The 56,258-nt window shown below is 71.0% G+C and carries 57 protein-coding genes and 2 rRNA genes (2 of these 59 only partly in view); 26 read left to right on the top strand and 33 right to left on the bottom strand.

Annotated features, from left to right (window positions below; translation table 11 throughout):
• A protein-coding gene (locus tag OG594_RS25640) for a hypothetical protein (protein ID WP_266603602.1) crosses the window boundary here: on the top strand, positions 1-82 show its end. 383 nt of this gene lie to the left of the window's left edge; 82 of the gene's 465 nt are visible here — the last part of the coding sequence; the start codon falls outside the window, past its left edge; the stop codon is at positions 80-82.
• Between the two features lie 220 nt (positions 83-302).
• Positions 303-503, top strand: a complete 201-nt coding sequence (locus OG594_RS25635; RefSeq protein ID WP_266603600.1) for a hypothetical protein — start codon at positions 303-305, stop codon at positions 501-503.
• A gap of 33 nt (positions 504-536) precedes the next feature.
• On the opposite strand, the gene OG594_RS25630 is transcribed toward OG594_RS25635, so the two are convergent.
• A complete protein-coding gene (locus OG594_RS25630) occupies positions 537-1,034 on the bottom strand; it encodes a DUF5994 family protein (protein WP_266603598.1) in 498 nt (165 codons plus the stop codon).
• A 317-nt stretch (positions 1,035-1,351) separates the two neighbouring features.
• Here OG594_RS25630 and OG594_RS25625 point away from each other — a divergent pair, with 317 nt between their 5' ends.
• The 4 genes from OG594_RS25625 (at position 1,352) to OG594_RS25610 (ending at position 2,820) form a co-directional block, all read left to right on the top strand.
• Positions 1,352-1,924: a DUF5994 family protein gene (locus tag OG594_RS25625; protein ID WP_266603596.1), complete on the top strand. Its 573-nt coding sequence runs from the start codon at positions 1,352-1,354 to the stop codon at positions 1,922-1,924.
• Positions 1,925-1,929: 5 nt separating this feature from the next.
• Positions 1,930-2,118 carry a hypothetical protein gene (locus OG594_RS25620; protein ID WP_266603594.1) on the top strand — a complete coding sequence of 63 codons (189 nt, stop codon included), beginning with the start codon at positions 1,930-1,932 and terminating at the stop codon, positions 2,116-2,118.
• A 95-nt stretch (positions 2,119-2,213) separates the two neighbouring features.
• The gene (locus OG594_RS25615; RefSeq protein ID WP_266603592.1) at positions 2,214-2,480 is read left to right on the top strand and encodes a hypothetical protein; all 267 of its coding nucleotides are present in this window, start codon (positions 2,214-2,216) and stop codon (positions 2,478-2,480) included.
• Between the two features lie 55 nt (positions 2,481-2,535).
• Entirely contained in the window at positions 2,536-2,820 is a 285-nt protein-coding gene (locus OG594_RS25610; protein ID WP_266603590.1) for a hypothetical protein, read from the top strand.
• Between the two features lie 14 nt (positions 2,821-2,834).
• Here the strand turns inward: OG594_RS25610 and OG594_RS25605 are convergent, their stop codons facing one another.
• Positions 2,835-4,103: an ATP-binding protein gene (locus OG594_RS25605; RefSeq protein ID WP_266603588.1), complete on the bottom strand. Its 1,269-nt coding sequence runs from the start codon at positions 4,101-4,103 to the stop codon at positions 2,835-2,837.
• Positions 4,104-4,305: 202 nt separating this feature from the next.
• Between OG594_RS25605 and OG594_RS25600 the strand changes: the two genes are divergently transcribed.
• The gene (locus tag OG594_RS25600; protein ID WP_266603586.1) at positions 4,306-5,505 is read left to right on the top strand and encodes a PP2C family protein-serine/threonine phosphatase; all 1,200 of its coding nucleotides are present in this window, start codon (positions 4,306-4,308) and stop codon (positions 5,503-5,505) included.
• Positions 5,506-5,955: 450 nt separating this feature from the next.
• On the opposite strand, the gene OG594_RS25595 is transcribed toward OG594_RS25600, so the two are convergent.
• The 5 genes from OG594_RS25595 to OG594_RS25575 form a co-directional block, all read right to left on the bottom strand.
• A complete protein-coding gene (locus tag OG594_RS25595) occupies positions 5,956-7,194 on the bottom strand; it encodes an ABC transporter permease (RefSeq protein ID WP_266603584.1) in 1,239 nt (412 codons plus the stop codon).
• On the bottom strand, positions 7,184-7,882 hold the full coding sequence (locus OG594_RS25590) for an ABC transporter ATP-binding protein (protein ID WP_266603582.1): 699 nt from the start codon (positions 7,880-7,882) through the stop codon (positions 7,184-7,186). The genes OG594_RS25595 and OG594_RS25590 overlap by 11 nt, the downstream gene beginning before the upstream one ends.
• The gene (locus OG594_RS25585) at positions 7,875-9,449 is read right to left on the bottom strand and encodes a peptidoglycan-binding protein (protein ID WP_266603580.1); all 1,575 of its coding nucleotides are present in this window, start codon (positions 9,447-9,449) and stop codon (positions 7,875-7,877) included. Before OG594_RS25585 ends, OG594_RS25590 begins: the two co-directional genes overlap by 8 nt.
• Before the next feature lie 7 nt (positions 9,450-9,456).
• Positions 9,457-10,380 carry a hypothetical protein gene (locus OG594_RS25580; RefSeq protein ID WP_266603578.1) on the bottom strand — a complete coding sequence of 308 codons (924 nt, stop codon included), beginning with the start codon at positions 10,378-10,380 and terminating at the stop codon, positions 9,457-9,459.
• A gap of 94 nt (positions 10,381-10,474) precedes the next feature.
• Positions 10,475-10,858, bottom strand: coding sequence for a peptidase inhibitor family I36 protein (locus tag OG594_RS25575; protein WP_266603575.1), 384 nt, complete (start codon positions 10,856-10,858; stop codon positions 10,475-10,477).
• Between the two features lie 416 nt (positions 10,859-11,274).
• Between OG594_RS25575 and OG594_RS25570 the strand changes: the two genes are divergently transcribed.
• The gene (locus OG594_RS25570) at positions 11,275-11,841 is read left to right on the top strand and encodes a GNAT family N-acetyltransferase (protein ID WP_266603573.1); all 567 of its coding nucleotides are present in this window, start codon (positions 11,275-11,277) and stop codon (positions 11,839-11,841) included.
• Here the strand turns inward: OG594_RS25570 and OG594_RS25565 are convergent.
• Positions 11,825-12,721 (bottom strand): NADP-dependent oxidoreductase, encoded by an 897-nt coding sequence (locus OG594_RS25565; protein ID WP_266606578.1) that lies wholly within the window; start codon positions 12,719-12,721, stop codon positions 11,825-11,827. The genes OG594_RS25570 and OG594_RS25565 overlap by 17 nt on opposite strands.
• Before the next feature lie 154 nt (positions 12,722-12,875).
• Between OG594_RS25565 and OG594_RS25560 the strand changes: the two genes are divergently transcribed.
• Both OG594_RS25560 and OG594_RS25555 read left to right on the top strand, forming a co-directional pair.
• Positions 12,876-13,292 carry a helix-turn-helix domain-containing protein gene (locus OG594_RS25560; RefSeq protein ID WP_266603571.1) on the top strand — a complete coding sequence of 139 codons (417 nt, stop codon included), beginning with the start codon at positions 12,876-12,878 and terminating at the stop codon, positions 13,290-13,292.
• Between the two features lie 41 nt (positions 13,293-13,333).
• Positions 13,334-14,062, top strand: a complete 729-nt coding sequence (locus OG594_RS25555; protein ID WP_266603569.1) for a Mut7-C RNAse domain-containing protein — start codon at positions 13,334-13,336, stop codon at positions 14,060-14,062.
• A gap of 39 nt (positions 14,063-14,101) precedes the next feature.
• Here OG594_RS25555 and OG594_RS25550 read toward each other — a convergent pair whose 3' ends face one another.
• Positions 14,102-14,596, bottom strand: a complete 495-nt coding sequence (locus OG594_RS25550) for a hypothetical protein (protein ID WP_266603567.1) — start codon at positions 14,594-14,596, stop codon at positions 14,102-14,104.
• A 294-nt stretch (positions 14,597-14,890) separates the two neighbouring features.
• On the opposite strand from OG594_RS25550, the gene OG594_RS25545 reads away from it, so the two are divergent.
• Complete coding sequence (locus OG594_RS25545; RefSeq protein WP_266603565.1) at positions 14,891-15,664, top strand: SDR family NAD(P)-dependent oxidoreductase; 774 nt, start codon at positions 14,891-14,893, stop codon at positions 15,662-15,664.
• Here the strand turns inward: OG594_RS25545 and OG594_RS25540 are convergent.
• Complete coding sequence (locus tag OG594_RS25540) at positions 15,661-15,855, bottom strand: hypothetical protein (protein WP_266603563.1); 195 nt, start codon at positions 15,853-15,855, stop codon at positions 15,661-15,663. The two genes, OG594_RS25545 and OG594_RS25540, sit on opposite strands and share 4 nt — an antisense overlap.
• Before the next feature lie 504 nt (positions 15,856-16,359).
• Complete coding sequence (locus OG594_RS25535; RefSeq protein WP_266603561.1) at positions 16,360-17,553, bottom strand: RtcB family protein; 1,194 nt, start codon at positions 17,551-17,553, stop codon at positions 16,360-16,362.
• Between the two features lie 191 nt (positions 17,554-17,744).
• On the opposite strand from OG594_RS25535, the gene OG594_RS25530 reads away from it, so the two are divergent.
• The 3 genes from OG594_RS25530 to OG594_RS25520 all read left to right on the top strand — a co-directional run bounded on the left by OG594_RS25530 (position 17,745) and on the right by OG594_RS25520 (position 20,996).
• Positions 17,745-18,605, top strand: coding sequence for a DUF3558 domain-containing protein (locus tag OG594_RS25530; RefSeq protein WP_266603559.1), 861 nt, complete (start codon positions 17,745-17,747; stop codon positions 18,603-18,605).
• 115 nt (positions 18,606-18,720) lie between these two features.
• Positions 18,721-19,485: a DUF3558 family protein gene (locus OG594_RS25525; protein ID WP_266603557.1), complete on the top strand. Its 765-nt coding sequence runs from the start codon at positions 18,721-18,723 to the stop codon at positions 19,483-19,485.
• Positions 19,486-19,646: 161 nt separating this feature from the next.
• Positions 19,647-20,996 carry a DUF2637 domain-containing protein gene (locus OG594_RS25520; protein ID WP_266603555.1) on the top strand — a complete coding sequence of 450 codons (1,350 nt, stop codon included), beginning with the start codon at positions 19,647-19,649 and terminating at the stop codon, positions 20,994-20,996.
• A gap of 75 nt (positions 20,997-21,071) precedes the next feature.
• On the opposite strand, the gene lysS is transcribed toward OG594_RS25520, so the two are convergent.
• Positions 21,072-22,799, bottom strand: a complete 1,728-nt coding sequence (lysS, locus tag OG594_RS25515; protein ID WP_266603553.1) for a lysine--tRNA ligase — start codon at positions 22,797-22,799, stop codon at positions 21,072-21,074.
• Positions 22,800-22,968: 169 nt separating this feature from the next.
• On the opposite strand from lysS, the gene argS reads away from it, so the two are divergent.
• From argS to OG594_RS25490, 5 genes are all read left to right on the top strand, one after another.
• Positions 22,969-24,738 (top strand): arginine--tRNA ligase, encoded by a 1,770-nt coding sequence (argS, locus tag OG594_RS25510; protein WP_266603551.1) that lies wholly within the window; start codon positions 22,969-22,971, stop codon positions 24,736-24,738.
• Between the two features lie 157 nt (positions 24,739-24,895).
• The gene (locus tag OG594_RS25505) at positions 24,896-26,398 is read left to right on the top strand and encodes a hypothetical protein (protein WP_266603549.1); all 1,503 of its coding nucleotides are present in this window, start codon (positions 24,896-24,898) and stop codon (positions 26,396-26,398) included.
• Positions 26,399-26,592: 194 nt separating this feature from the next.
• Positions 26,593-28,497, top strand: coding sequence for a hypothetical protein (locus OG594_RS25500; RefSeq protein ID WP_266603547.1), 1,905 nt, complete (start codon positions 26,593-26,595; stop codon positions 28,495-28,497).
• Between the two features lie 270 nt (positions 28,498-28,767).
• Positions 28,768-29,073 (top strand): hypothetical protein, encoded by a 306-nt coding sequence (locus OG594_RS25495; RefSeq protein WP_266603545.1) that lies wholly within the window; start codon positions 28,768-28,770, stop codon positions 29,071-29,073.
• Between the two features lie 393 nt (positions 29,074-29,466).
• Positions 29,467-30,264, top strand: coding sequence for a VOC family protein (locus OG594_RS25490; protein ID WP_266606577.1), 798 nt, complete (start codon positions 29,467-29,469; stop codon positions 30,262-30,264).
• A gap of 238 nt (positions 30,265-30,502) precedes the next feature.
• On the opposite strand, the gene OG594_RS25485 is transcribed toward OG594_RS25490, so the two are convergent.
• Together OG594_RS25485 and OG594_RS25480 are read right to left on the bottom strand one after the other, a co-directional pair.
• Positions 30,503-30,673: a hypothetical protein gene (locus OG594_RS25485; protein WP_266603544.1), complete on the bottom strand. Its 171-nt coding sequence runs from the start codon at positions 30,671-30,673 to the stop codon at positions 30,503-30,505.
• A gap of 211 nt (positions 30,674-30,884) precedes the next feature.
• A complete protein-coding gene (locus OG594_RS25480) occupies positions 30,885-31,307 on the bottom strand; it encodes an ATP-binding protein (RefSeq protein ID WP_266603543.1) in 423 nt (140 codons plus the stop codon).
• Positions 31,308-31,459: 152 nt separating this feature from the next.
• On the opposite strand from OG594_RS25480, the gene OG594_RS25475 reads away from it, so the two are divergent.
• Both OG594_RS25475 and OG594_RS25470 read left to right on the top strand, forming a co-directional pair.
• The gene (locus OG594_RS25475; protein ID WP_266603541.1) at positions 31,460-32,245 is read left to right on the top strand and encodes a helix-turn-helix transcriptional regulator; all 786 of its coding nucleotides are present in this window, start codon (positions 31,460-31,462) and stop codon (positions 32,243-32,245) included.
• Positions 32,242-32,427, top strand: coding sequence for a DUF397 domain-containing protein (locus OG594_RS25470; RefSeq protein ID WP_266603539.1), 186 nt, complete (start codon positions 32,242-32,244; stop codon positions 32,425-32,427). The genes OG594_RS25475 and OG594_RS25470 overlap by 4 nt, the downstream gene beginning before the upstream one ends.
• Here the strand turns inward: OG594_RS25470 and OG594_RS25465 are convergent.
• Entirely contained in the window at positions 32,417-33,190 is a 774-nt protein-coding gene (locus tag OG594_RS25465) for a TetR/AcrR family transcriptional regulator (RefSeq protein WP_266603537.1), read from the bottom strand. The genes OG594_RS25470 and OG594_RS25465 overlap by 11 nt on opposite strands.
• Before the next feature lie 101 nt (positions 33,191-33,291).
• Between OG594_RS25465 and OG594_RS25460 the strand changes: the two genes are divergently transcribed.
• Positions 33,292-34,227 (top strand): ATP-binding cassette domain-containing protein, encoded by a 936-nt coding sequence (locus tag OG594_RS25460; protein WP_266603535.1) that lies wholly within the window; start codon positions 33,292-33,294, stop codon positions 34,225-34,227.
• On the top strand, positions 34,224-34,979 hold the full coding sequence (locus OG594_RS25455; RefSeq protein WP_266603533.1) for an ABC transporter permease: 756 nt from the start codon (positions 34,224-34,226) through the stop codon (positions 34,977-34,979). The genes OG594_RS25460 and OG594_RS25455 overlap by 4 nt, the downstream gene beginning before the upstream one ends.
• Before the next feature lie 50 nt (positions 34,980-35,029).
• Here the strand turns inward: OG594_RS25455 and OG594_RS25450 are convergent, their stop codons facing one another.
• The 8 genes from OG594_RS25450 to OG594_RS25415 all read right to left on the bottom strand — a co-directional run bounded on the left by OG594_RS25450 (position 35,030) and on the right by OG594_RS25415 (position 44,130).
• Positions 35,030-35,302 carry a DUF1876 domain-containing protein gene (locus OG594_RS25450; RefSeq protein ID WP_030009655.1) on the bottom strand — a complete coding sequence of 91 codons (273 nt, stop codon included), beginning with the start codon at positions 35,300-35,302 and terminating at the stop codon, positions 35,030-35,032.
• A gap of 146 nt (positions 35,303-35,448) precedes the next feature.
• On the bottom strand, positions 35,449-36,450 hold the full coding sequence (gene hemB, locus OG594_RS25445; protein ID WP_266603530.1) for a porphobilinogen synthase: 1,002 nt from the start codon (positions 36,448-36,450) through the stop codon (positions 35,449-35,451).
• A gap of 299 nt (positions 36,451-36,749) precedes the next feature.
• Positions 36,750-38,213: an ankyrin repeat domain-containing protein gene (locus tag OG594_RS25440; protein ID WP_266603529.1), complete on the bottom strand. Its 1,464-nt coding sequence runs from the start codon at positions 38,211-38,213 to the stop codon at positions 36,750-36,752.
• A 184-nt stretch (positions 38,214-38,397) separates the two neighbouring features.
• Entirely contained in the window at positions 38,398-40,065 is a 1,668-nt protein-coding gene (locus OG594_RS25435; protein ID WP_030011305.1) for a bifunctional uroporphyrinogen-III C-methyltransferase/uroporphyrinogen-III synthase, read from the bottom strand.
• Positions 40,062-41,030, bottom strand: a complete 969-nt coding sequence (gene hemC / locus OG594_RS25430) for a hydroxymethylbilane synthase (protein ID WP_266603526.1) — start codon at positions 41,028-41,030, stop codon at positions 40,062-40,064. Before hemC ends, OG594_RS25435 begins: the two co-directional genes overlap by 4 nt.
• The gene (locus tag OG594_RS25425) at positions 41,027-42,766 is read right to left on the bottom strand and encodes a glutamyl-tRNA reductase (protein WP_266603524.1); all 1,740 of its coding nucleotides are present in this window, start codon (positions 42,764-42,766) and stop codon (positions 41,027-41,029) included. The genes hemC and OG594_RS25425 overlap by 4 nt, the downstream gene beginning before the upstream one ends.
• Positions 42,763-43,569, bottom strand: a complete 807-nt coding sequence (locus tag OG594_RS25420) for a redox-sensing transcriptional repressor Rex (RefSeq protein WP_266603522.1) — start codon at positions 43,567-43,569, stop codon at positions 42,763-42,765. Before OG594_RS25420 ends, OG594_RS25425 begins: the two co-directional genes overlap by 4 nt.
• A 273-nt stretch (positions 43,570-43,842) precedes the next feature.
• Complete coding sequence (locus OG594_RS25415; protein WP_266603520.1) at positions 43,843-44,130, bottom strand: glutaredoxin family protein; 288 nt, start codon at positions 44,128-44,130, stop codon at positions 43,843-43,845.
• A gap of 98 nt (positions 44,131-44,228) precedes the next feature.
• Between OG594_RS25415 and OG594_RS25410 the strand changes: the two genes are divergently transcribed.
• The 3 genes from OG594_RS25410 to OG594_RS25400 all read left to right on the top strand — a co-directional run bounded on the left by OG594_RS25410 (position 44,229) and on the right by OG594_RS25400 (position 47,812).
• Complete coding sequence (locus OG594_RS25410; protein ID WP_266603518.1) at positions 44,229-45,203, top strand: HAD family phosphatase; 975 nt, start codon at positions 44,229-44,231, stop codon at positions 45,201-45,203.
• A 359-nt stretch (positions 45,204-45,562) separates the two neighbouring features.
• Positions 45,563-46,375, top strand: coding sequence for an ECF subfamily RNA polymerase sigma factor, BldN family (locus OG594_RS25405; RefSeq protein WP_266603516.1), 813 nt, complete (start codon positions 45,563-45,565; stop codon positions 46,373-46,375).
• 228 nt (positions 46,376-46,603) lie between these two features.
• Positions 46,604-47,812: a DUF5667 domain-containing protein gene (locus OG594_RS25400; protein ID WP_266603514.1), complete on the top strand. Its 1,209-nt coding sequence runs from the start codon at positions 46,604-46,606 to the stop codon at positions 47,810-47,812.
• A gap of 103 nt (positions 47,813-47,915) precedes the next feature.
• Here the strand turns inward: OG594_RS25400 and OG594_RS25395 are convergent, their stop codons facing one another.
• From OG594_RS25395 to OG594_RS25350, 10 genes are all read right to left on the bottom strand, one after another.
• Entirely contained in the window at positions 47,916-48,896 is a 981-nt protein-coding gene (locus OG594_RS25395) for a lysophospholipid acyltransferase family protein (RefSeq protein WP_189733652.1), read from the bottom strand.
• Positions 48,896-49,981, bottom strand: a complete 1,086-nt coding sequence (locus OG594_RS25390; RefSeq protein WP_266603510.1) for an NAD-dependent epimerase/dehydratase family protein — start codon at positions 49,979-49,981, stop codon at positions 48,896-48,898. The genes OG594_RS25395 and OG594_RS25390 overlap by 1 nt, the downstream gene beginning before the upstream one ends.
• Positions 49,982-50,076: 95 nt before the next feature.
• Positions 50,077-50,175: an AURKAIP1/COX24 domain-containing protein gene (locus OG594_RS25385; protein WP_003948845.1), complete on the bottom strand. Its 99-nt coding sequence runs from the start codon at positions 50,173-50,175 to the stop codon at positions 50,077-50,079.
• A gap of 142 nt (positions 50,176-50,317) precedes the next feature.
• On the bottom strand, positions 50,318-50,527 hold the full coding sequence (locus OG594_RS25380; protein WP_008738568.1) for a helix-turn-helix domain-containing protein: 210 nt from the start codon (positions 50,525-50,527) through the stop codon (positions 50,318-50,320).
• A gap of 114 nt (positions 50,528-50,641) precedes the next feature.
• A complete protein-coding gene (locus tag OG594_RS25375) occupies positions 50,642-51,472 on the bottom strand; it encodes a phosphatase (RefSeq protein ID WP_266603507.1) in 831 nt (276 codons plus the stop codon).
• Positions 51,473-51,565: 93 nt separating this feature from the next.
• Positions 51,566-52,714 (bottom strand): acetoin utilization protein AcuC, encoded by a 1,149-nt coding sequence (locus OG594_RS25370; protein WP_266606576.1) that lies wholly within the window; start codon positions 52,712-52,714, stop codon positions 51,566-51,568.
• On the bottom strand, positions 52,686-53,918 hold the full coding sequence (locus OG594_RS25365) for an MFS transporter (protein ID WP_266603505.1): 1,233 nt from the start codon (positions 53,916-53,918) through the stop codon (positions 52,686-52,688). Before OG594_RS25365 ends, OG594_RS25370 begins: the two co-directional genes overlap by 29 nt.
• Positions 53,919-53,961: 43 nt before the next feature.
• Positions 53,962-54,627, bottom strand: a complete 666-nt coding sequence (locus tag OG594_RS25360) for an HAD family phosphatase (protein ID WP_266603503.1) — start codon at positions 54,625-54,627, stop codon at positions 53,962-53,964.
• 198 nt (positions 54,628-54,825) lie between these two features.
• Positions 54,826-54,942: ribosomal RNA gene (gene rrf / locus OG594_RS25355) — 5S ribosomal RNA — on the bottom strand.
• Positions 54,943-55,018: 76 nt separating this feature from the next.
• Positions 55,019-56,258, bottom strand: a 23S ribosomal RNA gene (locus tag OG594_RS25350) (it continues 1,883 nt past the right edge of the window).

Here is a 56,258-nt window from a genome sequence, read left to right as displayed (position 1 = left end):
ATGCACCCAGCAGCACGGCCACAGCGGCGACCACCAAGACGTCCTTAAGCGGACCTGGCAGCAGGCGGAACTTTCGGTGTGACCTTGCGATTCCTCCGGCACCTTGCTGGGCCGGATACTCGTCGCGAACCCGTCAAGCCTCGGCCCTTAAAGGGGTGGCCCGCCTTCCGACGCCGCCACACTGGAGCGGGGCGTCATCCGCGTGCCTCGCTTCGCGGTCGACGTGATGCGGACCGTCGCGGCGCGTGTCAGCGTGAACGGAGGGGGAATCCGTACCCCACGCATCAAGAGGAGTGGCCGTCATGGACGGTAGGCAGGACAAGCGTCAGGAGCCGGGCAAGGGGCGCGAGGCGCAGGAACACCATCGCCCCGGCGACCCCGCGCAGCCCCGGCCCGGCAAGTCCTCCCGCGAGAAGGGACAGAAGTCCGGCCCGAAGGAGACCTCGCGCCGCCGCGAGGACGACCTGCTGCGCGAAGAGGACCTGCACGACGAGGGGCTCTGACCGGCGCACCACTCGGCCACTCGGGACTCCGGGTCAGCCCGCCGCCTCGGCGGCGCCGTCCTCAGGTTCGGGTGTGGTGGCGATGAGGATCTGAGTGGCCTGCGTGATGTTGTCGGCGCGGACGGCGCGGGCCATCGCTTCGCGGGCGGCGTCGGCGGTGGTGTCCGGGGGGACCACCAGCAGGGCGAAGTGGTCGTTGTGGCCGCGAGTGACGAGGACCGTGTCGTCGCCGACGGGGTCGGCGTCGAGGTGCACGACCCGGCCGTCGATGACCAGACGGGTCGGGACGTCCTGCCAGGCGGAGGTGTCCAGGCCAACCCGCGTGATGGGCCCGAGGTGCGCGGTCAGCGCCGTGATCAGTGCGGGCAGCTCGATCGTGACGTCCCTGGAGCGCGGCCACCAGGCGCCGTCCAGGAGCCCTTGGCGGGACTGTGTGGTTTCCAGCCGGAGCAGGGCGGCGCCCGGCTTGACCGCTTGGTGGATCGCGTCCGGGAGGAGCTTCAAAGGAGCGGGGGTGTCGGATGCGGCCATGGTGATTCCGCCTGTCTCGCTTGCGGCGGCACCCGTTCGACGGCCGGCAACGGCGTCGAAAGGGCTGTTGAGCTGGGGAACGTCTCCGTCGTTTCACGGTACTCCGCCCACCCGCACGGTGCGGCGAGGGGAAACCGACTGCGCCGCTCTCGCCGTCTGCGCCGGAAAATACCTGGTCAGAAGCGGCTTCCTGGATCGCTCACCGGAGTACGGTGAAGGGACCGGGAGTATTTCGCACACCCGCTCCCACGCGGACGTCGTTTCCGGCGATCACTGCACCGGACCGTTAGCGAACGGTCCGGGGACGGGTCCGCGACATGACCACGACCCTCGACCGCGCTGCGCAGCCCGCTGTTGTCCTGCGCCCGGCCCGCCTGTCCCTCACCCCGAAGACCACCCTCGCAGGTCAGCTGGACGGTGCCTGGTGGCCGTACTCACGTGACCTCGAAGCCGAGCTCCCCGCTCTCGCCGCCGCTCTGGACGAGACCTGGGGGCGCATCACGCGCGTCAGCGTGAATCCCAGCCGCTGGCCGGTCGTCCCGCGCACGGTTGCCGTGGCCGGGCACGTGCTGCACGTGGGCTGGTTCACCGAACAGGACCCCGACAAGCTGATCCTGCTCTCCTACACCGTCGGCCGCTGGGACCTCCTGGTGATCCCGCCCGAGACCGAGCCCGCGGCCGCGGCCCGGCTGATGGCCGCCGCCGCGATCCCGGGCAGCATCCTGGCCGCAGACGTCCTGATGGCCAACGAAACCGTCATCGGGCGCGGCATCCGCGACGCCCGCCGCCGGGAAGCCACCTGGGAGGGCGAAGGCGGGGCCTGCATGTCCCCCTTCGGGGAGCCGATGGGACGAAGCGCCCTGCCGCTGTCCGGAAACGGCTGGAGGTGAGCTCCGTGGAGACCATCGTCCTCATCGCAGTGATCATCCTCATGATCGGCATCGGAATGCGCTGGATCCACCTGCTGAACGCCCAGCACGACGCGCGGATCGAGGCCCACCGCTTCAGTGACCCCCTGCCGAGGCCTCCCGGCCTGCCGGACGACACCGGTCGTCGAGCCCACCACACGGGTGCCGACCGGTGAGGAACAGACCTTCCTCCGACCGGGGGCAGCGGGCGGGACGCCTCGGCGCCCCGCTCCGCCGGCCTCTCACCCACTCCGAAAGGGAACAGGCCTACGTGAAGTACATCGAGACCCAGACCCTGCCCTCGCTCGGGCACGCCGAGGTCCGGATCATCGCGCACACTCCCGAAGCCGCCCGAGCGGTCGCGGAGGCGCTCCGCCGCTGTTTCGCAGGCGCGGAACAGCGCAGCTACCCCGCCCTCGACGGCAACACCCGCCTCCACCTCACCGTGGACACGGCAACACCCGCCGGCCCCGCCCGCTCGTGGCTGGCCGCCAGCAGGACCCCGGCCGGTACCGGCGCACACTCCGACGAGATCTGAGAAGCCCCGACCGGCCCCGGAGCCCGCTCCACCCCACACACGAAAGGACGCGGTCATGGCCACACTGCGCGAACGCAAGACCTACCGCGACCAGGTGCTCCGGGTCCTGTACGAAGCCGTCGAGGGCAACCGCCTCCTCGGCATCACCGGAGCACAGCTGCGGCGCGACCTCCACGTACCGGAACAGGACCTGGCCGCCGCCTGCACCTACCTGGCGGGCGAAGGACTGATCACCGTCGACTGGGACCCCGGCAACACCCCGGCGATGGTCACCCTCACCCACGAGGGAATCCGGCACATGGAGGCAGAGGAGGAGGAGACGGCCACGGGCCCGGCCTGATCCGGACAGCACACCTAGATGCGGGCGAACTTCTCGGTCTGCTGGGCGAACTCCTGGGCCATGGCCGCGCTGACCGTGGGTCTGGTCTCGCCGATCGTGCGCAGGTAGTCCTCGGTGGTGGGGCGGGCCCGGGTCCCGGTGTCGAAGGTGTGCTCGAACTGGACCTGAGAGACGGTGCGCGCCACATGGGCGATGTCGGCGGGGGTGAACCCCTCGCTGGCGTCCGCCAGCGCCGCGCTGTCGGCCTTCGCGCCCGCCCGGTCCAGGTAGCTCGCCCACAGCGCGGTCCGCGCGCGGTGGTCCGGGGGGCCGATCGGCAAGACGTAGTCGAAACGGCCGTGCCGCAGGAAGGCGGAGTCGAGCGTGGTCACGTCGTTCGTGGCGCAGACGAGCAGCCGCCCGTCCTGGCCCCGGAACCGGACGATCGCCTTGAGCAGTTCGTTGACGACGCCGACCGCGGTCGCGTCCGCGCCGCTGCGGGTCCCGGCGATCTCCTCGACCTCGTCGATGAAGACCAGGACGTGGTCGAGCCCGGCGATCTCGTCGAAGCGCCGGTTCAGCCCGCTCGCCAGCCCGTACTCGGCGGCCAGCCGGGCGGGGAACAGTTCGAGGAAGGGCCATTGCAGGCGGCTGGCGATGGCGTGCGCGAACGTGCTCTTGCCGGTTCCGGGCGGCCCGAACAGCATCACGGCCCGCGGCAGCTCCACGCCGTGCTGGGCGGCCATTTCGGGATGGGCCAGTGGCAGGACCAGGCGCCGCTCGATGAGCTCTTTCTCTCGGTGCATGCCCGCGACCTTCTGCCACAGTCCCCCGGGCGGCAGCTCCGCCCCCAGCGACGCGAGCATGCTGACCGCCTGAGGGGTCACTCGCCCGCGCTTCTCGAAGAAGACCAGGCCCTGACGGGCGCCGAAGCCGCAGTTGTACAGGGCGGCGGCACCGGTCTCGCCGTCGGGCAGGACCGCGTGGACCGTTCGGACGCCACCGGCGAACAGCCGGTGCTCCAAGGCCGTGATCAGGTCACTGCCCAGCCCCTGGTGCCGCCAGGCGGGCGCCATGCTGATGCGCAGGATCCACGCCCGGTCACCGTCCACCCTGCTCACCGCGGCACCGACCACCACGTCGTCCGCCGTGGCCACCACCGCCGGGTGGAGGGCCTGGAGGGCCGCCACGGCGTCCGAGAGCGGAAAGAGCGGTGGCTCTTCGGTCGTGCCGCTCTCGGCGTCGACTCGGAGCACCGATTCGAGATCGTCCTGGGTGTAGTCCCTGACACGCCACCCCGTCATGGTCAGCTCCGCGTGTTCGGCCGTACTCCCATCATCAGCCGATGCGAGCCGGGGCGCGCGGCAGTGACCGCGCGCGCCCCGGCAGTGCCCTTGAGGGCGGAGCATCGAAGCCGTGTGGCGTGCCCGGTCGCCCGGGAGCATCCTGGAAGCCACGCCGCCCGTGCAGCCGGACGCCGCCCGCCGCCGGGTTGGAGGCAACAGGATGACCGTCGGAGGCCGCGCGGACCCGGACCGCTCGGAGAGCTTCGGGGAGGAACTGCTCGGGGTGCTCCTGGACGGGGCGCACGAGCTGCCGCCCCATCTGGTCGGCCCGCTGGTTGCGGAGACGATGGCCCGCATGGGGGGACGTGACCCGCAGATCCTGCTTCAGGACTACGGACAGCAACAGCTGGTCCCCCTGCCCGCCGACGGCGTGGCCGCCGGTGATCCGCTGCCCATCGACCGGTCCGAAGCCGGCCGGTGCTTCCTGGAGTCACGCCCCGTCGAAGTCCTGACGTCCGATGGCGTACGGGTCCACCTGCCACTGCTGGACGGCGGTGACCAGGTGGGGGTGCTCGCGGTCACCCTGGACGGGGTCGACGACGACAGCCGCCGCCTCCTGTGCAGGATCGCGGGCCTGGCGGCCGACCTGCTGCAGACCAAGAACGGCTACACAGACCTCTTCTTCCGGACCCGCCGCGGTGAACCGATGAGCGTGGCTGCGGAGATCCAGTGGTCCCTGTTGCCCCCGCTGTCGATGGTGATGCCGCACGTCGCGGTCGCCGGAGTTCTGGAGCCCGCCTACGCCGTGGCCGGGGACAGCTTCGACTACGCCCTGAACGGCGACGTCCTGCACCTCGCCATGGTCGACGCCATGGGGCACGGCCTGGACGCGGCCACGATGGCCACGGTGGCCATCGGCGCGTACCGCCACGCCCGCCGGATCAGCATCGAACTGTCCGAGATCTACCTCTTCATGGACCGGGCCGTCGCGGAGCAGTTCGACCCGGACCACTTCGTGACCGCCCAGATGATGCGCCTGGACACGGACACGGGGCGCCTCCAGTGGGTCAACGCGGGGCATCCCGCGCCGATGCTGATCCGCGCGCATCGCGTCGTACGCCGTCTGGACAGCCCCACGACCCTCCCCGTCGGCTTCGGAGGGGCCCAGCCGCAGGTCAGCACGGTGGCGCTGGAGCCTGGCGACCGCGTCCTCTGCTTCACCGACGGCCTGATCGAAGAACACGAAAGCGGGCAGGAGCAGTTCGGCGAGAGGCAGCTGATCGACTGGGTGAACCAGCTGGAGCAGGCCGACCACGGGATCCGCGCGGTGGCCCGGGACCTGTCCCACACCCTCAAGCGGGCACGCGGCGAAACCACCTCGGACGACGCGTCGCTCGTTCTGTTCGAATGGCGTGGATGACGGAAGGCCGTGCCACAACATGCCAGCAGGAGCGGCGAACGGTGGGCAACCTCGATGACCACAGCCGGCACCCAGAGCCCGGCACCTTCACCTACGGCCAAGCCCCCGGCAGCTTGCGCCTCACCCGCAGAGCCGACACTCTCCTGAGCACCGGCGAATGGGCGCAGGCCAGATCGTGCCAGAGGCAGCACCGGTCTGCTGCCCCGCCCCCTCCGCACGAGGGCACATCCGGGGCAAATGAACGCGGGAAGAGGCGCGGAGCAGTGAGAACGACCGAGGAGCGTTTTCGCTGGTCAGCGCACATTTCACCGGGAAACCCCAGGTCAGGGCCACGGGCCCGTCATTTGCTCCACGAGTGGCAGGACTTCAGCCACCGCCTCCACGAAGCCGGCCACCAGCCGTACTGCCTCGTCTGGCCCTGACCCTCGGGGCATCCAGCGCGGGCATCCCTCAGACACCCGCGCGCAGGGTTTCGGCTGGCAGGATGCGGGCGGCCGCCAGGGCCGGATAGAGGCCCGCTGCCAAGCCCACCACCAGGCCGACCAGCGGGCCCGCGGTGGTGAGGGCGGGGTCGAGGACCACCAGCCAGTCCTTGGCCAGGCAGGTCACGGCGGTGATCTGGATGCCCAGCACCGTGCCCACCACGCCGCCGGCCAACCCGACCAGTCCGCTCTCGATGCAGAACTGTCCGGCGACCGCCCGCCGCGATGCGCCGAGCGCCCGGCGCAGGCCGATCTCGGAACGCCGCTCCAGCACGGACACGTAGGCGGTGTTGCTGACACCGAGCGCACCCACGCCGAGGGAGACGGCGGCCAGGCCCAGGAACAGGGCCCGGGTCTGCGACTCGACCCCCCGGCGCAGCGACCGGGGGTCCGGCGGCACCAGCGCGACCAGCTTGTCCGGGGCGCCCGGCGCCAGGGCGAACGGGGCCTCGTCACCGACCTGGTCGGCGGCGCCCAGATCCGTACGAATGATCATTTCCGCGGGGGCGAAGCCCAGCCCCGCCGGATCCTGCAGCGCGGCCCAGTACGGAATGACCACCGAACCGGTGAGGTTCGTATCGCCGGTGGGAGCCCGGAAGACGCCGAGCACGCTGAAGGCGACCCCGTTGACGTGGATCACGGAGCCGCCCGCCCCGCCGTCCACGGTCAGCCGGGAAGCGGCGGCCGTATCGATCAGCGCCACCCGTTCGCGCCGGGCGTCGTGCCCCGTGTCGAACCAGCGGCCCTGCGTGAGCTCGGCCGACATGGCGAGCAGCGCTTCGGGCTGCGCGGCCATGACCGTGCCCTCGGGCAGGTCGTTCTCCTTGCCGCCGGACAGCCGCGAGAGCGCCGGCTGCTCGCCGGCCCTGCTGACCAGACCGGCGCTGCGGACGCCGTTGAGGTCGCGCACCCGCTGGGTGTCGGCGCCGTCGGGCCGCGGCCGGACCCCGGCAACGGCCTCCGCCGGGTACTTGACCGTCACCCGCGTCGCCTTGAGGGCGTCGAACTGGTCGGAAACGGCGCCGGCCGCGCTGGCCGTGATGCCGAGCGTGGCGAGGGCGGCGGCCAGCCCCACGGAGATGCCCACCATGGTGAGCAGCGTGCGGAACCGGCGGCCGAACAGCGCGAGGAACGCCTGGACGAGCAGGTCCGCCGCCGACGTACGGGGTCGACCGGGCGGCCGGCCCGTCGCACGTCTACGCAACACGGCCGTCCACCACCTTGAACACGCGGTCGGCCCTGGCCGCGACGTCGGGTTCGTGCGTGACCACGACCACGGCCCGGTCCTGCGCGACCAGTCCGGTCAGCAGGTCCATGACGCGGGCCGAGTTGGCGGTGTCCAGGTTGCCGGTCGGCTCGTCGCACAGGACGACCGCGGGCCGGTGGACGATGGCCCGCGCGACCGCGACCCGCTGCCGTTCTCCCCCGGAGAGGGTGGTGGGCTTGACGTCGAGCCGGTGCCCGAGGCCCACGGACTCCAGCGCCCGCACGGCCTGCGGCCGCCGCTCGGCGCGCGGCACGCCCAGGTGCACCAACGGCAGGGCCACGTTCTGCACGCAGGTCAGGTGCGGGACCAGGTGGAACGCCTGGAAGACGAAGCCGAGCGTCTGGGCCCGCAGGGCGGTGCGGGCCCGTTCGGACAGGGCGGTGGTGTCGTTGCCCTGCAGCAGGTACCGGCCGCGGGTCGGGACGTCGAGCAGTCCGAGCACGCTCAGCAGCGTGGACTTCCCGGAGCCCGAGGGGCCGACGATGGCCGCGAGCCGGCCGGGCCGGATGTCGAGCGAGACGTCGGCCAGCGCGTGCACGGGCGGCGGTCCCGGATAGGTCTTCGCGATGCCGGTCATCTCGATGACGGGGGGCGGCGCGTCCTCGGTGATCGGAGCGCCCTCAGCCATCGGTACCGCCGGAACCGCTGCCCGAACCGCTGCCCGAGCCGCTGTCCGAGCCGCTGTCCGACCCGCCCGCCGGGCTTCCGCGGCGGACGAGTACGAGCGTCTGGCCGACGGCGAGGTTCTCGTCGAGCGCGCGGACCGCGCTGAGGCCCTCATGGGTGAACAGCACCTCGACCGGGACGTTCCGCTCCTTGCCGCCCTCGGTGACGGTGACCGTCGACGAGCCGCCGAGGTCGGTCCAGACGGCCGACACCGGAACGGTCAGCGCGCCCTTGGGGCTGCGCCGCAGTTCGACGCTGATCTGCTGGGTCGAGCCCTCCTTGGCCTCCGCACCGGTGGGCACGAACAGCGCCTCGTGCTGGCCGCCCGCGCTGCCCGCGCCGCCGCCGCTGCCGGTCCCCGCTCCCGCGCCCGCCGTTCCCGCCGTGGCCGCGCCGTCCTGGCCCCCGCTCTTGCCCTGCTGGTCGCCGCCCTTGCCGTCCGAGGGGCTGTTGAGGGAGCCCAGGGTGCCCTCCCGGCCCTCGTACGGGCCGGTGCCGAAGCGGATGACCGCGTCGGCCGGCAGATCGCGCAGCTGCGTGCGCTGGTCCGCGCTGAGGGCCGCCCGCACCTGGCGGCCGCCGCTGCCGAGCACGACCAGCGGCTTGTCGGCCGCGTCGCCGACCGCTGCGGCGACCTGCACCACCGTGGCCGGCAGGGCGCTGACGTACGCGACCTCCGCGGCCGGCAGCAGCTCGCCGGGCTTGGCCGGACCGGCGGCGGACGCGGGCGGCGTGTCCGGACCGCGGGCGGGCGGCGCGCTCGCGCCACCCTTGCCGCTCGTGCCGCTCGTGCCGTTCGCGCCGGGGGCCGCCCCGGTGCCGCCGTCGGTCTCCGCGCCGCCCCGGGGAGCCGTGCCGCCTCCCGCGGGCGCCTCGCCTCCGCGGGCTGTACCGGAGGAGGAGGCGCCACCCCCGGTGGTGCTCTGCCCCTGCCCCGCGGGCGCCTCGTACCCGGCCGCCACGTACAGCTTGCGGACCGCCTCGACGGTGGCCGGGCCGTACGTGCCGTTCACCGCCGTCCCGTACAACGGCTGTAGCGCGCGCTGTAGTTGCTGCACGTCCGGCCCCTTGTCGCCCGCCTTCAGGTCCCGGTACGCGGGGAAGCGCCCCGGGAGCAGCAGGACCGGGCGGCCCGACACCTCCGCGACGACCGCCCCGGCCTTGAGGCTCTTGCCCGCGGCCGCGGGAAGGGCCGTGACGACCGCGCGGCTGGTGCCCTGGGGCTGGACGCCGGTGATGGTGGTGCGGGAGGCCGTCTCGACCTTCCCGGTCAGTTCCATCTTCTCGACGAGCTGCTGGTCGGAGACCTTCCCCGTGATCTGGGAGGGCGGGGGCGCGGCGGCGTTCGAGGCACGCTGCTCCGGGGTCCTGGCCTGGGAGGCGATCCACCAGACGGAACCGGAACTACCGAAAAGCACGACGGCGACGGCGGCGACGACCAGACCCCGCCGGGACCTCTGCCGCGCACTCGTCACCCGCCCGCCGGACGGCGGGGCCGCCTGTGTCTCATCGAGGTGTTCGAGGCTCATGACAGTATTAGGGCGTCTCTCGCAGGAGGTCCTGGGCCTTGCCCTTGGCCTTCGTGATGAGTTCCAGCCACGCCGTGATCTCCGCTTCGTGCTTCACCAGCGAAGCGGCCGAGGCCTTGCTCTTGGCCTCCCGCGCCTTCGTGTTGAGCTCGACCTTCGTCGCGCACTCGGCATCGGTCGTGGCCTGCTTGATCTCGGCGCGCTGGGCATTGTCGAGCGCGGCGGTGTCACCGCCGGGAATGTTCGCGTATTGCGAGAGCGCCGATTCCCTGGCCTTCTCCGGCGTCGCGATTTCCGGATAGCCGCCGGACTTCATGCAGGACGCCCACGCGGAGAGCGACTTCTGATATCCGTCGTCATCGGCGAGGATGCGCGCACTGTTCTGCTTGACGCTGTTGTAGACCGTCCAGTTGAGCCGGAGGTATTCCTTCACGTCCCCGTACACGGCCTTGAGCGTTTCACCGCGGCAGCCTTTCGACGGCACCATGACCTTGCCGCCGCCGAAGTCGAACTCCACACCGCCCTCGGGCTTGTCGACGTACCCGTCCATGGCCATGCTGTGGGCCCGCTTGACGTCCTCGGGCAGCGCGTCGAAGTCGTCCGGGCCCTCCTGGGCCTTCTGGTTGTCCGACCTGCGCGGGTCCGCGCCGTAGCCCACGGTGCGCGCGGTCTCGACCGACGGGGAGAGGTCCTCGCTCCGCTTCTTGCCGCTGTTGGTGCCGGTGCCGCCCGCCGGGAAGACCTTGAAGCCCTTGTCGTTCATGCACTTGCGGATCAGTTTGAACTCCGCGTCACGCTCCTGGTCCAACGCCGCATTGGCACTGTCGAGGGCCGTCTGCGCCCTGCGGGCCGTCTCCAGGTCCTGCGGGGCTTCCTCAGAGCAGGCAGAGGCGGCGGCGCCGAGCAGCACCGTCACCGCGATCGCCCTCATGCCTCGGGTGCGCTTCTTCAATGTCCGTGTCCTCGTGAAGGTGCGGCCGGGCCGCCTCCGCGACGCGCGTGGCGGCCCGGCCTTCAGGCGGTGATCAGCAGCCGTTGCCGTCGTTCAGGGTGTTGCTCGCGCCGTCGTCGTTGGCGTCCCAGTAGTAGTTCACGGAACCGCCGGGAATGAGGCAGATCTCCACGCCCCACGACATCCAACGACCGCCGTAGGTCTTGGACGACTGGCTGCGGCGGTTCCACCAGGAGCTGTCGGCCTCGTAGATGGCCGGCATGTCGATGTCCCAGCGGGCGGACTCGTACTTCGTCCGGTACATCGAGTTGTTGGTGCTGTAGTTGCTGTCCTTGTAGATGCAGAAGTTGCCGTCGTAACACGTGCGGTCCACGGCCGCTGCGGACGGTGCCGCGGCGATGACGCCGGCCACGGCCGCCATCGCGATGAATCCGGCCGAAATCCTCTTACTGAGCACTCGTGACTCCCCCTTGTCGGGTGGTGACTGATGCTGTGAGAGGGCGGGACAGCCGAAGCCCCTTGCCCCCGGTCGGCTGAGCTCAGGCTAGGCCACGCCCACCGGATACAAAAGGCCAATTCCCTTTACCAGACGGGCTGTTGGCGATTGGAATTGATCATTCACTGACCAATTCCCGATGCGCGAATCCACCATTCCGGCGCACCGCCACCCCCACCGGAAAAGGGGTCGGCGCAGGTCAGCCCGGCGGACACCGGGACGGGGCGGCGGAGCGGCGCCGGAGCCGCCCCGCCCGGATGCCCACGGTCCGCATGGACCCCGAACACGGCCTGAAAATCGACGCGTTCGCGACCCGCGCCGCGCCCTGGCGGCCCAGCCCCGTGGAGCGGCCGCACCCGCGTCCGTAGGGTGGCCCGATGGAGACTCACGTACGGCTGGAACCCTGGTCCGCCGGGGACTTCTGGCTGCTGGAGCGCAAGAACGAGCCGGCCATGACCCAGTTCCTGGGCGGCCCCGAGCCGGCCGCGAAGCTCGCCGACCGCCAGCGCCGCTACGAGGCCCTGAGCGCGCGGGAGCCGGCCGCCGGCCGGATGTTCCGCATCGCGTGGACCCCGGCCGCACAGGGCCCCGACGGCGGCGGACGCACCGAGAGCGTCGGATCCGTCGGCTTCTGGGAACGGGAGTGGCGGGGCGAGCCGGTCTACGAGGCCGGCTGGGGCGTCCTGCCCGAGTTCCAGGGCCACGGGCTGGCCGTGGCAGCGCTCACGGAGCTCCTGGCGTACGTCCGCACCCACGGCTCCCGCGACAGCGTCCACGCCTTCCCCGGCACCGACCACCCGGCGTCCAACGCCGTGTGCCGGCGGGCCGGTTTCACCTACCTGGGCGACGTCGACTTCGAGTACCCGCCCGGCGTGCCCCACCCGAGCTGCGACTGGCGCTACCGGGTGGGGCCTGCGCAGGACGGCCTCACACCGTCAGGATGATGCGGCCGCGGACCCCGGACGTCCCGAGGTGGGCGTGGGCCTTGGCGGCCTCGCCGAGCGGGAAGGTGTCCGCGACCCGGAGGGTCAGCGCGCCCGCGTCGACCAGGGCCACCAGCCGGGCCAGGTGCGCCCCGTCCGCCGCGACCTCCTGCTCCACGACCCGGACGCCGCGCTCCGCGACCGGGGCGTGGTTCGGGATCAGGCCCACGTAGACCCCGCCGTCACGCACGGAGTCCAGCGCGGCCCCGCCCAGCACCGCCGCGTCCAGGACCCCGTCCACGGGCCCGGCCGGAACCTCGCCGCGCGGGACGAACCCGGTCGCGCCCAGCGACCGTACGAACTCCTCGTCCCCGGCGCCCGCCAGGGCCGTCACCACCAGGCCGGCCCGCGCGGCGAGCTGGACGGCCAGGCCGCCGACGACGCCGGCGGCTCCGGTGATCAGCACCGAGGAGCCGGGGGCGAGCCCGAGCAGGTCCACGGCGCGGGCGGCGGTTAGACCGGCGAGCGGAAGCCCGGCCGCGGTCACCGCGTCCACGGCGGTCGGGGCGGACGCGACGGCGGTGGCGTCGAGCACCACGTACTGCGCGTGCGTGCCCAGCGGCTTCACCTGCCCGTAGTGCAGGCCCACGACCCGGTCGCCGGTGCTCCAGCCGGTCACCCCGGCGCCGACCTCGTCGATCTCCCCGGACACGTCCCAGCCGAGACCGAGCCGCTGCCCGGCGCCGCCGAAGACCCCTGCGACGACCGCGCCGTCCACCGGGTTGAGCCCGGCGGCGGCGACCTTGACGCGGAGCTGGCCGGCCGCGGGGCGGGGCACCGGGACCTCGGCCAGTTCGACCCGCTCCGGGCCGCCGAACTCGCTGACCACGGCCGCCATCATCGTCTGCTCGCTCATCTTCATCTCTCCCGTTCGCTGGTTCGCTCACTCGTTCGCGTGTTCTCGCGTTCTCGATGAGCACTAACCTAGGGAGAGGTACTCTCTTTTCGTAAGTACGCACTTGAAGGTGCGTACCCGACCCGGAAGTGGGGCACCCATGGCCACCAGCACCGCCGCGGCCCGCCGCGAGGAAGCCCGTTCCGCCTACGACGCCTTCCTCAAGGAGTGCCCCACCAGCCAGCTCCTGGCCCGCATCAGCGACAAGTGGGTCGGCCTCATCGTCAGCGCCCTCGGCCAGGCCGAGGACCGCTCCATGCGCTACAGCGACCTCGGCCGCAAGATCCCCGGCGTCAGCCAGAAGATGCTCACCCAGACCCTCCGCTCCCTCGAACGCGACGGCCTCGTCACCCGCACCGTCACCCCCACCGTCCCCGCCCGCGTCGACTACCGCCTCACCGACCTCGGCAGCAGCCTCGGCTGCCTCCTGTCCTCCGTGAAGCTCTGGGCCGAGAACCACTTCGACGAGGTCAACACCCACCGCAACACCTACGACCAGACCACCGCGACGTCATAATTCGGCCGCGGCCACTGGCGCAGAAATGGCATGCTGAGCAGGTGAACGGACCCGGCATTCAGCTCACCCTCGCCCCCGAACTGCGCCTCTTCGCCCCGCCCAGCCGGCGCGCCGAACGCGTACCGACCGCGACCGACGGCGCCTCCAGCCTCGGCCACGTCGTCGAATCGGCCGGCGTCCCGCTCACCGAGGTCGGCCGCCTCCTCGTCGACGGCCACGAGGTACCCGTCTCCTACGTGCCCCAGGACGGCCAGAACGTCGAGGTGTACGGCGTCGAGCGCCCCCAACACGTCCCCGGCGCCCCGCTCCGCTTCCTCCTCGACGTCCACCTCGGCACCCTCGCCCGCCGCCTGCGCCTGCTCGGCGTCGACGCCGCCTACGAGAACGAGGACATCGGCGACCCCGCCCTCGCCACCCGCTCCGCAGCCGAACGGCGCGTGCTGCTCTCCCGCGACCGCGGACTGCTGCGCCGCCGCGAGCTGTTCGCCGGCGCGTACGTCTACAGCGACAACCCCGACGAGCAACTGCGCGACGTACTGGGCCGGTTCGCGCCAGCCCTCGCACCGTGGACCCGCTGCACCGCCTGCAACGGCCCGCTCCACGAAGCCGACAAGGAGAGCGTCGGCGACCGCCTCGAACACGGCACGCACCGCTCCTACGACGTGTTCGCGCAGTGCGCCGAGTGCGAGCGCGTCTACTGGCGCGGCGCCCACCACGCCCGCCTGGAACGGATCGTCGACGAGGCCCTCGTGGAGTTCGGCACGGCCTGAACCGCCCGGCGGGCGGGCGGACGGACCGTGCGGGCACGCCTAGAACGCGTAGGCGTCGCCCGTGTCCAGCGCCAGCACCACGTGCTCGTTGTTGGTGTGGTTCCGGTCCGTCGCACCGCCGTTCCACCACGTGTCGACCCGCACCGCCACCTCCGGCACCCGATCCCGCAACTCCAGCAGCAGCCCGACGTGGCGCCCCCGCCCGTGCAGCGGCAGCGGTCCCGTCTCGCACACCACCTCGCGCAGACCGGCCCGCGCGCAGCCCTCCGCCAGCTCCTGCCGGTCCGCGAGCTCCGCCGACAGCCGCACCCGCACCGTCGCGTTTGGCAGCGCGGCGGGCCCGTCGTTCTCCGGCACCAGCCAGATCCGAAGCCGCGCCCCCGACAGGGCCACCCGACCGTGGTAGGCCACATCGGCCTCCGCCGGCCCGTCCCACGCCGACACCGGCGCCTGACCCGGTGCCTGACCCGGCGCCTGGGCCGATGCCTGGGCCGACCCGGGGACACCCGCGCCGAGCGCCAGCAAACCCGCCACCACCACACTTCGTACGGCACCACGGCGCACCGACACCACCTCCTCGCGCGGAGGCTAGCCACCGGCGACCCCGACCAGTCGGACCATCACACGAACGAGGGCGCGCCCACCCCCATCTGCCGTGCGCACCTGCGAGCCGCGGCGAACACCCTCCCGACCCGCTCCGCCGCCCTCTCTGACCCGTCCCACCGGCACGGCCCTGATCGTGCACGCCCCGCGCAGCCACTGGGCCGCGCCTATGCTGGCGGGTAATCGCCCGTACGAACGACCCACGAACGACCGAGGAGCCCGCACATGAGCACGGCCGCCACCCGAACCGCCGTAGTCACCGGCGCGAGCAGCGGCATCGGCGCGGCCACCGCCCGGCAGCTCGCCGCAGCCGGCTACCACGTCGTCCTCACCGCCCGCCGCAAGGACCGCATCGAGGCCCTCGCCGCCGAGCTCACCGAGGCCGGCCACCAGGCCACCGCGCACGCCCTCGACGTCACCGACCGCACCGCCGTCGACGCCTTCGCAGCCTCCCTCGACCGCTTCCCCTCCGTCGACGTACTCGTCAACAACGCCGGCGGCGCCATCGGAGCCGAGCCCGTCGCCACCGGCGACCCCGCCGACTGGCGCACGATGTACGAGGTCAACGTCATCGGCACGCTCAACGTCACCCAGGCCCTGCTCCCCGCCCTCACCGCCTCCGGCGACGGCACGGTCGTCGTCCTCTCCTCCACCGCCGGCCACTCCACGTACGAGGGCGGGGCCGGCTACGTCGCCGCCAAGAACGGCGCCCGCGTCCTCGCCGAAACCCTGCGCCTGGAGATCGTCGGACAGCCCGTACGCGTCATCGAGATCGCCCCGGGCATGGTCAAGACCGAAGAGTTCGCGAAGACCCGGTTCCGCGGCGACGCGGAGAAGGCCGAGAAGGTCTACGCGGGCGTCGCGGAGCCCCTGTCCGCCGACGACGTGGCCGACACCATCACCTGGGCCGTGACCCGCCCCAGCCACGTCAACATCGACCTCCTGGTGGTCCGCCCCCGCGCCCAGGCCTCGAACACCAAGGTCCACCGCGAGCTCTAGAGCACTCCCGCCGCCCTCAGGTGCGGCATGAGGGCCACCGCCAGCGTCGGCGTGAAGTGCAGCAGCACGATGTCCCCGGCCCGCGGCGGCGGCGCGGGCGGGGTCCCACCCCAGGTGGTGAAATCGTGCGTCCAGGTGATCAACGCCTTCACCCCGCACGCCTTGGCCGCGAGCCGCACGTCATCGTTCACCGCCCCGTAGGGCGGCCGCAGCAACCTTCGTCTCGCTCACGACCGCCAGCACGGCGATCGGCGCGTACCTCTGCCACTACGCCAAGAAGATCACCGGAGCGGAGCGCACCATCAAGCGCAATGCACGAGATGGCGTCTACAACATCCTCTACACCAACGAAACAGCCGTTGAGCTGGCCTCACACCTGTACTACGACGGCTGCCTCGCCCTGGAGCGCAAGAAGGCCTCGGCAAGCTCTCTGAGCGCCTGGACCCGGCCTGCGGACATGCCCAGGATGACCCCACGCCGCCGCTGGACTGTGGCAGAGGACCTCAAGCTGCTCGACCTCGGTGACGCCGTTGCCGCGGCCGTCGAACTGGGCCGCAGCGAATCCGCCTGCAGGCAGCGCCTCACACGCCTCCGTACGGGCTGCGGCCCGTGGCCCGTGCGCTGACACGCCCGACAGCAGAAGGCCCGGAACCCCACAGGGTTCCGGGCCTTCTGCTGTTCCGCAAACCGTCGGCTCAACCCTTGACGCAGATGACCTGCTTGAGCTTGGCCACGACCCGCACGAGGTCGGTCTGCTGGTCGATGACCTGCTCGATCGACTTGTACGCGCCCGGGATCTCGTCCACGACGCCCGAGTCCTTGCGGCACTCCACGCCCTTGGTCTGCTCCGCCAGGTCCCGCGCCGAGAACCGCTTCTTCGCAGCCGTCCGGCTCATCTTCCGGCCCGCGCCGTGCGAGGCCGAATTGAAGGACTTCTCGTTGCCGAGCCCCTTCACGATGTACGAGCCCGTCCCCATGGAACCCGGGATGATCCCGTAGTCACCGCTGCCGGCGCGGATCGCGCCCTTACGCGTGACCAGCAGGTCCATGCCGTCGTACCGCTCCTCCGCCACGTAGTTGTGGTGGCAGCTGATCTCCCGGTCGAAGGACACCTTCGCCTTCCGGAACTCCTTGCGGATGACCTCCTTGAACAGGCTCATCATCGCGGCGCGGTTGTACTTCGCATACTCCTGCGCCCAGAAGAGGTCGTTGCGGTACGCCGCCATCTCGGGCGTGGCCGCGAGGAAGACCGCCAGGTCCCGGTCGACCAGGTTCTGGTTGTGATCGAGCCCCCGGGCGACCTCGATGTGGTGCGCCGCGAGCTGGTTGCCGATGCCGCGGGAACCGGAGTGCAGCATCAACCAGACCGAATCTGACTGATCGAGACAGAACTCGATGAAGTGGTTGCCGGATCCGAGCGTTCCGATCTGCTTTATGGCGCGTTCGTGACGGAATTTGACCGAATCGGCGAGGTAGTCGAACCGGCTCCAGAGGCCCTCGTACCCCTCCACCGAGAACCCGTACAGCCGCGACGGGTCCACGGCCTCCTTGTGCATCCCCGCCCCCACCGGAATCGCCCGCTCGATCTTCGACCGGAGCCCCGACAGGTCCCCCGGCAGGTCGTTCGCCGTGAGGGACGTCTTCACCGCCGACATTCCGCAGCCGATGTCCACGCCCACCGCCGCCGGGCAGACCGCGTCCTTCATGGCGATCACCGAGCCGACGGTGGCCCCCTTGCCGTAGTGGACGTCCGGCATGACGGCCAGACCCTTGATCCAGGGGAGGGTGGCGACGTTGTGCAGCTGCTGCATCGCGCCGTCCTCGACCGACGCCGGGTCGGTCCACATCCGGATCGGGATCTTCGCCCCGGGTACCTCTACATACGACATACGGAATCAATCCCCTGAAAACTACAGAAAAGTCAGAATGCGCAAAAGCCTCGCTCTTGATCCCAAATACGACAGGGGACCGGCGCCAGCACCAGCGTGTGCGATAGACATTGTGTCCAGCCGCGCCCAAGTCGCGGCAACGCATTTTCCTGACCGTCGGGGGGCCCGCCGGTCGAAGGGAGCCAGTGGACGTGCAGCGCAAGGCGGTACGGGGGCGAGTCCTGCCGGGCATCGCGATGCTCACCGCGCTCGCGGCCGGGGCGGCCGGTCTGACCGGGTGCACCAGCGGGAGCAGCGGCGGAAGCACCAACGACTCGAAGGCCGGCGGCAACGCCGCCGCGCCCGCCCAACCGGGGAAGTACCGCAGTCTGCCCGCGCCCTGCAGGGCCGCCACCGACAGCAAGAAGCTCAAGGGCATGCTCCCGGCCGGGGACAGCCTCACCCCCGAGCAGCGCGACCAGATGTACGCCGGTGTCGCGGACGCCTCGTACGACGGCGACCGGCACGTCGGCTGCCGCTGGACCGGGCAGAGCCCCGAGGAGACGCGGCTGCTGTCGGTCGGCTTCGAGCGCGTGGTCTCGTACGACCGGACCACCACCAGCGACGACGACAAGGCCAAGCAGGTCTACGTACGCCGGCTCACCGACGCGAAACTGCCCTTCCCCGGCCCGACCGCGAGCCCCACCCCGGCGGCCCCCACCCCCGCCGTCCCCAACCCGGCGGCCCCGACCCCGAGCGCGCCCGCCCCCGGGACGCCCGCCTCCGGAGCACCGGCGTCCCCCGCCGCGAGCCCGTCGGCGCCGGTCGAGCTCGGATCGCGCGTCCTGGAAGGCCCCGGCAGCGAGGCCTTCCTGGAGGACAAGCTCAGTCCCGCCGGGGCCAGCGCCGCGCAGTCCCGCACCGTCCGCATTGTGTTCCGCACCTCGAACGTCATCGTCACCATCGAGTACAGCGTGCAGCCGGCACTGCCCGGCACGGTCCCGCCGAGCACCGAAACCCAGGACAAGGCGCGGCAGTTGGCGCAGGCCCTGGCCGAGCGCTTCAACGAATGAGCGGTGCGCGCCGCGGTCTCGCGTGATGGCGCGCACAGCAGGCGGGTACCCGGTCGGGCTACCGTTGCCCGGGTCCCGCGTCCGAAGAACAACCGACAAACGTACTGAAGGAACCATGCACCGATCAGCCTCGCGCCTCACCCGCGTTCTCGCCTGCGCAGCCGTCCCGGTGATCCTCACCGTCGCCGGGTGTTCGTCCGACTCGGGCAAGGACACGAGCTCGAACGGCGAGAAGAAGTCCGGTTCGTCCTCGTCCGCCAAGCCGAACCCGAAGTCCTCCAAGACCCTGGAGAAGCCGGCCTTCGCCGCGCTCCCGGATCCGTGCAAGGCGCTCCAGACGCCGACGATAGACACGCTCGTCCCGGAGGCGAAGGACAAGAACGGGACGGCGCCCAAGTCGAACGACGTGGCCACCCGCACCAGCTGCTCCTGGAACGGTCTGGACGAGGACGGCCTGAAGGGCTCGCAGTACCGCTGGCTCTCGCTCTCCTACTTCCGCTACGACTCCCAGGCCACCCTCGGCGACGCCAGCAAGCGTGCCGAGGAGCAGTACAACAAGGAGGTGGAGGCCGCGAAGACCACCGAGGGTGCGCAGGACCCGAAGGCGGAGGCGGTGGCCGAGGTCGGTGACCAGGGGACGTCGGTCATCTACAAGGTGAAGAAGGACGGCAACGACCACTACAACACGACGGTCGTGGCGCGCACCCAGAACGTGGTGGTCACGCTCGACTACAACGGTGCGGGGCTGGAGGGGGCCGCCGCGCCGGACCACGCGAAGCTGCTCCAGGACGCGATCACGGCCGCCAAGGAGGCCGTGACCTCGGTGGGTGCGGCGAACAAGGCGCCGGCGGAGCAGTCGCAGTCCCCGCAGCCGCAGTAGGGACGGGCGCGGGGCGGGGCCTCCTGGGGCACTGACATCCAGTCACCCGTACGCTGTGCCTGCCGCAGCTTGGTAAAGGCGCGGTAAGTACCCAGTACTGAGCACCAGCACTCTGCGCTCGGTACGTGCTCGACAAGGGGAGGGGATCGCGGGTGGCCGCGATGCAACTGACTCGTACGCACCGGATACTCATAGGCGTGGTGGTCGCGGGTGCCGTGATCATCGCGGGGATCGGGTTCGCGGGCTCGTACTCCGCGGTGCGTGCCCTCGCCCTGCAGAAGGGGTTCGGCAGCTTCTCGCTGGTGTTCCCGATAGGCATCGACGCGGGCATCTGCGTGCTGCTCGCGCTGGACCTGCTGCTGACGTGGCTCCGGATCCCCTTCCCCCTGCTGCGCCAGACGGCGTGGCTGCTGACAGCGGCGACGATCGCGTTCAACGGTGCGGCCTCGTGGCCGGACCCGTTGGGCGTCGGGATGCACGCCGTGATCCCGATGCTGTTCGTGGTGACGGTGGAGGCCGCCCGGCACGCCGTGGGCCGGATCGCGGACATCACCGCGGACCGGCACATGGAGGGCGTGCGCATCACGCGGTGGCTGCTGTCGCCGGTACCGACGTTCAAGCTGTGGCGCCGGATGAAGCTGTGGGAGCTGCGTTCCTACGAGCAGGCGGTCGGCATGGAGCAGGACCGGTTGATCTACCAGGCCCGGTTGCAGGCGCGGTACGGGCGTTCGTGGCGGCGCAAGGCTCCGGTGGAGGCGTTGATGCCGCTGAAGCTGGCCAAGATCGGTGTGCCGCTGGCGCAGACGACTCCGGAGGCGCTGGCGGCGACGGGCATCGAGCCGGCGGTGCTGCCGCCGGTGGAGCAGCAGGTCCAGCAGGTTCAGCAGGTCGAGCAGGTCCAGCAGGCCCCGGCGCTGGCGGCGGCGCCCGAGCTCGTACAGCAGGGCCAGCAGGCCGCCCAGCAGGTGCAGCAGGTGCAGAACCCGGCTGGTGCGCCCGGCGCTCCGGGTGTTCCGGGTGTTCCGGGTGTTCCCGGTGCTGCCCAGCACGCCCCGCCGCCCTTCGCGGTGGATCCGACGGCCATGCCCGCGGCGCACAACAGCGCGTGGTTCGCCGCGCCGCTGGCACCGCAGGCGGCGTACGAGGGCGGCTACAACCCCCAGTACGTGGAGGGCCTGGAGCCGACCCCGGTCCTGCCCCCGATGGGCCCGGACGAGGAGCAGTCCGCGTCCGCGCAGCAGGACCTCCCCATCCCGGCTCCGCGCCAGCAGGAGGCTCCGGCCGAGGGTCCTGAGACCCCTGACGAGGCCGAGTTCGCCGAGGCGGCGTACAAGGTGTTCTGCGCGTTGGTCGACGAGAAGCAGGACTACCCGTCGGCGGAGGCCCTCGACATACACCTGTCGGACGGTTACGGCGTGACCCACCCGCGCAGCGGTTCGCTGTTGCGCCGGATGATCCCGGCGTTCAAGCAGCGCTATCACAAGGACCGTGAGGCCGAGCACATCGCCTGACCTGACGGCCGCGGACGGCGGAAAGGGCCCGCACCCCGAGGGGTGCGGGCCCTTTCGCGTGCCGGGTGGGTCGGCTCAGACGGCGAGCAGCTTGCGCACGCGGTCGGCGCCCACCGCCAGGAGCAGCGTGGGCAGTCGCGGTCCGGTCTCCCGGGTCACGAGGAGTCGGTAGAGCAGTGCGAAGAACGTGCGCTGCGCGACCTTGAGCTCGGGCGTGGGCTTGGCGTCGGGTTCGAGGCCGGCCATGACCTTCGGGACGCCGTAGACGAGGGTGGTCAGCCCGTCGAGGGACCAGTGCGAGTCCAGGCCCTCCAGGAGCAGGCGCAGCGATTCGCGGCCCTCGTCGTCGAGGGACGACAGGAGTTCGGTGTCGGCGTCTTCGCGTACGAGGGTGCGCTGGTCGGCCGGGACCTGGGTGGTGATCCAGTTCTCGGCGCGGTCCAGGCGCGGCCGTACCTCGTCGAGGGAGGTGAGGGGCTGCGTCGGGTCGAGGTCGGTCAGGATGCGCAGGGTCTGCTCGTCGTGGCCGGCGGTGATGTCGGCGACGGAGGCGAGCGTCCGGTACGGGAGCGGGCGGGGGGTCCGCGGCAGCTCAGTGGCGGCGGTGCGCACGGCGCGGGTGTGGGCGGCGGCGTCGGCGGGCAGCACGGAGCCGTCGGCGACCTTGGCCTCCAGCTTGTCCCACTCGTCGTAGAGCCGCTGGATCTCCTGGTCGAAGGCGATCTTGAAGGACTGGTTGGGGCGGCGGCGGGCGTAGAGCCAGCGCAGCAGCTGCGGCTCCATGATCTTCAGCGCGTCGGCCGGGGTCGGGACGCCGCCCTTGCTGGAGGACATCTTGGCCATGCCGCTGATGCCGACGAACGCGTACATCGGTCCGATCGGCTGTTCGCCGCCGAAGATGTGCACGATCTGGCCGCCGACCTGGAAGGACGAGCCGGGCGAGGAGTGGTCGACGCCGGAGGGCTCGAAGATCACGCCTTCGTAGGCCCAGCGCATCGGCCAGTCGACCTTCCAGACCAGCTTGCCGCGGTTGAACTCGCTGAGCTTGACCGTCTCGGTGAACTCGTCCTCGGTGCAGACGTAGGTCATCTCGGTGGTCTCGTCGTCGTACGAGGTGACCTTGGTGAAGTCCTTGCCGCACTGGCCGCAGTACGGCTTGTACGGGAAGTAGCCGCCCTCGCCGCTGCTGCCGTCGTCCTCGGCGGCGGCGCCGGAGCCCTCGGCGGCTTCCAGCTCGGCCTCGTCGACCTGCTTCTGCTGGGGCTTCTTGCCGCCCGGCTTCTGCTTGGTGCGGTACTGGTCGAGGACGGCGTCGATGTCGCCGCGGTGCTTCATCGCGAACAGCACCTGCTCGCGGTAGACGCCGTTCGTGTACTGCTCGGTCTGGCTGATCGGGTCGTATTCGACGCCCATCTCGGCCATGGCCTCGACGAAGGCGGCCTTGAAGTGCTCGGCCCAGTTCGGGTGCGCGGACCCGGCCGGGGCGGGCACGGAGGTCAGCGGGCGCCCGATGTGCTGGGCCCACGACTCGTCGATGCCGGGCACGCCCGCGGGCACCTTCCGGTACCGGTCGTAGTCGTCCCAGGAGATGAGGTGGCGGACCTCGATGCCCCGGCGGCGGATCTCGTCCGCGACCAGGTGCGGGGTCATGACCTCGCGGAGGTTGCCCAGGTGGATGGGGCCGGAGGGGGAGAGTCCGGACGCGACGACGACAGGTTTGCCGGGTGCTCGGCGCTCCGCCTCGGCGATGACCTCGTCCGCGAAACGGGAGACCCAGTCGGTCTCGGTGCTGCTCTGAGCCACGACACGTCCTTCTATCTCGAATGCTGGCTTCAGCCATTCTCCCAGACGGAAGGGGTCGCTCCGAGGTTGCTTTTTCACCGGGAAACGGTTTGCCCCCGCGTGGGATACTCGGCTCTTGTCGGAACAACCAAGTGCACTCACCGGCACGACCTCACAGGAACGGCAGCTCATGGCCTCGGTCCCTTCCCTCGCTTCTTCCGTCAATCAGCGCGTCGCGGACGCCCTTGCCTCCGCCCTGCCGGAGGCCGGTGGCGCGGACCCGCTGCTGCGACGAAGCGACCGGGCCGACTTCCAGGCCAACGGCATCCTGGCGCTCGCGAAGAAGGCGAAGGCCAACCCGCGCGAGCTGGCGGCGACCGTGGTGGAGGGCATCCCGACCGGTGATCTGATCCAGGAGATCGAGGTCTCCGGCCCCGGTTTCCTCAACATCACCATCACCGACCGGTCGATCATCGAGACCCTGGCCGCGCGGGCCGGCGACGACCGTCTGGGCGTGCCGTTCGCGGCGAACCCGGGCACCACGGTGATCGACTACGCGCAGCCGAACGTGGCCAAGGAGATGCACGTCGGGCACCTGCGCTCCGCGGTGATCGGCGCGGCGATGGTGGAGATCCTGGAGTTCACGGGCGAGAAGGTGGTCCGTCGCCACCACATCGGCGACTGGGGCACCCAGTTCGGCATGCTCATCCAGTACCTGCTGGAGCACCCGCACGAGCTGGACCACAAGTCGGACGAGGAGGTGTCCGGCGAGGAGGCCATGTCCAACCTGAACCGGCTCTACAAGGCCTCGCGCGGGCTGTTCGACTCCGACGAGGAGTTCAAGACGCGGGCGCGGGCCCGGGTGGTGGACCTCCAGGCGGGTGAGCCGGAGACGTTGGAGTTGTGGCAGCGGTTCGTCGACGAGTCGAAGATCTACTTCTACTCCGTCTTCAACAAGCTGGACATGGACATCCAGGACCCCGACGTGGTCGGTGAGTCCGGCTACAACGACATGCTCGTGGAGACCTGCAAGCTGCTGGAGGAGTCGGGCGTCGCCGTCCGCTCCAACGGCGCGCTCTGCGTGTTCTTCGACGACGTCAAGGGCCCGGACGGCAACCCGACCCCGCTGATCGTGCAGAAGTCCGACGGCGGCTTCGGCTACGCGGCGACCGACCTCTCCGCGATCCGCGACCGGGTCGGCAACCTCGGCGCGACCGAGCTGATCTACGTGGTGGACGCGCGGCAGTCGCTGCACTTCAAGATGGTCTTCGAGACGGCGCGCCGGGCGGGCTGGCTGAACGACGAGGTCAAGGCCGTGCAGCTGGCCTTCGGCACGGTGCTCGGCAAGGACGGCAAGCCGTTCAAGACCCGTGAGGGCGAGACGGTCCGGCTGGTGGACCTGCTGGACGAGGCCGTGGAGCGGGCGACCGCCGTCGTGCGCGAGAAGGCCGAGAAGGTGGGCCTGTCCGAGGCGGAGATCGTCGAGAACGGCCAGTACGTCGGTATCGGTGCGGTGAAGTACGCCGACCTGTCGACGTCGGCCTCGCGCGACTACAAGTTCGACCTGGACCAGATGGTCTCGCTGAACGGCGACACCTCGGTGTACCTGCAGTACGCGTACGCGCGGATCAAGTCGATCCTGCGCCGGGCCGGTGACCGCAAGCCGGTCGCGCACCCGGAGCTGGAGCTGGCCCCGGCCGAGCGTGCGCTGGGCCTGCACCTGGACCACTTCGGCGAGCTGATCGCGGAGGCGGCCGCGGACCACGCCCCGCACAAGGTGGCGGCGTACCTCTACCAGCTGTCGTCGCTGTTCACGACGTTCTACGACCAGTGCCCGGTCGTGAAGCCGGAGCCGGAGCTGGTGGTGGGCGAGAACCGGCTGTTCCTGTGCGAGCTGACGGCCCGCACGCTGACGAAGGGCATGTCCCTCCTCGGTATCCGGACGCCCGAGAAGCTCTGACGTCGCTCCGCCCGCGCAACCCGCACAACCCGCGCCAAATGCGTACGGCCCCGGCAGCTGCTGCCGGGGCCGTACGCATTTCGTGATCTCCGCGCCATACACAATCCAGCCAACCCCACTAATCTGATCGTGTTCAAAACCTAGTGGGGGGACACCCGTGAAGAGCTTCAAGCGCATGGCCGCCGTGGCCGCGGTGGCCGTGGCCGGCCCGACCATCCTGACGGCGACGCCCGCGATGGCCGCCGACCAGCCGGCCGTCATCGTCCCGGACGTGGCGCCGAAGGACGACGCCGCCGGCGCGGGTGAGCCGACCCCGGCCGTACCGGACGTCCAGGCCCCGGCGCCGGCCGTTCCCGCGCCGGTCGTTCCCGCGCCGGTCGCCCCGGACGCGAAGGCGCCGGCGCCGAAGCCGGCGCCCGTCACCGAGAAGGCGGCGAAGGACGCCAAGAGCGACGAGGACACGCAGGGCGCCGAGTCCGACGGGATCCTCATGGGTCCCGAGGTCACGGTCGCCGGCATCCCGAAGGACGGTTTCAAGGCCGACGGCGGCTGGACCCCGCTGAAGGTGACGGTCGACAACTCGGGCCACATCGCCGTCCCGAACTACACGCCGAGCGTGACCATCTACGAGGAGGACGGCAAGTTCAAGCCCTCGCAGATCAAGGTCGAGTGGAAGGCCGCCGGCGGAACCTGGCAGGCCGCCAAGCTCGTGCAGGGCGAGGAGCTCGGCCCCGGCCTCCAGTACACGTTCGGGACGGCCCCGTCCGTCACCAAGGACGCCTCCTACACGGTCGACGTGCGGATCTCCTTCGCCGCGAACAGCCCGGTGGTGCCCTTCGACCTGGCCTCGGACGGCAAGAGCCGCGTCGGGAACCACGTCAACCACTCGCCCTCCACCTGGTACACCACCCGGATCGCCGGTGCGGTCGGCGGACCCGAGGACCCGTTCGTCGAAGGCCCCGCGCTGACGGTGAACGGCGTACCGGAGAGCATCAAGGCGGGCGGTGACTGGACGAACCTGTCCGTCCACGTGGACAACGCCGGGAAGCAGGCCCTGAAGGGGTTCAACGTCGGGCTGGTCATGGCCCGTCCCGACTGGGTGACGATGAAGCCCTCCCAGATCAAGGTCGAGGTCCTGAGCAAGGACAAGAACGGCAAGGCCGGCTGGCACGAGGCCGAGGTCTGGTCCGAGGAGGAGAGCGTCTTCTTCGGCATCGAACTCGCGGGCGGCCCGGTCGCGGCCGGCAAGAGCTTCGACGTCCAGGTCCGGATCCGCTTCGCCGCCGACGCGCCGCTCGGCGCCGTCAGCATCTTCTCCTGGGGCTCGTCGAACATCGACCCGGACACCCCGGAGCCGTGGGCGGAGTCCCGTTCCAAGGCCCGCCTGACGAACATCGTCGCCGCCACCCCGGACACGGGCGGGAACGGCAACCAGCCGAAGCCGAACGGCGGCGCCAAGCCGATCACCGACACCACGAGCAACACCGGCGATACCGGTAACTCGGGCAACACCGGCACCACCGCCACCACCGGTGGCGAGCTGGCCGCCACCGGCAGCGACCCGGCCACCACCTGGGCCCTCGGCGGCGCGGGCGTGGCCCTCGCCATGGGCGCCGCCCTGGTCGCGGGCACCGGTCGCCGCCGCCGCACCACCGCCTGAGGGCGAGGCGCAGCCCGCGTTCACCCGTACGGCCCGATTCGGGCCGTACGGGTGATACGACCCGTGTCGGCGGACCGTACACATTTCGCAATCCTGTAGCCCTCTGCAAGCTCCTCCCGCCTCACTAACCTTGGCGCCTCCCAAGGGGTTTGGGGCGGCTCCGCACATGTCCGGAGCCCGGGGAGGTAAAGAGCATGCAGTTCAAGCGCATGGCCGTCGTGGCAGCAGCCGCGGTGGCCGGCCAGACATTCCTGATGGCCGCACCTGCGATGGCCGAGGAGCATCCGGCGGTGACCGTGCCGGACGCGGTACCCGTGGACACCACCGGGCCGTCGGACGGGACGCAGGCACCGGCGAAGGAGAAGAGCCAGGAGCCGGCGCAGGAAACGGCCGAGAAGAAGGCGGAGCAGAAGCCGGAGCAGAAGCCCGAGCAGAAGGCACGGGCGGAGGACTCCGGCGCGCAGCAGCCCGCCGTGCAGGCCGTGGCCGCACCGGCGGCGCCCGACGCACCCGCCGTCCCGACCGCCCCCGAGGCGGGGGCCCGAACACCGGCGCAGGCCGCCCAGCCCGAGGCCCTTGCGGACGGTGAGGACAGCGGGTCCGACCGGATCCTGATGGGGCCCGAGGTCACGGTCCAGGGCATCCCGGCGGCCGGATTCAAGGCCGACGGCAGCTGGACCCCGCTCACCGTGACCGTCGACAACTCGGGCCATCTCGCCGTCGACGAGTACACCCCGGTGCTGGGCGTCTCGCAGGCCGCCGGACAGTTCGGGCCGGCCCACATCAACGTCGAGTACCGCACCGCGGGCGGGCCGTGGACGGCCGCCGTGCCGGTCCAGAGCACGGCCCCCACGCTGGGCTACGCCCTCGGCAGCGCCGCCGCGGTCCCCGCCGGCCAGATCCGGACCATCGACGTCCGGATCAGCTTCGCCGCGGACACCCCCGTCGTACCGTTCGACCTGACGGCGGACGGCAGGGGCCGGGTCGGGACCGCCACCGGCAGCTCCCCCACGTCCTTGTACGCAACGAGGATCACGGGCGCGCCCGGCGGCGACGAGGACCCCGTACGGGTCGGAGGTCCCGCCCTCACGGTGAGCGGGGTCCCGGAATCGGTGCGCGCGGGCGGCGATTGGACGGAACTCTCCGTCCGGGTGGACAACGCGGGAAGGGCCGAGCTGGCAGCCTTCGACCTGGGACTGGTTCTGGCCCGGCCCGACTTCATCTCGATGCAGGTCTCGCAGATCACGGTCGAGGTCCTGCGGCCCGGCGCGGAGGGACAGCCGGCGGCCTGGCAGTCCGTCGAGATCGTCACGGACGAGGACGGCTACTTCTTCGCGGGCGGCCTCGTGCGCGGCCCGATCGGCGCGGGCGCGGCCTTCGACGTCCCGGTCCGCGTCCGCTTCTCCGCCGACGCCCCGACCGGATCGGTCTCCTTCTTCGCCTGGGGCACGTCCCAGGTCGACGCGGAAACACCCCCGCCGTGGGCCGACTCCCGCTCACCCCGCCGCCTGACCACCCTCCTGGAACCAACCCCCGCCCCGGGCGGGGGGACCCCGGGTGGGGGGACACCCGGCGGAGAAACCCCGGGAGGAGGGACCCCCGGAGGCGGGACACCCGGCGGGGAAACCCCGGGCGGAGGAACCCCCGGCAGCGGCACACCCGGCAGCGGCACACCCGGTAGCGGCACACCCGGTAGCGGCACACCCGGCGGAGAAACACCGGGAGGCGAGAGTCCCGGAGGTGGCACCCCCGGTAGCGGCACACCGCGCGGAGAAACCCCGGGCGGAGGAACCCCCGGCAGCGGCACACCCGGAAGCGGCACGCCCGGAAATGGCACCCAAGGCAGCGAAACACCCGGCAGCGGCACCCCCGGCGGCAACGTGCCGGTGCCGAACGGCGGCACCGGGGCCGCGCCGATCAGCACCCTCCCCAACAGCGGGAGCAACACCGGCACCGCCGTCAACGCCAGCGCCCCGCTCGCCGCCACCGGCGCCGACCCGGCCACCAGCTGGGCCCTCGGCGGCGCGGGCGTGGCCCTCGCCATGGGCGCCGCCCTGGTCGCCGGCACCGGTCGCCGCCGCCGCCGCACCACCCCCTGACCCACTCGGCTGCCGGCCCGGCCCCGCCACCCGCACGGGTGGCGGGGCCGCCCGCGCGGGACGAGCCGACGCGGGCGGGCCGCTACCACCTGGCGAGCGCCCCGCCTCGGCACCGACGCTCCGCCGACGGCCCCAACGCGCCGGAAGCCGTCGCGCTCCCCGGACCGGGCCCGAGCCCGAGCCCGACGGCTAGGGGCGGCCGGCGTCCGATCCGCGGAGGAACCGGAAATGCCCACCGCGACGCCTGCACACGGCGAATCGGTGCCGCCGATGCCTGAGTACACGCCGAAGGCCCTACGTGCCGCCATCGCCGCCCGCACCCCGACACTCCTGCTGGACTTCGATGCCGCCTGGCGACAGCAGATCGCCGACGCGTACGACATCGGGCCTGTTCCCGCGTTCATGGCCCGCTGGTGGAGCGAGTACGCCCTCGCGCGTGACTCTGAGCTCGACCATCGCGTGAACGACCTCGAAGCCCGGGCAGCCGAAGCCACGAACGCCGAAGCGGCTCGCGCACTCCTCGACGAGGCCTCGCGCATCCGCCACGAGCTGCGCGAACTGGAGCCCGGCGAGTGAGCGAGGAGTTCACCGGGCCGCCCTGGGCCGTGGACTGCACGCAGGACGTCGAGAAGTACCGGCTCGCCCTCGCCGACGGGCCCCGCGAGGCGCTCCGGTAAGCCCTCCCCGAGTTGCGAACTGCCCGTGATCCCTACCGCGGCGACCGCGTGGAACCCGCGCGGTCCACAGTGCCCCGCGGCCCGCACATCGCGGCACTCTTGCGTTCCGCCGACACCATCGCTGTGTGACGCAGTTCGTGGAGAACGTTCGTGCGGTGAGACCACTTCCCCGGGACGCCGGCCCGCCACGGCCGCCGGGTATCACCCGTTCAGCCCGATTTGGGCCGTACGGGCCGGGTAGGGGACGGCCCGTCCTTCCCCCCACGCACCACCGGAGGCCTCCGTGCCTGACATGAACGGCCCCTACAAGCCCGGCACTCCGTGCTGGATCGACCTGATGGTCCCCGACCAGCAGGCCGCCCTCGACTTCTACTGCGACGTGTTCGGGTGGCAGGGCGAGGTCGGCCCGGCCGAGCAGGGCGGCTACTCCGTCTGCACCCTCAAGGGGCAGCCCGTCGCCGGCATCATGAAGGCGATGAACCCGGACGGCACCGTCCCGGACCCGATGCCGCCGACCGCGTGGACCACGTACCTGGCCACCGACTCCCTCGACTCCACCCTCAAGTCGGTCACCGACGCCCACGGCACGGTCATGATGGGCCCGATGGACGTCATGGACCTCGGCCGGATGGCCGTGATCGCCGACCCCACCGGCGCGGTCGTCGGCCTGTGGCAGGCCGGCACCTTCGACGGCGCAGGCATCGTCAACGAGCACGGCGCCCTCATCTGGAACGAGCTGAACACCGCCGACGTCCCTGCCGCAGCCGCCTTCTACACCGCCGTCCTGCCCGTCACGACGACCCGGTCCGAGATGCCGGGCGCCGGGGACTACACCGAGTTCAAGGTCGGCGACCGCGCGGTCGGCGGAATGATGGACCTCGCCAAGCTGCCGGCCGGGGTGCCGCCGCACTGGATGCCGTACTTCCACGTGGACAGCGTCGACGAGATCCAGGCCGCCGTCGTACGGGCCGGCGGCAGCGTCATGGCCCCGGCCTTCGACATGGTGGCGGGCCGGATGGCCATCCTCGCGGACCCCCAGGGCGGCACCTTCTCGGTGATCACCTCGACGGTCACGGAACAGCCCGGCTGACGTCGACCGGGTGCACGGGGCACGTTCCCCTGTGCACCTCCGCCTTCCGCCTTCCGCCTTCCGCCTTCCGTCTGCCACGTCATCCGCGGCAGACGGAAGCGTCCCGGACGCGAATGCCCCCCGACTGATTTCGGCAGTCGGGGGGCATTCGCCCAATGACGGCACGCGCAGCATTCTCCGACCGAAACGCGACCGCGGCCGCGACCGCGAGAATTCCGCACGCCCTGACCCGGTCGGATCAGATGGTCTCGTTGGAGTTGGCCGGCAGGTAGAAATTCCAGCTCCCCTGACCATGGTGCTGCCCGTCCGGGGAGTTGCCCGAGGGGCAGGCTCCGTTGTCGGGGCGACCGTTCCACCACAAGGAGTAACAGTGGTTACAGAAGCGCCAGTTGTCCTGGAACGTGTTCACGTTGCTGGGGAGGGTGGCCATGACAGCCTTCTTTCTGGAGTGGACGAGCCTGCACATGGGGGCCGCGATCCGAACAAGGGAACACTACTCACCGAATACGAGGAATTCGGACGCGCCACGCCACCGTATCGGCATTTCAAATCACCCCATGCACTATCATTCACGGAGAAACGAATCTCTTGAGGGTGGAGTTCATTTCCACCTATGAATTTCAGGAAATCCCATTCCGGGAAAGCGTCACGAGCGTCCGACGGAACTCGCACCAGACGACCTTTCCGGGGGTCCGCGCCAGCACCCCCCATTCGTCGGCGAGCGCGGCGACGAGGGTGAGGCCCTGACCGTGCGGCCGTTCGCGGATCCGCGTCATTCCGGGCCCGCCGTCGTGCACCTCGATGCGGACGGTCGCGTCCTCGAAGCCGAACAGCCGCAGCAGGTAACCGCGGCCGGGCGGGACGCCGTACCGCAGGGCGTTGGTGGCCAGCTCGCTCACGCAGAGCAACATCTCGTCGTGACGTTCGGTCACCACCCACGCCCGCAAGGTGTCACGTGTGAACTGGCGCGCAGCTGCGACGGTTCGAGGTGAGCGCAGGTAGAGGCGCTCGCGCACGAGCGCCGCCTGAATAGTTGGATTCACGGGACGATCGTCGCGTTGCGTGACTAGCGTGTGGCTGAGCGCGGACCCGTACTCCTTCATGAGTACGGGTCGGCACGGGGTATTCCGGTTGCGCGGGTGGGGAGTTCGCTGTCATGCCACCGAGGAAACGAGTACGGCCGAACGCGACGACCATGAAGATGGTCGGTGCGATGGTGGCCGCCGCCCGCATCGCCAAGAACCTGACCCAGAAGCAGCTCGGAGAGCTGGTCCGCCTGGACGAGGAGACCATCGCCTCCATCGAACAGGGCCGCCGCGCGCTGATGCCGAATGTCGCGGAGCTGATGGACCTCCATCTGGGCCTGCCGGGGCTGCTGACGGTGGCGGCGAACGAGATGCCGGAGCGGGATGTTGCACCCCCTTGGTCCGAGGAGTACATGGACCTCGAACAGCGGGCCGTGACGTTCTCCTGGTACGAGTGCGCAGTGATCCCAGGGCTGCTACAGACCGAGGGCTACATGCGGGCCCTCTTCGGCGGCAGAATTCCGCCGTACCCGACGGAGACGATTGAGCGCCTGACGGCCGACCGCCTCGCCCGCACGAAGATCCTGCGGCGCAAGGCGCCACCCAGCATCAGCTTCATCCTCTGGGAGGCAGCTCTTCGTGACCAGCTCGGCGGCACCGATGTCTACTCAGAACAACTGCGACACCTGCTGGTCTGCATGGACCTTCCCCACGTCACCCTGCAAATCCTTCCGCTCGGTAGGACGCACTACGCAAGCCACTCAGGCTCCTTCACGGTGCTGGAGACAGCGGAGCACAAGTACCTCGGCTACTCCGAAGGCCAGCGCAGCAGCAAGCTGTTCTCCGACCCCGAGTACGTCAGCATCCTCGCGCAGAGGTATGGCATGCTGCGGACCCAGGCCCTCAATATCGAGGAGACCAAAGGCCTGTTGATGCACTTGCTGGGAGAGCTATGAGCCCCATCGACACGTTGACCTGGATCAAGTCCAGCCACAGCAGCGGGGACGGCGACCAGTGCGTGGAAGTCGCCCACGGCGCGCACGCGGTCCACGTCCGGGACTCGAAGGTCCAGGACGGCCCCGTCCTGGACCTCGCCCCCGCGAGCTGGGCGCAGCTGACGGGCTGGGTCAGCCGGTAGCGGCTCCCCGCTCGGCGACCAGCGGCGCGAGGCCGTCCAGGATGCGGTCCAGGCCGAAGCGGAACTGGTAGTCAGGCTCGCCGGAGCCGCTGAAGGCGTCCGAGTCCAGTAGCCGCGTCACGGCCGGGTGGCTGTCCGGGCCGGTCAGCAGGCCCAGCGTGCGGACGTACTGGGCCAGCGCCTGCTCCGGGGCGACGCCCGACTTCACGATGGCGTCGATCATGTCCGCGGCCATGGTGGCCTCGTTCCGGACCAGGCCGCCGATCAGGATGATCGTGGAGAGCTTCTCGCTCTCCTTCAGGCCCGTGCCGGCCATCGACGCGAGGCCGCGGTCCATCCAGGCCAGCTGGTTCGGGGAGACGGGCGCGGCGGTGATCGGGATGCGCAGGATCCAGGAGTTGGCCATGAGCACGGCCCGCTGCGCGTACGCCCAGTTCGTCAGCAACTCGCGCCAGCCCCACCCCTCCGCCTCCGGCGGCAACGGCGGCGGGGTGCCGACCCCCGCGTCCGACATGAGGACGTAGAGCTCCTCCTTGGCGGCGACGTACCGGTAGAGGGACATCGTCGAGACGCTCAGCTCCTTGGCCACCCGGCCCATGGAGACGGCGTCCATGCCCTCACCCGCGGCCAGCGCCACGGCCGCCTCCACGATCTTCGGCAGCGTGAGCGTGGGGCGCGGCCCCTTGCCCGGGCGGTCGCGCAGACCCCAGGCCATCTCCAGGCTGGCCGGAAGCCCGGTCCCGCCGTCCTCGTCCTCCGCCATGACCGCCCACTCCTCGATTGACCCCCATCCTAGTTCTGTGTATTACTTACACAGAAGAGCGTAATGCATACGCAGAAGCTTGGAAGGGAGCACCGTCCCCCATGACCACGCACGCCTCCGGCGAACTCGGCATCCACGCCACCGACCTCACCAAGTCCTACGGCGACCTCCGCGTCCTCGACGGCATCGACCTCGCCGTCCCGCGCGGCAGCGTCCTCGCCCTCCTCGGCCCCAACGGCGCCGGCAAGACCACCACCGTCCGGATCCTCGCCACCCTCACCGCCGCCGACTCCGGCACCGTGCGCATCGCCGGGCACGACACCGTCACCGCACGCTCCCGGGTCCGCGAACTCATCTCCCTCACTGGCCAGTTCGCCGCCGTCGACGAACTCCAGACCGGCACCGAGACCCTGCGCATGATGGGCCGCCTGGCCGGGCTCTCCCCGCGCGCCGCCCGCACCCGCGCCGACGAACTCCTCGACCGGTTCGGCCTCACCGAAGCGGCCGGCCGCACCGCGAAGACCTACTCCGGCGGCATGCGCCGCCGCCTCGACCTCGCCGCGAGCCTGGTCTCCCGGCCGGAGGTGATCTTCCTCGACGAGCCGACCACCGGGCTCGACCCGCGCAGCCGCCAGGACCTGTGGGAGCTCGTACGGGAACTGCGCGCCGACGGCACGACCGTGCTGCTCACCACCCAGTACCTGGAGGAGGCGGACCAGCTCGCCGACCGCGTCGCCGTTCTGGCCGACGGACGAATCGCCGCCGAGGGCACCCCCGCCGCACTCAAATCCCGTGTCGCGGGCCACCGGCTGGACCTCACGCTCACCAACCAGGCCGCCTACGAGGCGCTGGCCCCGCGCGCCGTCCACCTCGCCCCCGACGAGCTCACGCTCGGTGTGGCCACCGACGGAACCGCCGCCCACGTCCGGACCCTGCTCGACGAACTCGACCCGGACCGCACCGACATCGACCGCTTCGCCCTGCGCAGCGCCACCCTCGACGACGTCTTCCTCGCCCTGACGGGAGCCGACCGATGACCTCCGTACCCGCGACCGCCTTCACCCTGGCCGGCCGCAGCCTCCGCATCAGCAGCCGGCGGCCCGACGCGCTGATCGCCGCCCTGATGCTGCCCGTCATGCTGATGCTGATCTTCGTCTACTTCTTCGGCGGGGCCATCGACACCGGCACGGCGTACGTCACGTACGTGGTGCCCGGCGCCATGCTGCTCTGCGCGGGCTTCGGGGCGGCCTCCACCGCCGTCAGCGTCTGCGAGGACATGAGAGACGGCGTCATCGACCGCTTCCGCTCCCTCGATGTCGGCAGCGTCCCGATCCTCGCCGGGCACGTCGCGGCCTCAGTGGTGCGCAACCTGGTCTCCACCAGCCTGGTCCTCGCCGTCGCCGTCGCGATCGGCTTCAGGCCCCAGGCGGGCCCGGCCGCCGTCCTCGCCGCGGCCGGCCTGCTGTTGACGTACATCACGGCGATCTCGTGGCTGGCCGCCGCGCTCGGGCTGCTCGCCAAGTCCCCTGAGGCGGCGGGCGGTTTCACCTTCCTGATGATGTTCCTGCCGTACCCGTCCAGTGCCTTCGTCCCCATCGAGACCATGCCCGGCTGGCTCCACGGCTTCGCCGACCACCAGCCGCTGACCCCGGTGATCGAATCCCTGCGCGCACTGCTCCTGGCGCAGCCCGCGGGAAGTGCACCCTGGGTGGCCCTGACCTGGTGCGCGGGCATCACGGCCGTGGCCATGGCCCTGGCGACGGTCCTGTTCCGCAGCAGGACCCGCTGAGGGGCCCCTGTTCGGAGCCCCTCAGCGGGCCTGTGAGCCTGCCGCTCAGCTCAGTGGTTGAGCGGGTAGGAAGTACGGCCCGTTGCCTCGTCGATCTCCGAGTGGGCCTTCTGCAACATCTGCGACGCAAGATCCATGAGCGCGCGAGCGCCCGCGATCTCTTCCCCGACCCTCAACTGCTCCGGGTCGGAGGGGTGACGCAAGGCATAGCCTCGCGCCTTGATCTCGGAGCCGTCCCCGAGCCTGACCAGGGCCGCCGCACTGGTGCGGTGGCCCTCCTCAGTGAATTCGAGCTCCACATGCCACCCGACGAGCGTGGCCATGGTGCATCACCTCCAGGGGGTCACCTATCCCTCCAGAGTGCGCCTGACGGAAGAGGAGCGCGAACGGGGCCGCGCCGGAAAGACGGGAGCCGGGGCCAGGGCCGGAGCCGGGGCCGGAACCGCCCCGGCGTCGGCGTCGGCGTCGGTCAGCGGGTCTCGCGCAGCCAGCCCGCGACCTCGGTCGCCCAGTAGGTGAGGATCGTGTCGGCACCCGCCCGCTTGATGCCGAGCAGGGTCTCCAGGATGGCGCGGTCGCGCTCGATCCAGCCCTTCTCCGCGGCCGCCTCGATCATCGCGAACTCGCCGCTGATCTGGTACGCCGCCACCGGAACGTCCACCGCCTGCGCGACCCGGTACAGGATGTCGAGGTAGGGGCCGGCCGGCTTGACCATCACCATGTCCGCGCCCTCCTCCAGGTCGAGGGCCAGCTCCCGCAGGGACTCCCGGGCGTTCGCCGGGTCCTGCTGGTACGTCTTGCGGTCGCCCTGCAACGAGGAAGCGACGGCCTCTCGGAAGGGACCGTAGAAGGCGGACGAGTACTTCGCCGTGTACGCGAGGATCGAGACGTCCTCGTGCCCGGTCTCGTCCAGCGCGTCACGGATGACGCCGACCTGTCCGTCCATCATCCCGCTCGGCCCGACCACGTGGACGCCCGCGTCCGCCTGGACCTGCGCCATCTCGGCGTAGCGCTCCAGCGTCGCGTCGTTGTCGACGCGTCCGTGCTCGTCCAGGACGCCGCAGTGACCGTGGTCGGTGTACTCGTCCAGGCACAGGTCCGACATGATCACCAGGTCGTCCCCGACCTCGGCCTTCACGTCGCGGATCGCGACCTGGAGGATCCCGTCCGGCTCGGTGCCCGCCGTGCCCAGCGCGTCCTTGTTCTCGTCGGCCGGGACACCGAACAGCATGATCCCGGAGACCCCGGCCTCGACCGCCTCGACGGCGGCCTTCCGCAGCGTGTCCCGGGTGTGCTGCACGACGCCCGGCATCGCGGAGATCGCCAGGGGCTCGCTGATGCCCTCCCGAACGAACGCCGGGAGGATCAGGTCCGAGGGGTGCAGCCGGTTCTCCGCGACCATCCGCCGCATCGCCGGGGTGGTGCGCAGCCGGCGGGGCCGCGAACCGGGGAAGGATCCGTACGCGCTCATGTTCCAGTCGCCTCTTCGAGCATCGACAGCAGTCGCGACAAGCCTAGGGGGTGTCCGGAGCCCGCCCCGGGCCGGCTCGGACGGGTCTCGCCCGCCGGGTGCGTTCCTGTGGGCGGCGCTGAGCCGAACGTCCTGGTCCTCGGCGCCGAGGAGCCGTAGCAGCGCCTCGGTGATCTCCGGTGATCGGTCCGCGCCCCGGGCGGTGGCGTGGGCGGCCCGTCGCTCCGGCTCCGGCGGTCCCGATCCGCCGGGTCGCCGGAGCGCCGGAGCGCCCGGTCGCCAGCTAGTCGGCCAGCCGACTACCCGGCGGACGGCTCGTTGCGCAGGCGCCAGTCCGTGAGGGCGTTCGCCCGGTGGTCAGGTAGGTAGATCGGGCCGAGTTCCTGCACCCGCGCGTACGCCTCCGGGGTGCGCGGGTGGTCCCGCAGGGCCAGGCCGTAGGCGCCGACCAGGCGCAGGATGCGGTCGTCGGCGTCCAGCAGGGCCTGTAGCAGCTCCGTGGCGTCGGCCGTGCGGTCGTCGGAATCGGCCAGGGCCTCCGCGGCCCCGCCGCGCGCCGGGCTATGCGGATCGCGGACCAGGTCGCGGATGACGGCCCGGGGCCCGTGCCGGTCTTCGTGTCCTTCCGCGAGGAGGGCGCGTGCGGCGGCGAAGCGGACCTCGTCGTCCGGGTCCTGCGTCAGGGCGCGCAGCGCGGCGGCGGCCCGTACCGTCAGGGGCGATTCGTACCAGGCGAGGCACTCCGGCACCCTGCGGCGCACCCGCGGGTCGGGGTGGTCGGCGTGCCTGAGGCCGATGGCTTCCAGCCGGGGGTGTTCCACCTCGTGTTCGGTGAGGGCCCAGAGGACCTCGGCGAGCACCACGGCGTCCGTTTCGGTCTCCGCCCAGGAGGCCAGGAGGTCGCGGTCGTCGTCGTGGTGCTGGTAGGTGGCGGCTTCCGGGTAGAACTGGCAGGTCCCCAGCCAGTCGGCGGCGAAGCGGCGGTGGTCGGCCGACGGGTGGTTCCGCAAGGCCGTCACCAGCTCCCGGGCTCCCTCGTCGAGGCGTTTGCCCAGCTGGAACCGGGACTCCGCCCAGTCCGGGTGACGGGGGTCGGGGTGGCGGACGGCGCGGGCCACCAGTTCCGTCAGCGGGGCCGGGACCCCGAACACCGACTCCAGGGTGCTCAGGACGGCGCCGTGTCCGGCGCGGACGGTCCGCCCGCCGAGCGTGATCTGCTCGACCTCGCACCACTGTTCGTCGACCGTCGAGGTCTTCGCCGGGCCCGTGGCGCCGGTCCGGCGCCGCAGTTCCGCCTCCGGGCCCGTCGCGTACCAGTGGCGGGCCGCGGCGAGCAGCCGCTCGCGCACCGGCTCGGTCAGGCGCACTTCCGGCTCCTGGAGGTCCCTGGCGTACAGGAGCGCCGAGACCGTGGCCGGGGAGCCGCCCTCGACGGCCCGCAGCAGGGGGGTCGTACCGTCCGGCAGCACCCGGTCGGGGTCGGCGCCGGCCTCCACCAGGGCCTCGACGATCCGGTGTTCGAACGCCGCGACGGCCGCGCACAGCACCGGCAGCCCGCTCCCGTCCGCCGGGTCCGGGGCGGCTCCGGCACGTAGCAGGGCGTGGACGACTTCCGGGTTCCCGGCCGCCACGGCCGCGCAGAGCACCGGAAGCCCGCTCCCGTCCGTCGCTTCGGGGTCCGCCCCCGCCCACAGCACTTCGTGGACCTCCGCGAGCCTCCCCGCCCGTACCGCCCCCGCCAGCCGTGCGTCCCGATCAGTCATTCGCTCCCCCGTCCCCCGCACCCCGTCCACGCGCCCCCGTCCGGCGGTGATCCTTTCCGGGCGGGGCCCCGTCGCACAACGGATGACCGGGGCCGGACGGACGAAGGGGCCCGGGTGCGGCTTTCCTCCGCACCCGGGCCCCTCACCCGTTCCGCCGGCCGTAATCCGTCCGGCCGTAATCCGCTCACGTGGTACGACGCCGCCGCGCCCCCGGCCGTCGCTCGCTCGGCCGGAACACCGTCTCGCCGGCCTCCTTGGCCGCCTCGCGGCGCGCCGCACCGTACTCGGCGAGGGCCTCCGCCAGCTTCGACACCGACGGCTCCGGGGACAGTACGTCCACGCGCAGCCCGTGCTCCTCCGCCGTCTTGGCCGTCGCCGGCCCGATACAGGCGATGACGGTCACGTTGTGCGGCTTCCCGGCGATGCCGACCAGGTTGCGGACCGTGGACGAGGACGTGAAGAGAACGGCGTCGAAGCCGCCGCCCTTGATCGCCTCGCGCGTGTCCGCCGGCGGCGGCGACGCGCGGACCGTCCGGTAGGCGGTGACGTCGTCGACCTCCCACCCGAGCTCGATCAGCCCGGCGACCAGCGTCTCGGTCGCGATGTCGGCCCGCGGCAGGAACACCCGGTCGATCGGGTCGAAGACCGGGTCGTACGGCGGCCAGTCCTCCAGCAGTCCGGCCGCGGACTGCTCACCGCTGGGCACCAGGTCCGGCTTCACGCCGAACTCCACGAGTGCGGCGGCGGTCTGCTCGCCCACCGCGGCGACCTTGATGCCCGCGAAGGCGCGCGCGTCGAGACCGTACTCCTCGAACTTCTCGCGGACGGCCTTCACCGCGTTGACCGAGGTGAAGGCGATCCACTCGTAGCGGCCCGTCACCAGGCCCTTCACCGCGCGCTCCATCTGCTGCGGGGTGCGCGGCGGTTCCACGGCGATGGTCGGCACCTCGTGGGGCACCGCACCGTACGAACGCAGCTGGTCGGAGAGCGAAGCGGCCTGCTCCTTGGTGCGCGGTACGAGGACCCGCCAGCCGAACAGCGGCTTCGACTCGAACCAGGACAGGTCCTCGCGCCGCGCGGCGGCGCTGTGCTCACCGACCACGGCTATGACGGGCCGGGCGCCCTCGGGCGAGGGGAGCACCTTGCCCTGCTTGAACACCTGGGCGATGGTGCCCAGCGTCGCGCACCAGGTCCGCTGCCGCGTGGTGGTACCGGCGACGGTCACGGTCAGCGGGGTGTCGGGCTTGCGCCCGGCGCTCACCAGCTCGGCGGCGGCTGCCGGGACGGTCTCCAGCGTCGCGGACACGACGAGGATGCCGTCGCTCGCGCCGACCTCGCTCCAGCAGCGCGCCGAGGCGGTCTTCGCGTCGACGAACCGCACGTCCGCGCCCTGCTTGTCGCGCAGCGGGACACCGGCGTACGCGGGCACGCCCACCGCGGTCGCGACACCGGGCACCACCTCGAAGGGGATGCCGGCGGTGGCGCAGACGAGCATCTCCTCGGCGGCGTTGCCGTCGAGCCCGGGGTCGCCCGTGACGGCACGCACGACCCGCCTGCCGGAGCGTGCGGCCTCCATGACAAGATTGGCCGCGTCCCGGATCACCGGGACCCCGGCGGCTGCTGACACTTCATCAGCAATCGTCAGCTGCGGCGTGTCGACGTTCGCCCGCGCATGAGTCCGCACGACCTCGAGCACCTCGGGCTCCGCGATCAGTACGTCCGCGGCGGCGAGCGCCTCGACGGCGCGCAACGTCAGCAGACCCGGGTCGCCCGGGCCGGCACCGAGGAAGGTGACGCGTCCGTGGGCGGCGACGGCCGGATAGGCGGAGGTGGTCGGAATTGAGGGGTTCAAAGCGATCGCTCCCCCATCAGACCGGCCGCGCCCTTGGCCAGCATCTCGTCCGCGAGTTCGCGGCCGAGCGCCATGGCCTCGTCGTACGACTGGGGCACGGGACCGGTGGTGGACAGCTGCACCAGCGTCGTGCCGTCGAGGGTTCCGACGACGCCGCGCAGGCGCATTTCATTGACAATCTCCCCGTCCGCCAGAAGGTCGGCGAACGCGCCCACGGGTGCGCTGCAACCTGCCTCCAGGGCGGCGAGCAGGGAACGCTCGGCGGTCACGGCGGCCCGGGTGTGCGGGTCGTCGAGTTGACCGAGCGCGGCGACGAGGTCCGTGTCGGACGCGAGGCACTCCACGGCCAGGGCGCCCTGGCCGGGGGCCGGCAGGACGCTGTCGACGGACAGCAGGTCGGTCGCTTCGTCACCGCGGCCGATCCGGTTCAGACCGGCGGCGGCCAGGACGACGGCGTCGAGCTCACCGTCGTGGACGAAGCCGATCCGGGTGTCGACGTTGCCGCGGATGGGCACCGTCTCGATCCGCTTGCCGAGCGACAGCGCCAGGTGGTTGAGCTGGGCGGTGCGCCGGGTCGAGCCGGTGCCGATCCGGGCACCGTCGGGCAGCTGCTCGAAGGTCAGCCCGTCCCGGGCGACGAGCGCGTCCCGCGGGTCCTCGCGGCGCGGCATGGCCGCGATCACGAGGTCGTCGGGCTGCGCGGTCGGCAGGTCCTTCAGCGAGTGCACGGCGAAGTCGACCTCGCCGCGCAGCAGCGCGTCGCGCAGGGCCGTGACGAACACGCCCGTCCCGCCGATCTGCGAGAGGTGCTCGCGCGAGACGTCGCCGTAGGTCGTGATCTCCACGAGCTCGACGGCCCGGCCGGTGACGGCCCGTACCGCGTCGGCGACGTGCCCCGACTGGGACATGGCCAGCTTGCTCCGCCGCGTACCGAGCCGCAGCGGCTGGTCGGGACGTGTGTTCATGATGCCCGTCCTGGGTCGTCGTCGTTCATCGGATCGGCCGCGTCCGCCCGGCTGACGGAAGCAACCGTCTGAGGGTCGAGGTCGAAGAGTTCGCGCAGTGCGTCCGCGTACCCGGCGCCGCCGGGCTCGCTCGCCAGCTGCTTGACGCGCACGGTCGGCGCGTGGAGGAGCTTGTCCACCACGCGGCGCACGGTCTGGGTGACCTCGGCACGCTGCCGTTCGTCGAGGTCGGGCACGCGCCCGTCGAGCCGCGCCACTTCCATGGCCACGACCTCGGCCGCCATGGCGCGCAGGGCGACGACGGTGGGCGTGATGTGGGCGGCCCGCTGTGCCGCCCCGAAGGCCGCCACTTCCTGGGCGACTATCCCGCGTACGGCGTCGATGTCGGCCGCCATCGGGGCGTCGGCGGACGCCTCCGCGAGCGACTCGATGTCCACGAGCCGGACGCCCGGGATCCGGTGCACGGCCGCGTCGATGTCCCTGGGCATGGCCAGGTCGAGCAGCGCGAGCCGGACGGTGGTCGCGTGGGCCTGCGTACGGGTGCTCCTGCGGGGCTGCCGCTGTGCGGCGGCCTCGCCCTGGTCGGCCCAGGTCCCGTGCAGTTCGAGGGAGTTGGCGTCGACTCCGGTCAGCGCGGCGCGCCCGTCCGGTCCGACGGGGCACCCGTCGGCCTCGACGGCCCCGGAGATGGTCCGCACGGCCCCGGCATCGGCGATCCGCCCGTGCGTCTGCGCAGCGGCGGCCAACCGGGCCACGACGTCGGGGTCCAGCCCCGCCAGGGTGCCCCTCCCGGCGGCAGCTGGGGGAGATTGGGGCGCGGGGGTCCGGGGGCGGAGCCCCTGGGAGGCCTGGGGCGCAGCCCCGGCCTCGTCCTGCTCCGCCGGCGCGAGCCCACCCGCGCCCCAGGAGACGGCGGCGAGCACGTCGTCGGCGCTCAGCACGAGCCCCGTGGCACCGGTGCACGAGACGACCACGTCGACTCGTGTCAGTTCATCGGCGACCCGAGCCATCGGCACGGCCACCGCCGAGACCCCGGTGCCCGAGGCAACCAGAATCTCCGCGAGCCGCTCCGCCCGGTCGGCGGTCCGGTTCGCCACGACGATCTCGGCGACCCCGACCCGCGCCAGCGTCGCCGCGGCCAGCGAGGACATCGACCCGGCGCCGATGACCAGCGCACGCTTGCCGGCGGCCCACTCGCCCACCGGCACGTTCACGGCGAGCTGCTCCAGCCCGAAGGTCACCAGCGACTGCCCGGCCCGGTCGATCCCGGTCTCGGAGTGCGCCCGCTTGCCGACCCGCAGCGCCTGCTGGAAGAGGTCGTTGATCAGCCGCCCGGCGGTGTGGAACTCCTGCCCCAGCGCCAGCGCGTCCTTGATCTGACCGAGGATCTGCCCCTCGCCCACGACCATCGAGTCCAGTCCGCACGCCACCGAGAACAGGTGGTGCACCGCCCGGTCCTCGTAGTGCACGTACAGGTACGGGGTGAGCTCCTCCAGCCCGACCCCGCTGTGCTGCGCGAGCAGGGTGGACAGCTCGGCGACGCCGGCGTGGAACTTGTCCACGTCCGCGTACAGCTCGATCCGGTTGCAGGTGGCCAGCACGGTCGCCTCGGTCGCCGGTTCGGCGGCGAGGGTGTCGTGCAGCAGCTTCACCTTGGCGTCCGCGGACAGGGAGGCCCGCTCCAGGACGCTCACGGGCGCGCTGCGGTGGCTCAGCCCCACGACGAGCAGGCTCATGCCGGCATCACCGCCGGCACGTCGCCCTCGGGCCCGCCCTTGCGCTGCTCGGCTGCGGTCCGCCCGGCCGGCGGCACCACGGCCGCGGCGGGTGCGGCGCCGCCGACGGAGGAGCTGCCGGCGGCAGCGGCGGCCGCTTCCTCACCGGCCTTGCGCTGCTCGTGGAAGGCGAGGATCTGGAGCTCGATGGAGAGGTCGACCTTGCGCACGTCCACGCCGTCGGGCACGGACAGCACGGTGGGCGCGAAGTTCAGGATGGACGTCACGCCCGCCGCGATCAGCCGCTCGCTGACCTGCTGCGCCGCGCCCGCGGGGGTCGCGATCACGCCGATCGAGACGCCGTTCTCCGAGATGATCTTCTCCAGATCATCGGTGTGCTGCACGGACATGCCGGCGACGGGCTTGCCGGCCATCGCCGGGTCGGCGTCGATGAGGGCAGCGACGCGGAAGCCGCGCGCGGAGAAACCGCCGTAGTTGGCGAGGGCGGCGCCGAGGTTACCGATGCCGACGATGACGACCGGCCAGTCCTGGGTCAGACCGAGCTCGCGGGAGATCTGGTAGACGAGGTACTCGACGTCGTAGCCGACGCCGCGGGTCCCGTAGGAACCGAGGTACGAGAAGTCCTTGCGCAGCTTCGCGGAGTTGACTCCGGCAGCGGCAGCGAGCTCCTCGGAGGACACCGTGGGCACCGATCGCTCGGAGAGCGCGGTGAGGGCGCGCAAGTACAGCGGAAGCCGGGCGACAGTGGCCTCGGGAATACCTCGGCTGCGGGTCGCCGGTCGGTGAGTTCGGCCAGTTGCCACGATGCTCCTGCGGGATGAGCGGGGCTGCAGGCGGCCACTTGTCCCAGGACCGCCCCGTCGACAGCAGGCTATGCCTTTGTGAACGCGTGCACAAAGATTGTGTCCGGTTTGTCCGCCCAAAGTGACCGGGGTCACGCAACTCCGGCACGTAAAGCCGGAACCATCGGCACGTCGAACCCGTTCAAATCCGAAAGGGGGCAAAACCGTGCACACTCCTCACAGATACGCCCCCGAGACCCCATAAATCGCCCATGATGGTAACCGGGGGGAGGGTCAGGCCCCCAACGCCCGCCGGAGCCGGTCGGGGTTCACCCGCCAGAAGGTGTGCTGCTCGCCGTCCACGAGCACGACCGGAATCTGCTCCCAGTGCCGCCGATAGAGCTCCTCGTCCTGTGAGATGTCCTTCTTCTCCCACTGCGCACCCGTCTCGGCGCACACCTTCGCGACCACCTCCTCCGCCTCGTCGCACAGGTGACACCCCGGCTTCCCGATGAGCGTCACCGTCCGCTCGCCGGGACTCTTCTTTTCTTTACGGCGCAACAAAGGGCTCATGCCACCCATTCTCCCGCGCCCCCGCGTAACAGCAGCGCCCCGAAGAGTTCACGCCCCTGCATCCCATCGGTTCGGGAACTCCCGAACACAGTGGCTATGCTCGCGTCATGGCCGCTCTCGGATGGCTCCCCCCTCGTCGGCGCTCCGCCACCGCACGCAGCGTGCTGGCGGGCGAGGCCTCGGCCGAGGCCGCCCGCAAGACCGCTCTGGCCGAGGCCCCAGCGCTCACCGAACCCGAAACGGAACCGGAAGCCCTCGCCGAAGAGGGCCCGGAGCAGACCCCGGACGAACCCGTCTTCCCGGTCGCCGGCGACGACCTCGCCGCGGCCTTCTTCGACCTCGACAACACCGTCATGCAGGGCGCCGCGATCTTCCACTTCGGACGCGGCCTCTACAAGCGCGAGTTCTTCCAGCGCCGCGAGCTCGCCCGCTTCGCCTGGCAGCAGGCCTGGTTCCGGCTCGCCGGAGTCGAGGACCCCGAGCACATGCAGGACGCCCGCGACAGCGCCCTGTCCATCGTCAAGGGCCACAAGGTCTCCGAGCTGATGTCGATCGGCGAGGAGATCTACGACGAGTACATGGCCGAGCGGATCTGGCCGGGCACCCGCGCCCTGGCGCAGGCCCACCTCGACGCCGGCCAGAAGGTGTGGCTGGTCACCGCCGCCCCCGTGGAGACGGCCACGATCATCGCCCGCCGCCTCGGCCTGACCGGGGCCCTGGGCACCGTCGCCGAGTCCGTCGACGGGATCTACACCGGCCGCCTGGTCGGCGAACCGCTGCACGGCCCCGCGAAGGCGGAGGCGGTCCGCGCCCTGGCCGCCGCCGAGGGGCTCGACCTCGAACGCTGCGCCGCGTACAGCGATTCACACAACGACATCCCGATGCTGTCACTGGTCGGACATCCGTACGCGATCAATCCCGATACAAAACTGCGCAAGCATGCCCGCACCAACGACTGGCGACTGCGCGACTATCGGACCGGCCGCAAGGCCGTGAAGGTCGGCGTCCCGGCGGCCGCCGGCGTCGGCGCGATCGCGGGCGGCGCGGCCGCGGCCATCGCCCTGCACCGCCGCCGCAAGTAACAACACCAGGCCCGGGGCCCAAGAGCCCCGGACCCGCCCGGACCGCAGCCCTGCCCGGCCCTTCGCGCACCCCTACCCACGCCCCCGGCGCGGCACTCCGGCATGCCCGACTCGGTCACGGGATCACTTGGAAGCGTCCATTCCGCGTATCCAAGCGATCAAGAATCGATCACCAACTGCGACTGAATATGCCTTCGACACGCAACAGATGTGTCGGAACCGGTGATTTGAGCAACTGGGTGTAGCGCCGCCTGTACGAAGCGTTATTCTCCTCAAACGCATGCCACCGGCCATCTGTCGCCACGACGGGTGAACGGTTCCGCACTGCACGTGATGGAAGCTCTGCCTCTGGGAGTCCCGTGTACCCACCTGTCGGGGTTGACGCCTCGGGCCTGGCTCAGCTGCGCGCAACGGTCCTCGACCACCTGCGCGGCTTCGTCCCCACCGCGTACGCCGCCCCCGCCTTCGCCGCCGCGGTCCCTGCCGGCTTCGGCCCGGCCGGTCCTTGCTATGCCCTGACCGACGGCGGCGCGACGGTGGGCAGACGAGGTCGCGCCGCCGGCGGCTCGAACGCCTCCGGCACCGGCACCCAGACCACCCACCGCCGCCCCACGGCGGACAGCGACCAGGCCCGCATGATGGACCTGGTCGAACGCGCCCAGGCGGGCGAGGCCGAGGCCTTCGGTCGCCTCTACGACCAGTACAGCGACACGGTCTACCGGTACATCTACTACCGCGTCGGCGGCAAGGCGACCGCGGAGGACCTCACCAGCGAGACGTTCCTGCGCGCCCTGCGCCGAATCTCCACCTTCACCTGGCAGGGCCGCGACTTCGGCGCCTGGCTCGTGACGATCGCCCGCAACCTGGTGGCGGACCACTTCAAGTCCAGCCGCTTCCGGCTGGAGGTCACCACCGGCGAGATGCTCGACGCGAACGAGGTCGAGCGCAGCCCCGAGGACTCCGTCCTGGAGTCCCTCTCCAACGCGGCCCTCCTGGAGGCCGTGCGCAAGCTCAATCCACAGCAGCAGGAGTGCGTGACCCTGCGCTTCCTGCAGGGCCTCTCGGTCGCCGAGACGGCCCGGGTGATGGGGAAGAACGAGGGCGCCATCAAGACGCTCCAGTACCGGGCGGTGCGCACCCTGGCCCGCCTCCTCCCCGAAGACGCCCGCTGACCCTCCGACACCAGACAACCTCACATTCGGTGACCCCTCGATGACGCTGTGGTCAGATCATCCTTCGTCCGTAACCCAAGTGCCGCGACGCTCGTTGTGCGGAATGCAGGCTCCCTGTGGACACGCTTTGCCCGAAGCCGCTCACTCGAAAGTGTGGATGCGCTCAAGGAAGGCAACCTTCCGGACACCTTGGGGAGTCGATCGTCATGACGAGAGGAGGTGCCGCCAGTGATCGCGAACGTGACCCCGCACCGGCGGGCGAACGCCTTCGCCCAGGCCCTGGAGGATCGGACCCCATCCGACCTTCCAGATCCGGACTCGGCGGCCGAGCAGTCCGAGGCACCTGCCGAACCTGCCGACCACGACCGGCTGTTGGCCCTGGCGAGCGTGCTCGGCGAAAGAATGCCGCGCCCAGTGCTGGACCCCGAGGTCAAAGTGGTGCAACGAGCTCAGCTCGTTGCCGCCATGGAGGCCATGGTGCTGGAGGAGAGGGCCGGGGGCGGTGCCGCCGCGGACCCTCAGGTGCCCGAACAGCGGACCGGCCGCGGCGCCCACCGGGCGACCCCGCTCCGGAAATTGCGGCCACGCTCCCGCTGGTCCAAGGGCATCGCAGCGGGCGGCCTCACCGTGGGTGTGGCCGCGGGGGCCTTCAGCGGAGTGGCCGCTGCCAGTTCCGACGCCCTGCCCGGTGACCACCTCTACCCCGTGAAGCGGGGCATGGAGGACCTGAAGCTGGGGATGGCCGACGACGACTCGGACCGGGGCGAGCTCTATCTCGACCAGGCCTCGAACCGCCTGTCGGAAGCCCGTCGGCTGATGGAGCGGGGCCGGCTCGGCGACCTGGACCACGAGTCCCTGGGCGCGATCCGCCGGGCCCTGGCGGGCGTGAAGCACGACGCGGAGGAAGGCCACCGCCTCCTCCAAGCCGCTTACGAACGGGACGGCTCGCTCGGCCCGATCCAGAAGCTGTCGTCGTTCTCCCGCTCCCACCGCGACGCGTGGGGCAAGCTCCGCGAAAAGCTCCCGGCGCAGCTCACGGACGTGGGCGGTGAGGTGGAGTCGGTCTTCCAGGCCATAGACCAAGACGTGGCGCCGCTACAGAGCCTGCTCCCCAAGGCCCCGGAGCAGCACCGCGGCACCGTGGGCACCCCCGGCTCGTCCGCCAAGCCGGGCACGCCCAGCGGCACCCACCCGTCCGCCCCGGCCGCCGGCAGCACGCCGTCCGGCAGCCCGGCGGCGCCGTCCCCCTCGGGCAGCTCCCGGCCCCCCGCCGGCGGCCTCCTGGGCGGCACGGGCGACCTGCTCAACCCGCCCGCGGGACAGTCGGCCCCGCCCCCCTCGGGCACGCCGGAGAACCCGAAGCCGGACATCACCATCCCGCCCCTGCTCCCGGGGCTCCTCCCGGGCCTGGGCCTGGGCGCGGAGGACGCCGAGTAAGCCGAGCAACAGGAAGGGCGGGGCTGCCGAGGCAGCCCCGCCCTTTCCTTCGGCTCCTTCGGCCCTTCGACCTTCCGCTCTTCGGCCTTGCGCCGACAAGGCGTCAGAAGAACACGGACCGCCGCTGCACCAGCAGCTTGTAGAGCGTGTGCTGGATCTGCTCCCGCACCTGGTCCGTCAGGTTGAACATCAGCATCGGGTCCTCCGCCGCCTCCGCGGCGTACCCGTCCGTCGGGATCGGCTCCCCGAACTGGATCGTCCACTTCGTCGGCAAGGGCACCGCGCCCAGCGGCCCCAGCCACGGGAACGTCGGCGTGATCGGGAAGTACGGGACCCCCAGCAGCCGTGCCAGCGTCTTCGCGTTGCCGACCATGGGATAGATCTCCTCCGCCCCCACGATCGAGCACGGCACGATGGGCGTCCCCGCCCGCAGCGCCGTCGACACGAAGCCGCCGCGCCCGAACCGCTGCAGCTTGTACCGGTCCCCGAACGGCTTCCCTATCCCCTTGAAGCCCTCCGGCATCACACCGACCAGCTCCCCGGCCTCCAGCAGCCGCTGTGCGTCCTCCGCGCACGCCAGGGTGTGCCCCGCCTTGCGGGCCAGCTCGTTGACCACGGGCAGCATGAACACCAGGTCCGCCGCCAGCAGCCGCAGGTGCCGCTCCGCCGGGTGGTGGTCGTGCACGGCGACCTGGAGCATCAGCCCGTCGAGCGGGAGCGTCCCGGAGTGGTTCGCCACGATCAGCGCGCCGCCCTCCGCCGGGATGTTCTCGATGCCCTTGACCTCGACCCGGAAGTACTTGTCGTACAGCGGGCGCATCAAGGACATCAGGACCTGGTCCGTCAGCTCCTTGTCGTAGCCGAAGTCGTCGACCTCGTAGTCCCCGGTGACCCGCCGCCGCAGGAACGCCAGCCCGCCGGCGATCCGCCGGTCCCAGCTGTCGCCGGGCGCCGCGGCCGGCGCCGGCTCGGGAGCCGCCGGGGGCTCCACCACCGGTTCGGCAGCGGGCACCGCCCGCACACGGCGGGGGATCCGCCGCCGCGGCCGGTCCTCGTCGAACGGAATGACCTTGGCGTCCGCCACTATCGCTTCGCTCCTTCAGCCGCGTGGGCGTCGTCCTTGAGCCCGTCGAGCCCCCCTGCGTCCAGCATGGCCGCCACCCGGTCCACGGCCCGTCCGACCCGCTCCGGCGGCAGCAGCCCGGTCCCCCGGCTCCGCGCGAAGTCCGCGAAGGTCTCGGCGGTCGTGTAGAGCGGCTCGAAGCCGAGGACCTCGCGCATCTGCGTGGTCTCCACGACCCGGCCATGGGTGAGCAGCCTTATCTGCTCCGGCGAGAAGTCACTGGCCCCGACCACCCGCAGCGCGGCGCCCACCCAGTTCAAGGCGGGCAGCAGCAGGGGCAGCGTGGGCCGCCCGAGCCGCCGCGAGCACTGCGACAGCAGCAGTACGCCGTCACCCGCAATGTTGAACGTCCCGCTGTTCAGGGTCCCGCGCCTGGGCTCCCCCGCGGCCAGCCGCAGCACTTCGAGGACGTCGTCCTCGTGCACGAACTGCAACCGCGGGTCGTACCCCAGCACGGTCGGCATCACCGGGATCGAGAAGTACTCGGCGAGCGCCGAGTCCGCGAAGGGCCCCAAGATGTTCGCGAACCGCAGGACGCACACGGCGACGTCCGGCCGCCTGCGCGCGAAGCCCCGTACGTAGCCCTCGACCTCGGCGGCGTCCTTGGCGAAGCCGCCCGCCGGCAGGGATTTCGGCTCCGTGGTCTCGGTGAAGACGGCCGGGTCCCGGGGGGTGCCGCCGTAGACGCTGGTACTGGACTTCACCACGAGCCGTCGTACCGTCGGCGACTTCTGGCAGGCCCCGAGGAGCTGCATGGTGCCGATGACGTTCGTTTCCTTGACGGTGCTGTGCGCACCGCCCGTTCCCGCACTGCCTCCGGTGACCGCCAGATGGACCACCGTGTCCACGGCGTGCTCGGCCAGCACTCTGGCGATCGCCGACTGTCTGATGTCCGTACGGACGAACTCCGCCGATCCGAGACGGTGCGGCGGTGTCGCGGCGTCCACCGCGATCACCCGCTCGACGTCCGGATCGCGCTGGATCCGGCGCACGAAGCGGCCGCCCAACTGCCGGGCAGCCCCGGTGACGAGTACGACCTTCCCCACGAGCTCAGCGCCTCCCTCGAGAAGTCCCCCGGCTGCACCGCAGCCCCTCCACCAAGGATGGTGGAGGGGCTGCGGAGAACACGTACAGCTGCCGTTTACTTCTTGTTACGGCGCTGGACGCGGGTGCGCTTGAGCAGCTTGCGGTGCTTCTTCTTAGCCATCCGCTTGCGCCGCTTCTTGATAACAGAGCCCACGACTACCCTCGCTCACTTCTCTTCACTGGTGCGGGGCGTCTGGGCCCACACGACCTACGTCGGCCTAGCCTACCCGCCCGAGCTCTGAGCTTGTAATCCGAGCGCTTCCGCGTCGTAGCCAGGGGCGTCCCGAGCCTCAGTCTCAGGCCGACTCCACCCCCACATAGGACTCTCGGAGGTACTCGTGGACCGCATTCTCGGGGACCCGGAAGGACCGGCCCACCCGGATTGCGGGCAGATGACCGTTGTGCACCAGCCGGTACACGGTCATCTTCGACACTCGCATCACCGAGGCGACCTCCGCCACGGTCAGGAACTGAACCTCACTAAGAGGCCTCTCGCCAGCAGCCATGACACACCTTGACCTTCCGCGCATGACGGGCACCGGCTTCCCCTCCGGTTACTCCTCGTCGTCGCACGCTCACTCCCCAGAGTAGGGGCGCGTGATACGAGTGGGGAAGAGGAGCTACGGCCACTCCTGCCGCCCCGTCAGACTCGCGCGGCCGAGCACGTACCGCGCGAGCGGTCGGTAGTAGTCCGCTCGCACCGCGTCATCAAGTGGAACGGCCACCGAGACCCGCCCCTCGGCCTCCCCGACGAACAGCGCGGGATCATCCGTATCCGCCAACCCGATGGCCTCCACACCGAGCTGACCTGCACCGCAGACCCACCCGTGGTCCCCCACCACCAGCTCCGGCAGCGGCCCGCCGGCCTCCGCGAGGGCCCCCAGCGCCACCCGAACCGGCAGCGGCGAATGGGTGTGCACGCCGGTCGCACTCCCCGGCACCCGCACGCCGGGTTCCCGCACCAGTGCGACCCCCCGTACGTATTCGATGCTGTGCGTGCGTACGCCGAACCGCGTCGTCATGTCGACCCTGACCCCCTGCGCCGGGGTGAGGACAACACATCCCGCCGCCGACAACGCCTCCGCCAAACCGGCGTAGAAACCCAGGAGTCGATGCGGATGGCCCGTCCCGAACAACACCGGCGACCGCACCCTCGCCGCCTCGCACAGCCGCCCCGCGAACGCCTCCAGTGCGGCCACCGTCAGCTCCGGATCGATCACGTCCGGCCCGCTGACGTGCGCCGGATCCGCCGAGACCCCGCACTTGTCCGCCATCAGCCTCAGCAGATCACCCTCGCCCCACGCCCACTCCGGATCCAGCCCCAGCATCACCCGCGGATCCCGCGCCGCGAACAGCCGGTAACTGCGCAGGCTCTCCTCCCGGGACGTGGCAACGGGCCCGGCCAACCGGGCGGCCAGCAGATGCGCACGCAGCGCGCCGGTGCTCAACACCCTCCGATGCTGCCCCAACCCATCTGGCGGATCCCCAATTCCACCGAACAGCCCCACAGTTGGCGTAACGATGCGGCAACTCCGACCGCACGCTCAGGTCAGCATGCCGCGCAGCGGGAACACCGCCCGCCGCGTCGCCAGAACGGCCTGGTCCGTCCGGTCCGCCGGGTCGTAGCCCGCGTCCCAATCCGGCCACGACGCGGGCCGCCCGTCCGTCATCCGGGCCGGCGCCAACTGCCGCGTCCGCGCGTACACCTCGTCCCGCCACGACGCGGGCACCGCCGTCTCGGGATCCACCGGCCGGTGCGCGGCGATCCCCACCAGATGCGTCCACGACCGCGGGACGACGTCCACCACCGCGTACCCGCCCCCGCCCAGCGCCAGCCACCGCCCGTCCGCGTACTCGTGCGCGAGCCGGTGACAGGCCTCCTGGACGGCCCGCTGGGCGTCCAGCGAGACCGCCAGGTGGGCGAGGGGGTCCTCGAAGTGCGTATCGGCCCCGTGCTGGGTCACCAGCACCTGCGGCCGGAAGTCCGCCAGCAGCTCCGGCACGACCGCGTGGAAGGCCCGCAGCCAGCCCGCGTCCCCGGTCCCGGCGGGCAGCGCGATGTTCACCGCCGACCCCTCCGCGCCTGGGCCGCCGGTCTCCTCGGGCCAGCCCGTCTGCGGGAACAGCGTCCGCGGATGCTCGTGCATCGAGATGGTCAGCACCCGCGGGTCGTCCCAGAAGGCCGCCTGCACGCCGTCCCCGTGGTGCACGTCCACGTCCACGTAGGCGACCCGCTCGGCCCCCAGCTCCAGCAGCCGCGCCACCGCCAGCGAAGCGTCGTTGTAGACGCAGAAACCGGCCGCCCCGCCCGGCATCGCGTGGTGCAGCCCGCCGGCGAAGTTCACGGCGTGCTCGGCCTCGCCGTGCCACAGCGCCTCCGCGCCCGCCACGGACTGCCCGGCGATCAGCGCGGAAGCCTCGTGCATCCCGTGGAAGGCCGGATCGTCCAGGGTCCCCAGCCCGTACGAACCGTCCGCGACCCCCGGGTCGGCGGACACCTCGCGCACCGCGGCGACGTAGTCCTCCCGATGGACCAGCCGCAGCGTCGAATCCCCGGCCGCCGGCGCCGCCCGTACCTCCATCGCCCGGTCCAGCCCGAAGGCGCGCACCAGGCCCATGGTCAGCGCCAGGCGCACCGGGTCCATCGGATGGCTCGGTCCGAAGTCATACCTCGTTACCGCCTCGTCCCACATCAACAGCCCGGTCACCGGCTCGCCGCTCATGCCGCACACCGTATCGGGCGCCCTCGGAGCCGAACGAGCGGGCTTGGAAGAGCGTCACCAGGACCAGCGCCATCGGCACCAGCATCGCGCCCCGGTAGCTCCAGGCGTCGCCGATCGCCCCCACGAGCGGGGACCCGATCAGGAAGCCGACGTAGTTGAAGATGTTGAGCCGCGCGACGGCCGTGTCGGACGCCCCCGGGAACAAGCGTCCCGCGGCGGCGAAGGTCTGCGGCACGATCACGCACAGCCCGATCCCCAGCAGCGTGAAGCCGAGCATCCCCACCCACGCTCCCGGCGCCGCCGCCACCACGGCGAACCCTGCGGCCGCCACCAGCGTCCCGGCCCGCACCACGGCCGCCGCCCCGAAGCGCCGCACGCCCAGGTCCCCGACGGCCCGCCCCACGAGGGTGGTCACCATGTACACGTTGTAGGGGACGGTCGCCATCTGCTCCGAGCTCCCGAGCACGTCCTGGAGGTACTTGGCACTCCAGTTCGCCACCGTGGAGTCCCCGATGTACGCGCACGCCATCACCAGGCAGAGCGGCAGCAGCAGCTTGAACCCGCCGGCCCCCGTTCCCTTCCCGCCGGTCTCCTCCGTCCGCTCCGGCCCCGTCCCGTCGACGTAGCGCCGGCTCCCCAGCAGCGCCAGCGGCAACAGCACGACCACGGCCGGCAGATAGCTGACGAAGAGGTTCAGCTCCCAGTGCGCCCCCGCCCACGCGGCCGAGGCTCCCAGGATCCCGCCGAGGCTGTACGCGGCGTGGAAGCCCAGCATGATGCTGCGCCCGTACGCGCGCTGCAGGCTGACCCCGAGCATGTTCATCGAGGCGTCCAGCGCACCCACCGACAGCCCGAACGCCCCCAGCGCCACCGCCACGTGCCACATCTGGCCGCCGGCTCCGACGCCCAGCAGGGACAGCAACACCAGCGGCTGCGCCCACCGCAGTACGACGCTGGGCGGCACCCGTTTCACCAGGTGCTCGGTGGCCACGCTCGACGCCCCCGCGAGGACCGGCACGGCGGCGAGGAAGGCGGGCAGCAGGCCGTCGGATATCCCGTACCGGTCCTGGATGGCCGGGATGCGCGTCACGAGCAGCGCGAAGGCGACGCCTTGCACGAAGAAACTGAGCCCCAGAGCGCCGCGGCCGCGCCGCAGCCGCACATCATCCGTCATGGCGGGTCAGCGTAGGGCCACGGGCTACCCGTGGGTAGAGAGATCACATACCCAGTCCGGCCTCCAGCCCGAGCAGTCCGGTGAGCTGCTTCATGTCACCGAAGTGTCCGGTGGCTCCGGGGAGCCGGTCGGCGGGCAGCATGCCCGTGAACCCGTACACGTCCATGCCCGCGGCGACGGCGGCCTGGATGCCGAGCGGGCTGTCCTCGATGACCACGCATCGGGAGGGCTCCACGCCCATCTGCCGCGCGGCGTGCAGGTACAGGTCGGGAGCCGGCTTCCCCTGCCCGACGTCCTGCGCGCTGAAGATCCACTCCTCCTCGAACCACCCGTCGAGCCCGGCCACCCGGTGCCCGACCCGGATCCGGTCGTGGCTTCCGGAGGAGGCCAGGCAGTACCCGACCCCCTGCGCGGTCAGCGCGCCCAGTACCTCCTCCACGCCGGGGACGGGCTTCAGCTCCTGCTCGAACGCGGCGAGGGTCCGCGCGTGCAGGGTCTCGTCGAAGTCGGCCGGCAGCTGCTGCCCGGTCCGCTCGACGACGAGGTCGTGCACCCGGTGCACGGCGCTCCCCATGTAGTCGCGGACCGACTCCTCGTAGGTGGTCGGGTGCCCCAGCTCGGTCAGGTACCCGGCGAGGATGCTGTTGGCGAGCGGCTCGCTGTCCACCAGCACGCCGTCGTTGTCGAAGATGACGAGGTCGTAGCCCATACCCCCACAGTACGAACTAAAGGGACGTAGGGCCCGTCTCGCCGGGCCGCCGACGACGCGTCACCGGACTGCTGCGGCCATTCGGACGACAGGCGGGAGGCGCGCGGCCGGCCCGATCGGGCCCGATCTGCCCGTAAACGCAGAAAAGCCCCGCACCTAACCCGTAAAGGGTTGGTGCGGGGCTTTCCCACAATGATTGTTCGGCGGCGTCCTACTCTCCCACAGGGTCCCCCCTGCAGTACCATCGGCGCTGAAAGGCTTAGCTTCCGGGTTCGAAATGTAACCGGGCGTTTCCCTAACGCTATGACCACCGAAACACTATGAAATTTGAACGCTGGCATGGACACAGCTGTTCGTTATTTCAGAACTAACACAGTGGACGCGAGCAACTGAGGACAAGCCCTCGGCCTATTAGTACCAGTCAGCTTCACCCGTTACCGGGCTTCCACATCTGGCCTATCAACCCAGTCGTCTACTGGGAGCCTTACCCTCTCAAGGAGGTGGGAATACTCATCTTGAAGCAGGCTTCCCGCTTAGATGCTTTCAGCGGTTATCCCTCCCGAACGTAGCCAACCAGCCATGCCCTTGGCAGGACAACTGGCACACCAGAGGTTCGTCCGTCCCGGTCCTCTCGTACTAGGGACAGCCCTTCTCAATATTCCTACGCGCACAGCGGATAGGGACCGAACTGTCTCACGACGTTCTAAACCCAGCTCGCGTACCGCTTTAATGGGCGAACAGCCCAACCCTTGGGACCGACTCCAGCCCCAGGATGCGACGAGCCGACATCGAGGTGCCAAACCATCCCGTCGATATGGACTCTTGGGGAAGATCAGCCTGTTATCCCCGGGGTACCTTTTATCCGTTGAGCGACGGCGCTTCCACAAGCCACCGCCGGATCACTAGTCCCGACTTTCGTCCCTGCTCGACCCGTCGGTCTCACAGTCAAGCTCCCTTGTGCACTTACACTCGACACCTGATTGCCAACCAGGCTGAGGGAACCTTTGGGCGCCTCCGTTACCCTTTGGGAGGCAACCGCCCCAGTTAAACTACCCATCAGACACTGTCCCTGATCCGGATCACGGACCGAGGTTAGACATCCAGCACGACCAGAGTGGTATTTCAACGGCGACTCCACAACCACTGGCGTGGCTGCTTCAAAGTCTCCCACCTATCCTACACAAGCCGAACCGAACATCAATATCAAACTGTAGTAAAGGTCCCGGGGTCTTTCCGTCCTGCTGCGCGAAACGAGCATCTTTACTCGTAGTGCAATTTCACCGGGCCTATGGTTGAGACAGTCGAGAAGTCGTTACGCCATTCGTGCAGGTCGGAACTTACCCGACAAGGAATTTCGCTACCTTAGGATGGTTATAGTTACCACCGCCGTTTACTGGCGCTTAAGTTCTCAGCTTCGCAACCCCGAAAGGTCACTAACCGGTCCCCTTAACGTTCCAGCACCGGGCAGGCGTCAGTCCGTATACATCGCCTTACGGCTTCGCACGGACCTGTGTTTTTAGTAAACAGTCGCTTCTCGCTGGTCTCTGCGGCCACCCCCAGCTCACCGAGTAAATCGGATCACCAGTGATGGCCCCCCTTCTCCCGAAGTTACGGGGGCATTTTGCCGAGTT

The sequence above is a fragment of the Streptomyces sp. NBC_01214 genome (assembly GCF_026340975.1).
Classification (GTDB): Bacteria; Actinomycetota; Actinomycetes; order Streptomycetales; family Streptomycetaceae; genus Streptomyces.
Note: the sequence above shows the minus strand (reverse complement) of the source record. Positions and strands in the feature narration are given on the sequence as shown.

Bases quoted from the DNA above. Each gene is read 5' to 3' on its own strand.
- OG594_RS25465 (WP_266603537.1), bottom strand. From the start codon at position 33,190: ATGGCGGAGGACGAGGACGGCGGGACCGGGCTTCCGGCCAGCCTGGAG.
- OG594_RS25565 (WP_266606578.1), bottom strand. From the start codon at position 12,721: ATGATGGCGGCCGTGGTCAGCGAGTTCGGCGGCCCGGAGCGGGTCGAA.
- OG594_RS25535 (WP_266603561.1), bottom strand. From the start codon at position 17,553: ATGTCGTATGTAGAGGTACCCGGGGCGAAGATCCCGATCCGGATGTGG.
- OG594_RS25590 (WP_266603582.1), bottom strand. From the start codon at position 7,882: ATGGCTGAGGGCGCTCCGATCACCGAGGACGCGCCGCCCCCCGTCATC.
- OG594_RS25610 (WP_266603590.1), top strand. From the start codon at position 2,536: ATGGCCACACTGCGCGAACGCAAGACCTACCGCGACCAGGTGCTCCGG.
- OG594_RS25425 (WP_266603524.1), bottom strand. From the start codon at position 42,766: ATGAGCCTGCTCGTCGTGGGGCTGAGCCACCGCAGCGCGCCCGTGAGC.
- OG594_RS25410 (WP_266603518.1), top strand. From the start codon at position 44,229: ATGGCCGCTCTCGGATGGCTCCCCCCTCGTCGGCGCTCCGCCACCGCA.
- OG594_RS25585 (WP_266603580.1), bottom strand. From the start codon at position 9,449: ATGAGCCTCGAACACCTCGATGAGACACAGGCGGCCCCGCCGTCCGGC.
- OG594_RS25415 (WP_266603520.1), bottom strand. From the start codon at position 44,130: ATGGGTGGCATGAGCCCTTTGTTGCGCCGTAAAGAAAAGAAGAGTCCC.
- hemB (WP_266603530.1), bottom strand. From the start codon at position 36,450: ATGAGCGCGTACGGATCCTTCCCCGGTTCGCGGCCCCGCCGGCTGCGC.
- OG594_RS25440 (WP_266603529.1), bottom strand. From the start codon at position 38,213: ATGACTGATCGGGACGCACGGCTGGCGGGGGCGGTACGGGCGGGGAGG.
- OG594_RS25545 (WP_266603565.1), top strand. From the start codon at position 14,891: ATGAGCACGGCCGCCACCCGAACCGCCGTAGTCACCGGCGCGAGCAGC.
- OG594_RS25560 (WP_266603571.1), top strand. From the start codon at position 12,876: ATGGCCACCAGCACCGCCGCGGCCCGCCGCGAGGAAGCCCGTTCCGCC.
- OG594_RS25495 (WP_266603545.1), top strand. From the start codon at position 28,768: ATGCCTGAGTACACGCCGAAGGCCCTACGTGCCGCCATCGCCGCCCGC.
- OG594_RS25635 (WP_266603600.1), top strand. From the start codon at position 303: ATGGACGGTAGGCAGGACAAGCGTCAGGAGCCGGGCAAGGGGCGCGAG.
- OG594_RS25380 (WP_008738568.1), bottom strand. From the start codon at position 50,527: ATGGCTGCTGGCGAGAGGCCTCTTAGTGAGGTTCAGTTCCTGACCGTG.
- OG594_RS25365 (WP_266603505.1), bottom strand. From the start codon at position 53,918: ATGACGGATGATGTGCGGCTGCGGCGCGGCCGCGGCGCTCTGGGGCTC.
- OG594_RS25525 (WP_266603557.1), top strand. From the start codon at position 18,721: ATGCACCGATCAGCCTCGCGCCTCACCCGCGTTCTCGCCTGCGCAGCC.
- OG594_RS25520 (WP_266603555.1), top strand. From the start codon at position 19,647: ATGCAACTGACTCGTACGCACCGGATACTCATAGGCGTGGTGGTCGCG.
- argS (WP_266603551.1), top strand. From the start codon at position 22,969: ATGGCCTCGGTCCCTTCCCTCGCTTCTTCCGTCAATCAGCGCGTCGCG.
- hemC (WP_266603526.1), bottom strand. From the start codon at position 41,030: ATGAACACACGTCCCGACCAGCCGCTGCGGCTCGGTACGCGGCGGAGC.
- OG594_RS25475 (WP_266603541.1), top strand. From the start codon at position 31,460: ATGAAGATGGTCGGTGCGATGGTGGCCGCCGCCCGCATCGCCAAGAAC.
- OG594_RS25490 (WP_266606577.1), top strand. From the start codon at position 29,467: ATGAACGGCCCCTACAAGCCCGGCACTCCGTGCTGGATCGACCTGATG.
- OG594_RS25370 (WP_266606576.1), bottom strand. From the start codon at position 52,714: ATGTGGGACGAGGCGGTAACGAGGTATGACTTCGGACCGAGCCATCCG.
- OG594_RS25570 (WP_266603573.1), top strand. From the start codon at position 11,275: ATGGAGACTCACGTACGGCTGGAACCCTGGTCCGCCGGGGACTTCTGG.
- OG594_RS25455 (WP_266603533.1), top strand. From the start codon at position 34,224: ATGACCTCCGTACCCGCGACCGCCTTCACCCTGGCCGGCCGCAGCCTC.
- OG594_RS25580 (WP_266603578.1), bottom strand. From the start codon at position 10,380: ATGAGGGCGATCGCGGTGACGGTGCTGCTCGGCGCCGCCGCCTCTGCC.
- OG594_RS25630 (WP_266603598.1), bottom strand. From the start codon at position 1,034: ATGGCCGCATCCGACACCCCCGCTCCTTTGAAGCTCCTCCCGGACGCG.
- OG594_RS25500 (WP_266603547.1), top strand. From the start codon at position 26,593: ATGCAGTTCAAGCGCATGGCCGTCGTGGCAGCAGCCGCGGTGGCCGGC.
- OG594_RS25605 (WP_266603588.1), bottom strand. From the start codon at position 4,103: ATGACGGGGTGGCGTGTCAGGGACTACACCCAGGACGATCTCGAATCG.
- OG594_RS25360 (WP_266603503.1), bottom strand. From the start codon at position 54,627: ATGGGCTACGACCTCGTCATCTTCGACAACGACGGCGTGCTGGTGGAC.
- OG594_RS25600 (WP_266603586.1), top strand. From the start codon at position 4,306: ATGACCGTCGGAGGCCGCGCGGACCCGGACCGCTCGGAGAGCTTCGGG.
- OG594_RS25460 (WP_266603535.1), top strand. From the start codon at position 33,292: ATGACCACGCACGCCTCCGGCGAACTCGGCATCCACGCCACCGACCTC.
- OG594_RS25450 (WP_030009655.1), bottom strand. From the start codon at position 35,302: ATGGCCACGCTCGTCGGGTGGCATGTGGAGCTCGAATTCACTGAGGAG.
- OG594_RS25625 (WP_266603596.1), top strand. From the start codon at position 1,352: ATGACCACGACCCTCGACCGCGCTGCGCAGCCCGCTGTTGTCCTGCGC.
- OG594_RS25470 (WP_266603539.1), top strand. From the start codon at position 32,242: ATGAGCCCCATCGACACGTTGACCTGGATCAAGTCCAGCCACAGCAGC.